This is a genomic window from Dubosiella newyorkensis (assembly GCF_001945605.1).
GTDB classification, from domain to species: domain Bacteria; phylum Bacillota_I; class Bacilli_A; order Erysipelotrichales; family Erysipelotrichaceae; genus Dubosiella; species Dubosiella newyorkensis.
In genome coordinates, this window is sequence record NZ_MPKA01000044.1 from 115,344 (window position 1) to 170,894 (window position 55,551).

The window sequence follows — 55,551 nt, forward strand, 5'->3', positions numbered from 1 at the left end:
AGTGATCATCATGTGCGGATTTACGGCGCTGTTTGGCTTGAGCGCCTATGTTTATATGATCAATCGAAACCTTGGCTTTTTTACGATGCTCGCTCTTCTGTTCTTTGTCGAGCTGTTCATTGAAAAGTCGGCGATGATCTCGGAGAAATTTCATCCGCTTCTTGGCTTATGGCATCGGATCAAACGAGTATGGACAAAAAAAATCAAAAATAAAGGAGAAGACAAGTGATGTTTTCTCTTTTATTTTTGATTGGAGCGAACTTATCGCTCGAATGTATGGACAAGCTCTCGGACAAGACTTACTGTAATGATATATATTTTTTTCATATCTAAAATGAAGCGCTGTTTTCTCTTATTATGAACCATTTTGTTTCAGCTTCCTTTCTACGAGGACGAAAGTCACGATCAAAGGAACGAGCTGCAAGACCATCAATGCGAACGTTCCATAAATGATCACGAGCGCGTTATGGGTGAGCGTGAGCAAAAATTGGACGATCAAACAGATCACTAAATCGATCCATCCCATTTTCCACCAAAGAGTTCCAGCAAGCTTTTGTGCCATTTCCCAATTCTTTTTGTTCTGCATCGAACGGATCGAACGATAGCCAAAGAGCTGGTTTCGATAGGCGGGAGGATGATTTTTTAAGATGGATCCAAATACCGTGATCATGATCGGGATCAGTAAGGAAATCAATACATAAGGAAGACTACTCATACCCTCACTATACCGATTCCAAGAGCGCTTTGCACGATTGTTGCCTTACGACTATACTATATACATGAGTGAAAAAATCGTAGTGGCTTGTTCTGGCGGCCCCGATTCCATGGCTCTTCTGGATCGGATGCGAAAAGAGGGATTTCAAATCGTCGTCGCCCATGTCAATTATCAAAAAAGGAAGAGCGCCAATCGGGATGAAGAAATCGTAAAAGCGTATTGCGCTCGCTACCAAATTCCGTGTTTTGTCCATGTTCCAACTTCTCAGCCGACTAAAAATTTTCAAGCGTGGGCAAGAGAAGAGAGGTATGCGTTTTTTGAATCGATCTTGAAACAAGAGCATATCCACGCCCTATACGTGGCGCACCATCTCGATGATTTATTGGAGACGTACTTGTTTCAAGTCCAAAGAAACATGCTTTGCGACACGTATGGCCTTGCCGATCGTGTCGAACGAAAGACATATACGATATTTCGTCCTTTGTTGGGTTTTGAGAAAAAAGAGCTGGAAGCGTATTGTATTCGTCACGCTATAGCGTATGGGATCGACGAAAGCAATCTGAGCGATCACTATACTCGCAATAAGATCCGGCATCATCAAATCGAAAGAATGAGTTCAAACGAAAAGCGGGCGCTCAAAAAAGAGATCGATCAAAAAAACAAAAACTGGAAAGCTTGGCAAAGAAAACTTCGCGATCAAATCGAACAAAACGGAATCGTTTCTATGCTTTCTAAAGAGGATGGCTGGCTCGCCCTCGATCTCTATTTATCCCCTTGGCTCCATCGTCATCTTTCAAAGGCGCATTTACGCTCGCTTTCTCAACAGTTCATGCATCCTTGCGTGATCGATCTAGAGAGCCACGAAGTCGAGAGATGGAACGATCGATTGATCGTCCGAAAAAAAAGCGAGCCCGTTTGTATTGTATGGAACGATCTTGCGGCTTTTAAAAAATTTGAATCATTAGAGTTGGGAAATTTCCGATATCTCGCTCATAATAAAGGAGCCACGATCGAAGGCGTGGATTTGAAGAGCCAGGACTTTCCGCTCCGCTTTCGCCCGGGCAAAACGAAGGATCGCATAGAAATGCGTTTCGGTACGAAAACGCTGCAGCGCTTTTGGATCGACCATAAGATCTCGCGCTTGTTGCGCAAAGATTGGTACGTTCTTGAAAACGCTTCCGGACGCGTGATCTTCGTGCCAGGCTTAGGTTGTGATGTTTCACATTTTTCTATCCAACCAAATACCTTTATGTTACAATTACGGATATAGTTTAAGAGGAGAACACAATTCAACATGATCAGTCAAGATATCGAAACTGTTTTACTTACAGAAGAACAAATCGAAAAGCGATGCGTAGAGCTCGCCAAACAAATAGAAGATGACTACAACAAAGAAGGGGAAGTGCCGATCGTCGTAGGCCTTTTGCGCGGCAGCGTTCCATTTATGGCCGAATTGATCAAGCGCTTCACATTCCCTTGCGAGATCGATTTTATGTCTGTCAGCAGTTATGATGGGACCGAGTCGATCGGGGATGTCAAGATCGATAAAGATATGGATCTTTCCAGTAAAGAAAGAGCGATCTTGCTTGTCGAAGATATCGTCGATACGGGGCGTACTCTTTCTGAAGTCAAGAAGATGTTCATCAATAAAGGAGCGACCAATGTCAAGATCGTCGCTTTGCTCGATAAACCATCGCGCCGAGTGGTCGATATCCATGCGGATTATATTGGATTTGAAGTACCCAATGAATTTGTGGTCGGCTATGGGCTCGACTACAACCAAAAATATAGAAATTTGCCATATATTGGAATTCTTAAACGAGAAATTTACGAATAGGGGGGGAATGAATGAAGAAGTGGCTTAACTATCTTCCTACGATTTTCATCATCAGCATCATCGTTTCCTTGATCGCCTACAGCTCTCAAGGTTCTTTGCGTCATATGAATTATTCTGAATTCCAAAATCTAGCCAAAACAGCGGAATTTGGAAACTCGTCGCTCACGATCTCTTCGAATGTGATCGATGTCGAAGGGGTCTATACCGATCCAAGTCAATCCAGCAAAAATTCAACAGCTTTTAGCGTATTGGTTCCTAACACGGAAGAAAACTTAACGTGGCTCACGAAAACGCTAGAAGCAAATGGAGGACAGATCAGCATTGAAGATCCCAATCAAGGGAGCGTTTGGCTCAATGTTTTAGGACAATTGATCCCATTCCTTTTGATTGGCGTTTTCTTCTATTTCATGTTCACGAAAATGGGAGGCGGAGGCAGCAACAAAGCGTTCGAATTCTCCAAAAACAAAGCCCGCATGGAAACGGATGTCAAAGTCCGCTTCAAAGATGTCGCGGGGTGCGATGAAGAAAAAGAAGAAGTCAAAGAAATCATCGACTACTTGCGTTCGCCAAAGAAATTTACCGATATGGGCGCCCACATCCCGAAGGGGATCTTGATGGTCGGCCCTCCAGGAACCGGGAAGACGCTTTTAGCCAAAGCGGTCGCTGGAGAAGCGAATGTTCCTTTTTTCTCCGTGTCTGGTTCGGATTTCGTGGAAATGTTTGTCGGAACTGGCGCAAGCCGTGTCCGCGATATGTTTAAAACGGCTCAAAAAGCGGCTCCATGCATCATCTTTATCGACGAGATCGACGCGGTCGGCCGTCAAAGGGGCGCTGGTATGGGTGGCGGAAACGATGAACGGGAACAAACGCTCAACCAGCTGCTCGTAGAAATGGATGGTATGGTCGATAACAACGGGATCGTGATCATCGCGGCCACGAACCGTCCCGATGTCCTTGACCCTGCGTTGCTAAGAAGCGGACGTTTTGATCGTCAAGTCACGGTCAATTTGCCAGATATCCGCGGCCGTCAGCAGATCCTTGAAGTTCATGCCCGCAACAAGCATTTGGCAAGCGATGTCGAGCTTGATAATCTTGCCAAGCGCACGCCTGGTTTTTCGGGAGCCGATCTTGCCAACGTCTTGAATGAGGGCGCGATCTTAGCGGTCCGCAACAAGGAAAAGGTCATCACGATGGCCGACCTTGATGAGGCGATCGACCGCGTGATGATGGGTCCTGCGAAAAAAAGCAAAAAATACACCGAAAAAGACAAATGGCTCGTTTCTTATCATGAAGCAGGCCATGCGGTGATCGGTCTTCGCTTAGAAGATGCCGATATGGTCCAAAAAGTCACGATCATCCCTCGCGGAGAAGCGGGCGGATATAACTTGATGACCCCGCGCGAAGAAAAGTATTTCCATCGTAAATCGGAATATTTAGCACAGATCACAGGACTTCTTGGAGGCCGTACAGCGGAGGAGATCGTCTTTGGCGAGATCAGCGCCGGCGCTGTCAACGATATTGAAAAACTCACGGATATCGCGAAAAACATGGTCCGCGTCTTTGGAATGTCCTCTTTAGGCCCGATCCAATACGCTAATCCGCAAGGCAATGTCTTCTTAGGAAGAGATTACACGCAAGGCGGTAACTATTCGGTAGGTGTGGCGGAAGAGATCGACAAAGAAGTTCGTAAGATCGTCGACCAATGCCACACGGAATGTCATCGGATCTTGACGGAAAATCGCGCCCTTCTCGATCTGATCGCGCATAGCTTGTTTGAATATGAGACTTTGACCAATGAAGAAATCACCAATTTAATGAAATTTGGCCAAATCACGGATCCGAACGCGCCAGCGATCGAAACAAAGGAAGTCGAAGCGGAACTGGAAGAAAACACGCCACCAAAGCTTCCTTCGAAAGCCAGCGAAGAAGAGCTTGACGCCGCGAAGAATGAATTGACAAAAAAGAAGGAAGACTAGATAAAAGGCGCCCATCAGCGCCTTTTTAAATGCAAAGCATGTGTAAAAAACATAGGAAACGCCCATAATGAAAGAAAAAGAGGATATAAGGAGGAACCTATGAAAGATGAATTAGTGAAGGCACTCGCCTTAGATGGTCATGTGCGTATTTATATCGATCGCACGACTCATATGGTCCAAGAAGCAAAAGAAAGATTTGATATGAACCCGACCGCCACCGCGGCTTTAGGAAGAACTTTATCCATCGCTTCGATGATGGGAAGCATGCTCAAAAGCGACCAAGAAATGCTCACGATCAATATCAATGGCCATGGGCCGATCGGCAGCATTGTGGTCGACGCTTACGCGAACGGAAACGTGCGCGGATTTGTTTCGGATCCGCAAGTCAAGGACGCTTTTAAAAATGGAAAGCTCGATGTAGGCGCCGTGGTAGGAAAAGACGGATATCTTTCTGTCACAAAAGATTTGAACATGGAACAAAATTTCAAGGGGACCGTTGAGCTTCAATCAGGAGAGATCGGCGACGATTTCGCCTATTACTTTACTGTTTCAGAACAAACACCGACCGCTGTTTCTGTCGGTGTATTGATCGGAACCGACGGAAATGTGTTGAGCGCAGGTGGATTGATCATTCAAATGATGCCTGATGCGAGCGATACCGACATTAGCATCTGCGAACACGTCTTGGAAGGTTTGAAGCCTATGTCGACGATCATCCAAGAATATGACGATGTCGAGCTCTCTCAATTGGCCAAGGATCTATTCGAGGATGTCAAGATCGTCGAGACAAGAGAGATCTGCTTCTCTTGTTCTTGTTCGAAGGAAAGGTCGCAAGAAATCTTGATGACACTGCCAAAAGAAGACATCCAGAAGATGATCGACGAAGATGGCGGATGCGAGATCACGTGTAATTTTTGCAATGAGAAATATCAATTCAGCAAAGAAGAACTCGAAGCGATCCTCGAAAGAATGAATGCTTAAGATCGGAAACGTCACCTTAAAAAATCCGATCATCACCGCGCCACTAGCGGGCGTGAGCAATCTTGCGTTTCGGAAGATCGCTCACGATTTTGGTGCGGGCATGACCTGCAATGAGATGGTCTCGGATAAAGCGCTTTATTACGATTCAAAAAAGACGTTGGCGATGCTTCAAACCGATCCATCCGATCATCCTGTCAGCTTTCAGATTTTTGGGCATGATGAAGATACACTTGTTCTAGCGGCTCGGTTTTTAGATACGCAAACGGATTGCGATATCATCGACTTCAATATGGGCTGTCCAGTCACGAAGGTGATCAAGGCGAAAGCCGGCAGCTTTATGATGAAAGATGTCGAGTACGCGAAAAAAATCGTTTCCGCCATTGTACGGGCCGTCCATAAACCAGTCACCGTAAAAATGCGGATCGGATTCGATGTCGATCATATCAACTGTGTCGAAATGGCGAAAGCCATGGAAGAAGCGGGTGTAAGTGCGATCTGTGTGCATGGACGTACACGCTCACAAATGTATGAAGGAAAAGCAGACTGGTCATGGATCAAGAAAGTCAAAGAAGCGGTCTCGATTCCTGTGATCGGAAACGGGGATGTGAAAACGGTCGAAGACTATTATCGAATGTTAGAAGAAACAGGCTGCGATGCGGTGATGATCGGAAGAGGAATCATCGGGAATCCGTTCTTGATTCAAGAGATCACGGCATCTTTTGAAGGGAAAAAGAAAGAACCATCGCTCCAAGAACGGTTAGAGATCTGTTTTCGGCATGCTACAGATCTTTGCGCGCTAAAAGGAGAAAAAGTAGGGATCCAGGAAATGCGGGGGATCGCGACATGGTATTTCAAAGGGCTTCCAAATTCTCACGCGTACAAAGAGCATTTATCGAAGGTGACCTCTTTAGAGGAATTGAAAATGATTTTAGAGGATTTCAAGAAAGCCAACGAAGACTGAACAGTGTTCAATTTTTTTTGGTTGCACTTTTTATTTTACCTGTTTAAGTATAAAATATGTTTATAAAAGACAAATGAGAAAACAATGGAAAGGAGTACCGCTTGATTTTGAGCGGCAAATATTGGAATGGACAAAAAGAAGACACAAGCCTTTTTTGAGGGACGCGAAATTAAAGCCTATACGATCTTTGGCGCGCATCCGGTAAAAAAAGGAGTGGAGTTTACATTATGGGCTCCTCATGCGCAAAAGATATCAGTCATTGGCTCATTCAACGATTGGGATCCTGAAGCGGATCCAATGAAGAAAGATGACGAAACGGGAATCTGGACAGCGACAGTCAAAGAGGCGGCACCTGGAGATTCTTATAAATATCGTGTGACCCAAGTTACGGGAGATATTGTCGATAAGATCGACCCTTATGCGTTCTACTCGGAAAAACGCCCTCAAACGGCTTCGATCATCGCGGATCTGAGCTTTGATGGCTGGACCGATCAAAAATGGATGGATCAAAGAACGGTCGGATTCGACGATCCGATCAGCATTTATGAGATCCATGTAGGCTCTTGGAAACGGGATCCTGAAATGGGTCCGAACGATTTTGTAAATTATCTTGATATCGTAGATGACTTGATCGAGGAATGCCATAAAAATCATTTTTCGCATGTCGAAGTCATGCCTTTGTGCGAATATCCATTCGATGGATCTTGGGGCTATCAATGCACGGGTTATTTTTCGACGACTTCTCGTTATGGCACGAACCAAGATCTTATGGAATTTGTCAATCGGCTGCACAACGCGGGAATCGGGATCATCATGGACTTTGTCCCTGTCCATTTCGTGAAGGACAACTTCGCGCTTGCTCGCTTTGATGGAACTCCTTTGTACGAATATCCAAATCCTGACGACGCCAATTCAGAATGGGGAACGGCGAACTTTGACTTATGGAAAGAAGAGGTGCGCTCGTTCTTGATGTCGGCTGCCAACTATTGGCTGGATGTCTATCATTTTGACGGCCTTCGAGCGGACGCGATCTCGAATGCGATCTATTGGAAAGGCAATAAGGAGCGCGGAATGAACGAGGGCGCCTGCAATTTCATGAAGCGGATGAATTTCACCCTCAAGCAAGAATACAAAGGAAAGATCATGCTGATTGCGGAAGATTCGACCGACTTCCCGAATGTGACCAAATCGACATTGGATGGCGGCTTAGGTTTCGATTACAAGTGGGATCTAGGCTGGATGAACGACACACTCAAGTATTTGAAGATGGATCCGATCTATCGCCAATACCATCATAACGATATCACGTTCTCGATGGCGTATTTCTATTCAGAAAAATTTATCTTGCCATTCTCGCACGATGAAGTCGTTCATGGAAAAGCGACGATCGTCGACAAGATGTGGGGAAGCTACGAAGATAAATTCGCCCAGGCCCGCGCCCTATATACATACATGTTTACGCATCCAGGTAAAAAATTGAACTTCATGGGCAACGAGATCGGTATGTTTCGCGAATGGGATGAGCAAAAAGGAACGGATTGGTTCTTGCTTGAATATCCGATGCATGCGGCTTTCGAAAAATTCTTTGAAGACCTGACGGGTATTTATGCGGATAACGACGCGTACTATTTTGGCTATGATCCAACAAATTTCCAATGGATCAACGCGGATGACGCTTCGAGAAACTTATTCTCGTTCATGCGCAAAAGCAAAGACAAAACGTTTATCACGATCTTGAACTTCTCGACTAACCCATATAAAGCGCAATTTGGTGTACCGCATAAAGGGATCTATCGCGAGATCCTCAACAGCCAATGGAGCAAATACAATGGAACGCTGATCGACGAAACGCCTCAAGCCGTAAAGGCGCTTCGATTATCGCGCAATAATTTCCCATACATGATCGAAATCAATGTTCCAGCCTTAGGCGGACAGATCTTTGTGGTCGATAATCCGGTAGAAAAAAGCAAAAAATAAAAACAGACCGACAATTGTCGGTCTTTCTTGTCTTTTGGAATAGTGGTACACTAAAGGCGTATAACGAATGAAGGAGAAATATATGCAAAATTCAGAACTAGAAAGGCATGCCAATCAAGTCCGCAAGGATATTATTCTCGAAACACATGCTGCGCAAAGCGGCCATCCTGGTGGAAGCTTAGGAGCCGCAGATCTGTTGACAAGCCTCTATTTCGAAGAAATGGATATAAATGAAGAAAATGTCGGCACATTGGATCGTGACCGTTTTGTCCTCAGCAAAGGGCATGCCAGTCCAGCTCTATATGGTGTATTAGCAGAAAAAGGACTTTTAGATCCTGAACTTTTGATTACTTTTCGTAAAATGGGTTCTCCCCTTCAAGGACACCCAAGCATGCGTTATCTAAAGGGGGTCGACATGTCGACTGGATCTTTAGGTCAAGGTGTCTCGGCAGCCGTGGGTATGGCGCTCGCCAATAAACTTGACGGAAACACGCATCGGATCTATACGCTTTTAGGCGATGGAGAATGCCAGGAAGGTGAAGTGTGGGAAGCGATCATGTCCGCTGCCCATTATGGACTCGACAATCTTTGCATTCTTGTCGACAACAACGACCTACAGATCGATGGACACGTCAAAGATGTCATGAGCATTTACCCGCTGACCGATAAATTCAAAGCATTCAATTGCTATACGATTGATATCGACGGTCATGATTTCGACGCGATCCGTTCAGCGTTTGCCAAAGCGAGAGAAAACAAAGGCAAACCAACGGTCATCATCGCGAAAACGATCAAAGGAAAAGGTGTCTCCTTCATGGAAAACAAAGTCAATTGGCATGGAGTCGCACCAAAAGATCAAGATAAAGAGCAAGCACTCAAAGAATTGGAGGCAAACTAATATGGCAAAGATCGCGACCCGCGTCGCTTATGGAGACGCTTTAAAAGAGCTGATGAAGGACGATATCAATATTGTTGCCTTAGACGCCGATCTAGCCGGCAGCACAAAAGGGGCGGAAGCCGACAAGGTCGCTCCAGAACGCCACTTTGATATGGGAATCGCCGAAGGAAATATGATGGCTGTCGCGGCGGGTCTTGCGGCAAGTGGCAAGATCGCTTTCGCGAGCACGTTTGCGATGTTTGCGACAGGAAGAGCCTATGAACAGATCCGCAACTCGATCTGCTACCCGGCGCTGAATGTCAAGATCTGCGCTTCCCATGCGGGCGTGAGCGTCGGGGAAGATGGAGCGAGCCATCAATGTATCGAGGATATTTCTTTGATGCGTTCCATACCGAATATGCGGGTGATCGTTCCTTGCGATTATCAAGAAGCCAAACAAGCCATTAAACAGATCGCGTATCTAGATGGGCCTTATTATGTTCGTTTAGGAAGAAGCGGCGTTGAAGAAGTCAACGATGAAAATTATACATTCGAGCTAGGCAAAGGGGTCGTTTTAAAAGAGGGCGAAGACAACAAGATCGCCTTAATCGGAAGCGGCAGCACCGTGCAGGAATGCTTGAAAGCGTATGAAGCGATGGCAAAGAAGCCAACAGTTGTCAATATTCATACGATCGCTCCGATCGATCGGGATTTGATCCAAAACTTAGCAAACACATACGATAGGATCATTACGGTCGAGGATCACCTTGTGACAGGTGGCCTAGGTTCAGCGGTGGCGGAAGTTATGGCTGAAAGTGGCGGAAAGGCAAAACTCACGCGCTTAGGTATTCCGGACGTGTTTGGCGAAAGCGGAAAGCCAGACGAGCTTTATCATAAGTTCGGTATCGATGCCGCTTCGATCCAGAAAGAAGCAGAACGGGCATAATGGCGCATTATTTTACGGACCAATCCGAGGTGGAAGATCGTCCTTTCGAGATCCACTTTGACCTAATGGATCGATCCTTTTCTCTGCACTCGAATTTGGGGGTCTTTTCGAAAGACAAGCTCGATGAAGGGACCCGCCTTCTTTTAGAGAACGTATTGAAGGAGCAGGAGCCGCCAAAAAATTGTTTGGATCTCGGGTGCGGGATCGGTGTCGTTTCAATCGTTCTAAAATCATTTTGGGATACAAAAATGACGTTGATTGATGTCAACGACAGAGCGCTTTCTTTAGCGAAAGAAAATATGGGATCGCATCATTTTGAGGGCGAATTTTTCTTGAAAGATCGAGTCGATACCGGAGAATACGCATGTATCGTATGCAATCCGCCGATCCGAATCGGAAAAAAGCCGATGTATGCGCTCTTGGATTCTGCCCTTTCGCATCTAGAGCAAGGCGGACATCTTTGGATCGTGATCCGCAAAAGTCATGGGGCGCAAAGTGCGATCAAGCATTTTGAAGAACAAGGCTGCGAAGTAGAGAAGGTCGATAGTAAAAAGGGCTATTGGGTCTTGAAGATCACGCCAGGCGTGTGAGCATATTTGTATTTTTTCCCCTATAACAATTCTATAATGGAAATAGAAATTGGAGGAATAAACAATGGCTGAAGAAAAGAAATGCTTACGCGACAAAGTGCCAGCCGATAGCTTAACTGGCTTGTTTATGCAAATCTCGCATAAAATTTGTAATGGAAGCGAAGAAGAGATCGTCAATGACCGCCTTTTCTACAATATGGAAAAGCACGATAAAGAAGAATTGAAGAAATTATTGACCAAAGCTCTTCGTTCCATGGAAGAATAATGAAATTAAAAGAAGCAAACAAATGAGCGTTTGCTTCTTTTTTTGTGGTCAATTGATGTGAAATTATAAAATCGATCTTTTTTAAGACCATTTTTCTAAAAAAATTCGTATTGAAAGAAGGTGAAACGAGAGGAGAAGAAGATGATCAAAAAAATATTCGGGGTCTTCTTTGCGAGCTGGCTTTGTATTTCGCCTAGCTTTCTCTACGCAAAAGAGGAACAAGTAAAACTTCATGTTGAAGTCGATGGACCAGGTACGATCTGGATCGATGATCAGCGAGTCCAAAAAGAAGCCCCACTAGAACAAAGGCTCGATCGCGGCGCTATCCTTTCCATTTTGGTAAGCGGCCAGATCGAATCAATGCTGATCAATGGACAAACACAGAGCGCCTTCGAAGAAAAAGAAATCGTGCTCGAAGACGATACAACGATCAAGATCGCGTTTCAAGAAGCGGAAAATGAGCTAGAAAAAAAGGGGATCTTTCTTGATATAGAGAATATGGGGATGATTCCAGCCCATCAAGAAGCGATATTAGAATCTTATCAAAGAGGAGAAGAAGCGCACTATGTCCAGGAAAGATTCAAGGCGGCTAAAAAAACGGGACTGATCGATTATGTCGATGATCATGGCTTTTTGACTCCCCAATTTGGCAAGATGTTTTCCTGGATCTCTCTTGATGTGCCAGACGCGATCCTTTTAAAGAAGATCGAAACACCAGAGACGATTTTAGAGCCTATGGAACTTATTCCCGAGACAAAAGGCTATTCTGTGATCGATTCAGCGCATTTTACGGCCCACGTTTCTCCGGGCTACATTTCAAATGGCTTATGGAGACTCTCGAATGGAAAGCTCGCCTATTGTGCTCAAGCGATGATGGCAGAACCTATGATCAACGACGCGACAAGCGATCCATTTCTTGTCGATAATGCTGCGCTAAGAAAGGCGCTCTATTATGGACACGATGGACCAGGAAATATCCTTCCTTCGAAAGGGTGGGATGTGGCTAAGCAAATCGTTGCCACCAATGATTTTTGTTCGATGGCCTATACAGGTGTTTCGCTTGGAAACCAAGCCGCGAATGGTTGGCATTGGAACAATTGGATCAGGAGCGCCTATGAGGAGATCATGGCTAAACCCGATCCGATCCAATACGGCTATGTAGCCTACATGGTCAAGACGCCTGGAAGCGGCATCAACTGGGCGGGACAGCATGCGTCTAAACAAAATCTAGCGTTCGGGGATTATGAACCGACAGGAAGCTTACAAATCAAAAAAAGTTCATCGAATCCAAGCATTTCGCAACACAATCCAAATTATAGTTTTCATCGCGCCAAATATGGCCTCTATAGCGATCCAAAAGCGACGCAGCTCGTTGGAGAGTTTATTTTTGATGCCAATGGCGTATCCAACACGATTTCCAATTTAAAATATAAAACATTTTATTTAAAAGAGCTGAGCGCGCCGCAAGGCTTCGCGCTCGATCCAACGATCTATTCGATAACGATTTCCAAATCTACGACACAATTTGAAGTCAAAGATCTTCCAAAGATCAATCCTGTTTCGCTTTTGCTCAAAAAAGTCGATCAACAGACGGGACTCTCGAAACCGCAAGGATCGGGAAGCCTGCAAGGCGCGGAGTATCGAGTGGACTACTATGCCGACGCCAAAAAGGCACCTATACGTTCCTGGGTGCTAAGAAGCGATGCGAATGGTGAAATTTATTTAAAAGACGCTTACAAAGTTTCTGGCGATCCCTTTTATACGAATTCGCTCGGACAGCCTGGTTTTCCGATCGGCACGATCAAGATCCAGGAGATCAAAGCCCCTTCTGGATATTTATTGGACCCTGAAATTAGAGAAATACAGATCAGGGATGCGGGTAATGTGGAAACGCTTCTTTCCTTCAAAGCGATCGAATGGAAGGAAGCTCCCATTTCTTTGACTATTTTCAAGCATCAAAAAGGGATGGACGTGCCAATCGCGGGCACTCGCTTTATTCATACGCTGCCAGATGGGTCGCAAAACGAGCTCGTCAGCGATGAGAATGGAAGGATCGATCTTGCGGGGCTGGCGTTTGGAGAACATCGTATTGAGGAAGCCGAAGCGAAAAATGGATATGTGTTAGATCCATCGCCTTTTGTGTTTGTTGCCAAGGAGTCGGGAATCGAAGTGAAAGAGTGTCCTCCTTGTATGGAATGGGATGGGAGAGTATTGAAAGTCGAAAACGCACCAACTTCGTTTTCGATCAAAGTCCATAAACAGAATCGGGCCAAGACGGCATTAGAGGGCGCAGAGTTTACTCTTTATAAAGCGGAGGATTCAAGTGAAGCGTTCCAGATCAAGACAAGCGATGAAAATGGCGATCTTGCCTTCTCCAATTTAGAAGAGGGCAAGGAGTATATCTTGAAAGAAACAAAGGCGCCGCCAGGGTATCGGCTCCCGCTCGATGAGGCGCATTCGATCAAGGTGGAGACGATTCCAACCCAAAATAAGGTGAATGTTTGGATCGATGGCATCCTTCAAGAGGGTCCACACTTTGATTGGGAACAAAAACAATTGAATATGCTCGTCTACAACCAAGAGCAGATGGTCTTGCCGAATACGGCTTTGTTTGTCGCCAGCTCATGGGGAAGTTTGCTTGTTTTGGCGAGTATAGGAATGATTTATAAAAAGAGAAAGGATATTGGTCATGAATAAATCTATTTTTAAACTATTTGGAATGTCGGCGCTCGTGTTGAGCGCGATCTTGGGAGGTCTTTCGATCGCGGATCGTCCGCTTGTGCTAGAAGCCCATGCGCTTTCTCGTGAACAAGAAAAAGGGGTCCATCTTCTAGGAGATGGTCCTGCTTCGATCTTGATCAAAGGGAATGCAGAGCAGTCTTTATTGAACAAGTCGTTTAGGGTCTATCAGCTGTTTCACGCGGAAAATTCACAGAATCAAGATTCGATCAATTATTCATGGAATCTAGATACGAAAGCGGCGATTCAAAAGCTAGTTGGTCAAGCCTTGAACAAAGCGGCCGACCAAGTCCATGAATACGAGGCGATCGACTATATTCAATCGCTCAACAATGAAGGGCATTATGCGGATTTTCGATATTTTATGGAAACGCTGCGCACAGAATTGAATGCGACTTCCAAATCGGTGCGCAACGTTACGATCGAGAGCGTGGATGAGAACAACCAAGCGCGCTTGGAAGGATTACCTTTTGGGTATTATTTGCTGGATGAGACATCGTCTTCTGGAACGCATTCGGCTAACTCCTTATGTATGGTAAGCACAGCCAATCCGACAAGCGAGATCCATATCAAATCGGATTATCCAGAATTGATCAAAAAGATCTTTGAGGACGATCAAAACGTTGGCTGGAATGATATAGGAGATCATGAGATCGGACAAAGCATTCCATATAAATTTGAGTCGCGGATCCCCGATCTGAATGGGTATACGACATATACGGTCCAGTTTCAAGATCGGATGGACGAAGCCTTAGATTTTGATCCATCGTCTATAGAGGTCAAGATTGGCGATTATACGCTTCAAAAGGGAGAATGGGTCTTAGAGCAAAATGTGGATGGCGATTCGTTCCGGATCACGATCCCGGATTTGAAGGCGATCGTGGATCGGGAATTTGCTTCGGGTCTAGATGGTGAAAATGGTCATAACGAATATGGACAAAAGCTGCAGCTCTTTTATCGGGCTTCTTTGAACGCAAAAGCGATCGATCGTGGTCTTGAGGGGATCGAGAATCATGTTCGTCTCGTATATACGAATGATCCAGATTCGAATAATGCGCAAGGATGGGGAAGCACGCCATGGGATAGTGTCGTTTCCTATACTTATCACATTCAAGGAAAAAAGGTCAATGAAAAGGATCGTCCTTTAGAGGGGGCTTCGTTCTTGTTGTTTGAGGATGCGGCCTGCACGCGGCAAGTCTATGTCGAGAAGGATGGCGAGCGTTTCATCGTTTCCCAAGAGGCCAATGATCAAAGCATCCAGAGCGGAGCGAATGGTGATTTTTTGATCGGGGGACTGGACCAAGGCACGTATTATTTGAAGGAGATCAAGGCACCAGAAGGGTATCGTCAGCTTCTTGATCCGATCGAGATCGAGATCAAGCCAACATTTGTAGCGGATCGAAATAAGTATACTGCGCAAGGAGAGGGATTGTTGGATCTAAGCGCGGGCGCTAAGATCAAGACGTTTTATAGCGGACTCTTGAATGAGGAGGCTCAAGATCTCTTGGTCGATGTATCTCAGACGAAAATTGGACTTTCCATCGTCAATAAAGCGGGAATCTTGCTTCCGTATACGGGCTCGTATTTGACATTAGGAATGATCGTTTTTGGATGTGGCTTGTCTCTTCTAGCCTACAAAACGATCAAGAAGCATGAAAAAGAATAATGTGTTTTGGCGTTTTGTGTTCGGAGCGGGTGTTGTTTGTGCATTTTTGCCGCTCATGGGGGCTTGGGAAGAGGGGATACGCGCAAACGAGTCGATTCAAGGCTACGAGAAGGCGGTAGAGAGTTTGAATGAGGCCTCGATCGATGAAAATTGGCAGTTGTTGGAGGCGTATAATGAATCGTTGCGTTCGAATCTTTCTTGGATGGAGTATGAAAAAGTCAAAGAGCATTTTTTGCCCTCCGATATTATTGGGTATTTGTCGATTCCTTCGATCGAAGTACGGTTGCCGATTTTTTTAGGGAGCGAAGAAGAGCATTTAAAAGAGGGCGTAGGTCATGTGGCGAGAAGTTCGCTTCCTGTTGGGGGCGTTTCGAGTCGAGCGCTGTTGACAGGGCATAGCGGTCTAGCGAATGGGCGTTTATTTTCGCGCTTGGACGAACTGGAAAGAGGAGATTTCTTTTTGATCAATGTGCTTGGTCGAGAGCTGGCTTATCAAGTGGAGAGGACCGAGATGATCTTGCCGCAAGAAGTGGAGCGCTTAAACATCGAAGAGGGGCGTGATCTTGTGTCGTTGATCACGTGCGCGCCTTTTGGGATCAATACGCATCGTTTGATCGTGACAGGAGAGCGGGTAGAAGAAGAGAATCGGGCGATCTTGCTGGAGAGAGAGGTCGTTAAAGTTCCTTCTTGGAGAGCGTTGGTCTTGTCGTATGGGCCTATTGGTTTGAGCATCGTCTTTGGATGGATGTGGATGAAAGGAAGAAAAAAGGGATGAAAGGATTAAAGATTTTGTTGGTGTTTTTGGGCTTGTTTGGTTTGAGTGGTTGTTTGGCGACCAAGAGTCTTTCTGTGATCACCGAGAATGGGGAAAAGGTCTGGTTTACGATGGATGTGAGCGAGAAGGATTATTCTTTACGCTATCAAGAGGATGTTTTGCAGATCGAATCGGATCGGGGCGTAGAGCTGCAGGGCGTGTTGCTGTCGATGGAGGGGTTTAAAGAGATCGTGCATCGCTTTGAAGAGGAATTCGAGCTGGAAGAGAAGATGGAGCCGTTCGTGCATCGTTTTTATCAAGATGGCAATACGAGTTTATTCTTTTTTGAGCTTGTTCCTGATTCGTTGGGAATGGTCATGAGCGGCGAGCAAGGTCTTTTGGAGACGCAGGAAGTGTTTTCGCGCTTGAAGATCGGCGAAGAGTAAAAGCTAAGTCTTGCGGTGGAATAAGAAGTTTGCTATAATGAACGAGCAAATTCATGCAGTCGTATCGAAGAGGCCATAACGAGCTCGACTCGAAATCGAGTTGCCCTAACAGGCACGTGGGTTCGAATCCCACCGACTGCGCCATCGTACAGATTAAACTCCTGAAAGGGAGTTTTTTTTATGGATCAAGAAAAACTGAAAGAAGAAACAAAGGAAATAAAAAGGCAAACCCGCGCGCACAAGCTCTTAAGTAGAGTATACTCAAAGTATGGTTGGATTCTTGATTCGAAAATTTGTTAAAAATTATACAGATTATGCTTCTTCGAAAGTAAGGAGCGGTGTCGGGAAATTGCTCGGTTATGTCGGGATTTTCTTTAATTTGTTTTTGTTTATCACAAAATATATCGTGGGTGTTCTTGTCAACTCCATTTCTATTCGCGCGGATGCGATCAACAACTTGACGGATGCGGGGAGCAATATCATTTCGATCGTGTCGTTTTATATTGCTGAAAAACCAGCGGATGAAGGACATCCGTATGGGCATGAGAGAACGGAGCAGATCACTTCGATTTTTGTTGGGATCGCGATCGCTTTTTTAGGATTCGAGACAGCGAAAGAAAGTATTGTGCATATCATTCATCCTGAGCCGATCGATTTTAAATGGAGCGCGGTCTTTGTGCTCGTCATTTCGATCGTAGTCAAGTTGTACATGTATTTTTATAATGCCCGGTATGGAAAAAGATACAATTCGACGTTGCTGATCGCGAACGCGACCGACTCAAGGAGCGATACGATCGGGACATTGGGCGTTCTTGTGGCGACGATCCTTTCTCCGATCCTTCATTTTCAGCTTGATGGCTATATGGGGCTGATCGTTTCGGGGATCATTTTATATAGCGCTTACGGATTGTTGCGAGAGGTCACGAGCAGCTTGCTGGGCGAAGCGCCGGACGCTTCGATGATCCATGATATTGCTAACGAGATCTTAAAATGCGCTCAAGTCATTTCTGTGCATGATGTGCTTGTCCACAGCTATGGGCCGAATAAGATCTATGCGACCGCACACGCGCAAGTCGATGGTCGAAAAAACATCATGGAAGTGCATGGGGATATTGATAAGATCGAGCGGAAAGTCAAAGAAGACATGGATATCAATTTAACGATCCATGTCGATCCGATCTTGTTAGACGATACGCAAACGGAAATGTATCAAACTCTTTTTGATGAAGCGATCGAGGAGGCGGGCAAAGGAGCCTGGACGATGCATGATTTTTGGATCCGTCCCCGCAAACATCGGGTGGATGTGTATTTTGATCTTGTGGTGCCTTATGAAGAAAGACGCAACGAAGAGGAGCTTTCGAATGCGATCCTTTCAGAGGTCACGATCGAAGAACCGATTTCGCTTTTTATTGAGATCGATCATCCGATCGGACTCAAATAGGCAGCTCGCATTCTATAATGGTAGGGATCGACTCTACCATTTTTCTTTGTCTACGATTCAATGTGGAAGTGACAAGGACATCGATTTCATGAAAACGGCACCAAGAATAAGGGGCTCGTGCTTCAAATTTTGTATGATCGCACACGAGAACGATTTTTTTCGCTTTGTTGAGGATATGTCGTTTTAGACTCATTTCATGGGCGTTCACGGTCGTAAAACCGTTACTGTCTTTAAAGCCATCAGTTCCTACAAAGGCGATATCGATTTGGATGTTGTCGATCATTTCGGTGGCGAACAATCCATAGGTGCTGATTCCGTTTGGGTTGATAAAACCGCCGACAAAGAGAGTGTTGAGATTAAGGGCGACGCATTCATTGGCGGCCAACAAAGAGTTCGTGACGATCGTGAGGTCTTCTTTCTTTTTTAGGATGGAAAGGCCTGGCGAAAGCGTGGAGGCCGAATCGATGAAGACGACTTCTCCGTTTTTGATCAATTTAAAGGCGTTGAAGGCGAGTTTTTGTTTTTCTTCTTGGTTTTCCAGGTTTCTTAAGGTGACGGGAGGTTCGACGTAGCCGCGGAAGACGCGGGCAGATCCGTGTTCTCTTACGATGAGTTTATTTTTTTCTAGCTCTTCGAGGTCGGTTCTTAAAGTTTCGGTGCTGACTTTCATGATCTTGGCGAGTTCGCTCGTTTTCATTTTGTCGTGTTCGGTCAATAGTTGATAGATTTCTTGTTGGCGTCTCTCTTTTTTTGTGGGCATGATTTCTCCTTTTTTTGATTTCCAAAATAATTCGGCTTTATTATATTTTAAAATCCAAAGTTTTTCTTTGTTTTTTGGGGGAAAGCTAAATTTTTTGTTGTGGTTCGACCTAAAGTCTTAGATACTAAGGGCACGAAAGAGGAGGAAAAGATATGTGTGTTGTTCATTTAGAGCCTGAAGAATTCGTACAGCTTATTTTTAGAAAAAAGGTACCGATCGAAGCGCGTGTCTATCCTTTGTTTGGTATAGCGGCGCTCATCCATTTATGTCATGTAGGGAAGACCTTGTATTATATGGATCGGGTAGAAACGAATAAAGAAAATGAGACAGAATTAAAAAGCATGGACTGCTATGAGATCCATGCTCAGTTATATCGTATGATTTGTTTAGATGAAAGATTGCGTCTTCAAGCGTAAATATAGCCGAAGGTAAAGTGCTCTCCACATTGTTTGTCGTTTCGATAAGAAAAACAATCGGTGAGCTCTTTTTTTGTATCCAGGTTGGAAAGGTGGATGTTTTCTGGCTGGAATCCGTTGTTTATGAGCATTTGGGCATTCAAGCCTTGATTGTCGATCAGAGCTTTTTGAGTTGAGATCAGCTGGATAAAGGGAGTTGTATCGAGGCCGATCCTTTTTCCCATGGCATTGATCTGTTCGACAACTTCCATGCCCACTTCTAAAGAATCTTTTAAGATCGATGGCGAAAAGAACGCTTTGGCGCGTGCAGGGTTGATCTTTTTTTCTTTGATCAGCAAAGAGACGCTCTTGTGGGTGATCGCTTGGGCCGTTCCTTTCCAGCCGGAGTGGATCGCGCAAAGGGCGGGCTTTGATTCATCGACGATCAAAATTCCTACGCAGTCGGCTGTGAAGACGCCAATAAGAACACCTGGAAGGTCGGTATAGATCGCGTCGGCATTCATGATGCTAGTGTTTTTGTCGGTGGCTCCTGCGCCGATATCTTGTTTTGTGATCATAACAAGGTGATCGGTGTGCTTTTGCCAAGGAAGCGTGAAGGAAGAAAGAGGAATTTGGAGCTCTTTGCTTAATTGATTTCTATTTTTCATGACTTGGTCTGGATCGATGCAGACGTGAAGGGCCATATTGTTTTGCTCGGGAGCGTGCAGGTCTTTGAGCGTGACGGCGCCATAGATATTGGTGTCGATCCATTCGATGCGTTTGACTTGGTTTGTTTTCTCTTCCATATTATCCCTCGTTGGCTTCTTTTAAGTACGCAAAGATGTGGGCGATCTCTTCAGGATCTGTAATGGCTTTTCCATTTTCTTTAAAAAGGATTTCTTTGTTTTTGGAGAGCCATAGCTCGATCGGTCTGTTTTTGTAAGTGATCATGCCTGTTTTGCGGAAAATATCTTTTGGTTTTTTCATGGTCCTATTTTATCAAATTCTTAATTGATCTGCCTATGGTTTTGAGTGCTAAATTATTGAAGCATATCAATCGTAAAAAGGGGTAGGTTGTGCGAATATTAGATTGCTAGAAGATAGCACACAGCTATTGACACTGCTAATGTCTGTGCTATGATATTAGCAGACATCGGTACTGAGTGCTAGAGAGGAGCTGACAATATGGAATTGACCCAACGTCAACGGATCATTTTCAAAAAGGTCGTGGAACGATTCACATATTGCGCAGAACCGGTTGGCTCAAAAGTCTTAATGGAGCTTCTTGATTTTCCGGTATCCTCGGCGACGATCCGAAACGAAATGGCTACGCTTGAAAAGCTTGGCTTATTAGAGAAGACGCATACTTCGAGCGGGCGGATCCCGAGTAAATTTGGGTATCGCTATTATGTGGAGAATTTGATGGAGACTTCTTTAGAGGCTCCGATCAAAGCTTCGTTGCAGAGTGTGTTTTCTCAACGCCACTATTCTCTTGATGAAATCGTGGAAAAGAGCTGCAGCATATTGAGCGAGATGACGAATTTAACAAGCATCGTTCTTGGGCCCGATTCGACGCACCAAGTTCTTGTGAACATTCAATTGATCCCGATCAATGCAAAGAGCGCGGTAGCGATCTTCGTGACGGATTCAGGTCATACGGAAAGCAAGACTTTTCACTTCGATGAAGCTGTGTCTCTCGAAGATTTGAGAAACTGTACGTCTTTGATGAATGATCATCTAGTGGGGGTCCCGATCAGCGACATCCTTGATAAGATGCAGGAAATCAAGTCGTTGATGGCAGCTAAACTCGTTCGTCATGAAGTGCTTTTCGAGGCGTTTACGGAAGCGTTTATGAAATTCGCAAGCGAAAAGGTCGTTGTTTCTGGTCAAAGCAATATGCTTTATCAGCCAGAATTCAGCGATATCGATAAACTGAAGCGGTTGATGCGGATCTTGGAAAATAGTCATCTTTTTAAAGAATGGGCTCAACAAGGAAGCAATCAAGCGATTCCGATCGGAACGCGGAACGAATTGATCCAGATTGGTGATTGTTCGGTCATAACCGCGAAATTTCATTACAACGATTTAGAGGAGGGGCAGCTCATGGTGGTTGGTCCGAATCGAATGCAGTACTCCAAGGTCATCGCTTTAATGGATTACATGTCGGATGTGATCGAAGGCGTATTTGGAGTGCATGAAGAAGGAGATGCGAGTGATGAGCAAAAAGAATGAGAAAAGAGATCCTACTGAAAATGAAGAAATCATGGAAGTAGAAGACGAGTTGCCGATCCCGGAAGATGAAGTCGAAAACGATTTGATCGAAAAGGATCCTTTGGAAGTCAAAGAGGAAGAAATCGCTTCTTTGCAAGATGAATTGAGTAAAGCGAAAACGGATATTGCTCGTGCTTATGCGGATACGGACAACATGAGAAAACGTCTGCAGAAAGAAACGGATATGGCGAAGAAATATCGGTTCCAATCGGCCGCTTTAGAATTGTTGCCAATTTTAGATTCTATGAACCTAGCTTTGGCAAACGCCCCTGAAAATGACGAAACTAAAAACTTCGTCAAGGGTTTTGAAATGATCCGAACACAGCTCGAAAACGCGATGAGCAACGAGGGTGTGAAGGAAATAGATGCCTTAAACAAACCTTTTGATCACAATACGATGCAAGCGCTCATGCAAGAAAAAGTAGATGGCGTAGAGCCTGGTATCGTGGTGGAAGTGCTTCAAAAAGGATATATGTTGAAAGATCGCATTTTGCGCCCGGCCTTAGTGAAGGTCAGCGAATAAGGAGGATGAATCTATGAGTAAAATTATTGGTATTGACTTAGGTACAACAAATAGTTGTGTAGCCGTCATGGAAGGTGGAGAGGCGAAAGTCATTCCGAATCCAGAAGGAAATCGTACGACTCCAAGTGTTGTTGCCTTCAAGGGAGACGAGAGAATCATTGGTGACGCGGCAAAACGTCAAGCTGTAACAAATCCTAACACGATCTCTTCGATCAAACGTAAAATGGGAACGAGCGAAAAAGTGGATATTGATGGAAAACAATATACTCCACAAGAAATCTCGGCAATGATCCTTTCTTACTTAAGAACGTATGCGGAAGAATATTTAGGCGAGCCTGTAACCGAAGCGGTTATTACAGTTCCTGCTTACTTCAACGATGCGCAACGTCAAGCAACTAAGGATGCTGGTACGATCGCTGGATTGAAAGTCGCTCGTATCATTAACGAGCCTACAGCAGCCGCTCTTGCTTATGGTATCGATAAGACAGATAAAGAACAAAAAGTACTCGTTTACGACCTTGGTGGTGGAACATTCGATGTAAGTATCTTGGATCTTGCGGATGGTACTTTTGAAGTATTGTCTACAAATGGTGATACGCACCTTGGTGGTGATGATTTCGATAACAAAGTCGTTGATTGGATCGTTGCTCAATTCCAGAAGGAAAATGGAATCGATTTGAAAAACGATAAGATGGCTATGCAGCGGATCAAGGAAGCTGCGGAGAAAGCGAAGAAAGATCTTAGCGCTACGATGCAGACTCAAATCTCGCTTCCATTCATTTCAGCAGGCCCTAATGGACCACTTCACTTTGATGCGACTTTGACACGTGCAAAATTCAATGAAATGACGAAGGATCTTGTAGAGCGTACGATCGTTCCGATCGAAAAAGCTTTGCGTGATGCGGGTTTGACTGTAAATGATATCGATCAAGTCCTTCTTGTTGGTGGATCGACTCGTATCCCTGCTGTTCAAGAGGCGGTTAAAAAAGCGACTGGCAAAGAGCCAAATAAATCGGTCAACCCAGATGAGGCGGTTGCTCTTGGTGCAGCCATCCAAGGTGGTGTCCTTGCCGGTGATGTAAAAGATGTATTGTTGTTGGATGTTACTCCATTGACTTTAGGTATCGAGACTATGGGTGGCGTTATGACTCCACTGATCGAACGGAACACAACGATTCCTACTAAGAAATCGCAAATCTTCTCGACAGCTGCCGATAACCAACCTGCTGTAGATATTCGTGTCCTTCAAGGTGAGCGCCCTATGGCCAACGACAACAAAGAGCTCGGTAACTTCCAATTGACAGGTATTGCTCCAGCTCGTCGTGGACAACCTCAGATCGAAGTTACATTTGATATCGACGCCAACGGTATCGTTAACGTATCCGCAAAAGATAAAGCTACAGGTAAAGAACAATCGATCACGATCCAAAACACAAATGGATTGAGCGAGGACGAAATCAACCGTATGGTTGCTGAGGCTGAAGCCAACAAGGCGGAAGACCAAAAGCGTAAAGAGGCGGTTGAAGAACGGAATAAAGCGGAAAGCTTCATCGCTCAAATCGATGCGATGCTCGAAGACAACGGCGATAAGATCGGTGAAAACGAGAAGGCTGAAGTTCAAAAATTGCGTGATGACTTGCAGAAAGCTCTTGATGAAAACAACATGGATGAAGTCAAGTCTAAGATGGATGCTTTGGAAAAAGCAGCGCAAGCCGCTAGCCAAGCAATGTATACGGGCGCTTCTCAGCAACCAAATCAAGATGCCAACAATACATCCAACAATAACGATGATGTAGTTGACGCTGAATTCACTGAAAAGTAAAATAGATTCGTTACATGCAAATCAATAAGATAAGAAGTTCTTCGGGACTTCTTTATCTTGTATTAGAGAGGGAGGGATAGCATGGCAGAAAACAAAAGGGATTATTATGAGGTTTTAGGTGTCGATCGAACTTCGAGCACTGAACAAATCAAGAAAGCATATAGAAAGCTGGCCATGAAGTATCATCCTGATGTGAACAAGGAACCTGGGGCGGAAGATCGTTTTAAGGAGATCAATGAGGCCTATGAAGTGCTGAGCGATGAGACGAAACGGAAAAACTACGATATGTATGGTTTTGCGGGTGTGGATTCGAGCTTTGGCGGCGCTGGCGGATTCAACGCTGGCGGTTTTGGTGGCTTCGATGATCTAGGCGATATTTTCAGTTCGTTCTTTGGAGGTGGCTTCGCCTCTTCTTCAAGAGGATATCGTCAAGCGAACCAGCCTCGTCAAGGCTCGGATCGTTATATGGAAATGCGCATCAACTTTATGGATGCTGTCTTTGGAAAGACCGAATCGATTTCTTTGGATGTGGATGAACCGTGCAAACATTGTCATGGGACTGGCGCCGAATCGAAAGAGGATATCGAGGTATGTTCTGAATGTCATGGAACAGGAACGGTCATGGAACAGATCAATACGCCTTTTGGTCGGATCCAGCAACAAAAAGTTTGTGGCAAATGTCATGGTACGGGAGAAACGATCAAAGAAAAATGCCATGTCTGTCACGGAAAGGGCTACGAACATAAAAAGGTCAAGCTCGATATCAAGATTCCAGAAGGAATTTTGACAGGACAGCAGATCCGTATTCCGGGAAAAGGCAATGTTGGAGAAAATGGAGGGCCAAACGGCGACCTTTATATTGAGATCATCGTAAATCCTGATCCAGTCTTCACTCGTCAAGGAAATGATATTCATGTGACGGTTCCGATCAGCGCGATTGACGCGACGATTGGCGCGACATTAGAAGTTCCTACGGTTCATGGAAAAGTTGAATTGAAGATTCCAGAAGGAACCCAGCCAGATCAAGTGTTCCGCTTAAAGGGAAAAGGGGTCAAGAGCAATCGCGGACAAGGAGATGAGCTTGTCAAAGTGAAAGTTCAGATTCCAAAGAAAGTCTCGAAAAAAGAGCGCGAGCTTTATGAACAGATCCGTAGCGGAAAACACGCGAGCGTATTCGATAAGATCAAAGACGCTTTTGATGGTAACTAAAACAAGACTATAAAACGTCTTGTTTTTTTTATTCGAGAGAAATCGTTAATTCTTGAAAAATCGTTGATAAATTCGAGAAAAATCGTTAATTCTTCATAAAATCGTTGATAAATTCGAGAAAATCTTTATCTTTAAGAGTAAGGAGATATAAAATGTTGAAAGAAGAATTGCGAGAACTTGTTAAGCAAATTCAAATCGATCGTTGTGAAACGAATCGTATTGAACTTAAAAGCGCTCAGCAAGGATGTCCTAAGAAGCTCTATGGCACATTATCCTCGTTTTCGAATCAAGATGAAGGAGGTGTGATTATTTTTGGAATTGATGAATCAAATTTTAATATTTGTGGGGTCTATGATGCGAATGATCTTCAGAAAAAAATCAATGCAAAATGCAAAGAAATGATTCCAGCAGTTCGGGCTCACATGAGCGTATGTACTATCGATGATCAGCAAGTAGTATCCGCTGAAATTCCAGGAGTCGATTATACGCAAAGACCAGTGTATTATTCTGGAAAAGGAATCGTTAAAGGTTCTTATGTTCGAGTTGGTGATAGCGATGAGCCAATGAGCGAATATGAAGTGTATAAATATCAAGCTTATAAAAAAGGGATCCATGAAGAGCAAAGGATCGTTAAAGATGGATGGGTTTTGCAAGATCAAGACCGAATAAAGAAATATTTAGATGCGGTCAAAAAAGATCGGCCCAATTTATTTTCAACTTTGAGTGATCAAGATATTTTGAAAATGATGAAAGTAGAAAAAGAACAGCTACCAACTATAGCGGGGCTCTTTGTTTTTTCCAAATTTCCTCAAAGCGCGTTTCCAGATCTATGCGTGACAGCTGTTGTGATTCCTGGACTGAATCGAGGAGATGAGATAGACGGAAGTGTCCGCTTTCTAGACAATCGTCGAATAACGGGTTCGATTCCCGATATGCTTGAAGAAACGATAGAATTTATTTCTAAAAATAGTCGACATCGAACGATCATCGACCACACAGGAAAAAGAGTAGATGAACCTGAATATCCAATCCGAGCCATAAGGGAATTGGTGTTAAATGCTCTAATTCATAGAGATTATAGTATGCATACAGAAAATTCTCCCATTCGTGTGGAAATGTATAATGACCGTCTTGAAATCACGAATAGTGGAGGAATCTATGGAAGAATGCCTGTCGAAAAACTTGGCTTAGAAAGTCCAGAAACAAGAAATAGTGTGTTAACGAATCTTTTAGAAATTCTAGGATATAGTGAAAATAGATTTTCGGGGATCCCTGTTGTACGCAATGAAATGAAGAGTAGAGGCTTGCCGGAACCTGAATTTATCGATACACATCGTGAATTTAAAGTGATTCTTCGATCCGATTTATTAGAAAACAAAGACAAACAATCAAATTCTTTGTTGATCGAAGAGCAGAGACAGCTTTTGGAATATTGTAGACAACCACGATCTCGCAAAGAAATTTCTGAATATGTTGGAAAAACTCAAAATTATGTGATGCAGCAAATCATTCAGCCTCTGCTTCAACAAAACGTATTGAGGATGACTATGCCTGAAAAGCCGAAAAGTCGTTATCAAAAGTTTGTAACGAATACAGAAACGACATCATAACACGAATATTAAAAAGGAAGCCAGAATTCTAGATCCTAGTTTCCTTTTTTTTAGATTCGAGAAGAAAGAGTTCGAGCTTCCCGAAGAGTGGTGGCCATTCCTTCATAATGCATGCCATATAGAGCTCCAAAACGAGAAATCGTATATTCTCCGCTTTCCAGCATAGCCTTGGTAGGAGCAGCTCCTTGATAGACTAAAAATAATTTTTTACCATGCATAGACCCTTCTGGAACTTGACCGTAAAAACGGTCAAGAAGGACTCGAAGACCACCTGACAAGTTGTGCCAATAGACAGGAGAGCCAAGAACGACGACATCCGCTTTTTTGATCTTTTCGAGAATTTCATCAAATTGATCGCCAGGAAGTCTCGAACCATACGAATTGATTCGATAATCTGCTAACGTGATCATCTCATAAGAATGTCCTTCCAGAAGAGCGGCCGCAAGCCGAGCTGTATTTCCGTTCTTTTCAGGGCTTGAATTGATAAATAAAATTCTTTCCATATCCTTCTCCTTTTTATTCAAGACGATTATTGATCCTCCAAGATAGAGACAATTGTGTCAGACTTAGCGTCTGTGCATCGAGAAATTTGATAAAGCTTGGAAAAAGCTTCGGCTTATCGTACGATTTTAATGAAGCTTGAACAAAGATTCGATGATCGCAGGATCATAGTGATCAAAGAAGCTGCTTGTTTTCTCGTCGAGGGAAGCGATTTTTTTCATATCCTCTTTTGTTAATTCAAAATCAAAGATATCGATATTTTGTTCCATTCTTTCTTTTTTTACCGATTTGGAAAGGGGGACGATATTCCTTTGAACAAGCCAGCGCAAAATAACTTGCGCGACACTTTTCTGATGTTCTTCGGCAATTTCGCTTAATATTGGATTCGTGAACATATTGTTTCGACCTTCCGCAAACGGCGCCCAAGCCTCCATTTGAATGCCATATTTTTCATTCCATTTTTGGGCTTCGATCTGCTGCATGAACGGATTGACCTCGACTTGATTGACGGAGGGAATGATTTCAACATTCAAACAAAGATCGACAAGACGATCTGGAAAGAAGTTGCTTACACCAATAGCGCGGATCTTACCTTCTTTATACAAATCTTCTAACGCTCGATAAGCCCCATAATAGTCCGCATACGCTTGATGAAGCAAAACAAGGTCAATATAATCGACTCCCAATTTTTTTAAAGACTCTTCCACCGACGCTTTACATTTGTCGTAGCCATAATTTGTGATCCAAACCTTTGTGGTGATAAACAATTCTTCGCGAGGAACCGATGTTTGAGCAATCGCTTTTCCGACAGCTTCTTCATTGCCATACGATTGGGCGGTATCGATCAAACGATAGCCCGTTTCGATCGCTTCTAAAACGGCCTTTGTGCATTCTTCTGGATCTTGAACTTGAAACACTCCAAAACCAGCTGCAGGCATTTGAATACCATTGTTCAATCGCTTTTCTTTCATATTTTCTCCTTTAATTTATTCGTGGATCTTGATCGCGGTCAGTCGTTTTTCGACAGCAGGATCTTCAGGATCGTGCGTTCCTTTTCCCGTATCGAGTGTTCGGATCGCGTCCATATCCTCTTGACTCAATTCAAAATTTTGAATATCTAGATTGGTAGCCATATGTTCTGGATTTAACGATTTTGGCAAAGAGACGATTCCTTCTTGATAAAGCCAGCGAAGAATGACCTGGACTGTTGATTTATTATGTTTCTTTGCGATTTCCTGCAAGAGTGGATTGGATAGAAGCTCTTTATTTCCATGACCGAGCGGATACCAAGCCTCTACTACTATCCCATAAGGTTCCATGATCTTTCGCAGCTCTTTTTGCTGGAAGGTCGGATTGCATTCGACTTGATTGACGCCAGGAAGGATCCGGCAATCCTTGATAAAAGATTCAAAGATCTTAGGTGTTTGGTTTGAGATCCCGATCGCTTTGAGCTTTCCTGCATCTACCGCTTCTTCCATCGCCTTCCAGGCATCTTTTAAGTCTCCATAAGGCTGATGGATCAAATAAAGATCGATATAATCCGTATCTAAATTTTTTAAGGATTGCTCAATTCCATATTTAGCACCTTCATAACTGTTGTCCTGTACCCACAATTTAGAGGTAATAAAAACATCTTCTCGTTTTAATCCAGAATCTTTGATCGCTTTTGCGACATCCGTTTCGTTGCCATATCCTGCTGCCGTATCGATATGACGATATCCGCATTTCAGCGCGTTCAATACAGCCTCATAACAAGGACCATCGTTAGAGATCAAAAATGTGCCAAACCCTTCGGAAGGAATTTGCGTTCCCGAATTTAATGAGATCATCAATGGTTTCATCGTGCTTTCTCCTTTTTTTTCTTCTTACAATATTTATTTTATTTGGATTGTGGCGAGCGTCCACTATCGCTTGGACATCATGCTATAATTAAAAAGTATAGTAGGAGAACACATATGGAATTTGATCAATTGGAGTATTTGATTGCTTTTGGAAAATATAGAACTTTATCGAAAGCTGCTGAAAAATTAAATATTTCGCAGCCCGCCTTGACGCGAGCGATGCAAAAGCTTGAGTTCGATTTTAAAGTTCCGTTGTTTGCGAGAACCAAAAATCGGATCGTCTTCAATGAAAATGGAGAGTTTGCCTTGAAATTGGCGCAAGATATGATCCGACAAAAAGAAGCGATGTATCGGAAAATTCTCGCGTTCGATCAAGCCAACCAGCATATCGTGATCGACTCATGTGCCCCAATGCCTTTAGCGGGCTTTCGGCATTTGCTTTTGAAAAAAAAAACCAGCCAACAGATCACAAGTGAACTTGAAGAGGATGAGGAGATGATCATTGAAGCGGTATTAGAAGGACAAGTCACGATTGGAATCTTAAGTCGTCCTATATCGATCAAAGGGTTTCGGTGCTTACATCTCTGTTCAGAACGATTGTATTTATCGTTGCGAAAAGACCATGAATTTGCTCATGAGAAAAGTTTAAGTTTTCAACAAATCGACGGAATGAGCATTCTAGTGAAAAAGGAAATTGGTGTTTGGGCCGCTCTTTGTCGAAAGGCGCTTCCCAAAAGTAAATTGCTGTTTCAAGAGAATCGAGAAGTCTACGATGAAATCATGCGAATGTCGATCTTGCCTGTATTTCGTACCGATCTTTCTTCCAAAAAAGATGATGACAGCCGCGTCTTGATCCCGATCAAGGATCGATTTGCCCAACTTGATTTTTATGTTTTCTATTCTTCAGAACTCGATACCCGTTTCCGAAAGATCATCGAAAACTTTGACGAAGTAGATTGGAGAGCGGTTTGATCTTCTAATCTTATGAATATCCTATTTTTGAATGTGAAATATAGGAAAAAAGATCAAAACAGCCGATGGAAAAAAGCTTTGACAGACAAATCAAAAAGAACAAGATAGGATGAAGCCACAAGGAGGAAAGCATGAACCAAGAAGAACAAGAAAAGAAATGCTTGTATCTAGGAAGCCGTCTTCAAAGACTGCGCGCCCAATACAACTGGTCGCAGCAAGAACTCGCTGATCAAGTTTATGTGACTCGTCAGACAATTTCCAATTGGGAGACGGGTAAGAATTATCCGGACCTGCAGAGCTTGTTGTTGTTGAGCAAGATCTTTGCGATAAGCCTAGATGACCTTGTAAAAGGAGACTTAGAAATTATGCGTGAAACGATCAAACGTTCCGACATCCATTCTATGTATGTTTATACATACTTGATGATCGGTTTAATTATGGCCGCGATCATCGCCTTTGGATTGGCGATCCATCGATTTGGATGGCCAGGGTATCTTTTAGCCATCGTTCTTTACTTCCTTTCTTTAGTGGTGGCGATTCGAATCGAAAAAATCAAAAAACAATACGATGTCCAGACGTATCGAGAGATCTCGGCATTTATGGAAGGAAAAAGATTGAACGAGATCGAAACGATCCGTGAATCGGGCAAAAGAGGATATCAAAACATCTTTAAAGTTGTGGCAGGCGCGCTGATCGGAATCTTGATTTGTCTCGTGTTGTTCCACTAAAAAAGCCGCTTAGGCGGATTTTTTCGCTTTATAAAGAAAATAAACATCGATGCTTAAGCATACAGCGGCGATCAGCGTCACATAGTGCCCGATCAGACGAGAAAGAAAAGCGCCGATCGTAACGCTTACTAAAAAGACGAAGACCAAGATCACACTCAATATAAAACGGTACAGATCATCGTTGTCTTTTAAATGAATATATTTAACGAGTCTTTCTACGGCTTCTCTTAAATTTCCATTGAGATAGACGGTCGCTAAAGGAATATGGTGGATCCTGCGAAAGGCGATCGCCTGCATGCCGCATACTAATCCAAAAAGCGGATTGGCCAATGCGTTCCAAGAAAGGGGAAGCAAACTCGCTATAATGATCAAAACGATTTCACAAAGAGCGGGCGCGATCCGCCATCCCTTTCTTTTATCATGCATTTGAAAGTGTGTTCCAAGCACGACGCCAATCACAAATAAAAGCACTGGAAACGTGTATTTTAAGATTTGTGAAAAATCACCATTCGAAATATCGATCCCAAGATACAGCAAGTTTCCTGTCTGGCTGGATGCGAAGACTTTTCCTCGCGTGACATAGCATCCAGAATCTAAGATGCCTACGCAAGCCGATGCCAAAACGCCAACGAGCAAAGAATCCTCGCCATAATGTTCATCTTCAATGATTTGTTTTACGGGTTCGATCATAGAAATAAAGCTCCTTTTCTTAATTCTAAAAGGAAAGATGGAGTTTGAGAAAAGTTATGCTTTTTTTAGAAAGAACATCGTAAACGTGGCGCGGCACAACAAGTCGTCGTGATCGTTGAAAATAAACACTTCATAGACACCAATCGTTTTTCCGGCACTGATCTGGTTAGCGATCCCGATCAGTTTTCCACCTGTTCCAGGCTTGATATAGTTGATCGTTCCACTCAGCGTGACACTATCTCTTCCTGTCGCAAAACTCGCCGATCCCGCGACCGTATCGGCTAGAGAAAACAAAGCCCCGCCATGAACAAACCCGTGAATATTGAGGATCTGTTCATCGATGACCATTTCCACTTTCGCGTAGCCTTCATCCAGCTCGACGACTTTCATATCGTTGCTTTGAAGATATTGACTGCCCGAATTTAAGCGGGCCATAAGCGATTCCAATTCTTTTTTTGTATGTTTCATACAGGTATTTTACAAAAAACCATAAAAAAAAGAAAATGCATTTGAATTGTGTGTAAATATTCGTTATGTTAAGATATTCGTGAAATGTAAGAGCTTTTATTATTTTATACGCAAACCCAATATTGGTTTCAGTTTTAGAAATATGTGAACAATCACATAAAAACAAGGAGGAAAAATATGGTCGGTATCGTAATAGCCAGCCATGGTGAGTTCGCAAGTGGTATTTTTCAATCCGGACAAATGATTTTTGGAGAACAACCAAATGTCAAAGCCTGTACCTTGATGCCACATGAAGGACCGGATGACATTCGCAAAAAAATGGAAGACGCGATCGCCTCTTTTGAAGATCCAGAACAAGTGCTGTTCTTGATCGATCTTTGGGGAGGAACACCGTTCAACCAAGCCAATGCGCTCTTTGACGGTCATGAAAAAACATGGGCGATCGTGACAGGCTTGAATCTACCAATGCTTATTGAATCGTACGCATCGAGAATGAGCATGGACAATGCCCAAGAGATCGCTGCGCACGTGATGCAATCCGCAAAAGAAGGTATCATGATCAAGCCAGAAGATCTAGCGCCAAAAGAAGAAAAAAAGGAAGAAGTCAAATCCAATCAGCCAACGGGCGCGATCCCAGAAGGAACCGTGCTTGGCGATGGACACATTAAATATGTGCTAGCGCGGATCGATTCTCGTCTACTGCATGGACAAGTCGCTACATCATGGACAAAATCAACACAACCAGACAGGATCATCGTCGTCTCAGATGGTGTCGCGCACGATCGTCTCCGCAAAAATATGATCATTCAAGCGGCGCCTCCAGGAGTCAAAGTCAATGTCGTCCCGATCAAAAAGATGATCGAGGTGGCCAAGGATCCGCGATTCGGCGCTACAAAAGCGATGGTTTTGTTCGAAACGCCACAAGACGCTTTAAAAGCGATCGAAGGAGGCGTAGATATCAAGACCCTCAATGTAGGAAGCATGGCGCATTCTGAAGGAAAAGTCGCCGTCAATAAAGTGTTATCGTTCAATCAAAACGATGTGGATACGTATGAGAAGCTGAAAAAACTTGGCGTAAAATTCGATGTTCGAAAGGTGCCAAACGATTCAGGTGAAAACATGGACGCGATTCTGCAAAAAGCAAAAGCAGAAATCGCTAAGAAATAGGAGAAAGATCGATGTCAATATTCACGATTATCATGATAATCTTAATTGCCTTTCTTGCAGGGATGGGCGGTATTCTCGATGAATTCCAATTCCATCAACCTCTTGTAGCCTGCACATTGATCGGCATGGTTTCTGGTCAGCTAGAAGCTGGCGTCATACTTGGTGGAAGCTTGCAGATGATCGCGCTTGGCTGGGCCAACATTGGAGCAGCCGTCGCGCCCGATGCAGCCCTTGCCTCTGTGGCCAGCGCCATCATTCTTGTTCAAAGTGGAATGGGCGTGGAAGGAATCGGTTCTTCGATCGCTGTTGCGATCCCACTCGCTGTTGCTGGTTTGTTCTTGACGATGCTTGCCCGTACATTAGCCGTACCGATGGTACATATGATGGATAAAGCAGCTGAAAATGCAGAATTTGGAAAGATCCAATTGTGGCAAGTGTTAGCCATTTGCATGCAAGGACTTCGTATCGCGATCCCGGCAGCCGCTTTGTTGTTCATTCCAGCAGAAATCGTTCAAAACTTCTTGCAAAGCATGCCGGCTTGGTTGACGGACGGTATGTCGATTGGTGGAGGCATGGTCGTAGCGGTTGGTTACGCGATGGTCATCAATATGATGGCGACTCGCGAAGTTTGGCCATTCTTTGCGATCGGTTTCTGTATTGCTGCGATCAGCGAATTGACTTTGATGGCTATTGGTGCGATCGGTGTCGCTTTCGCGCTGATCTACCTTCAACTCTACGATCGTGGAGCAGCCGCAAACGCAGGCGGAGTTGGAAACGGCAACTCTGGCGATCCTCTAGGCGATATCCTAGACGATTATGAATAAAAAAGGAGAGTATCATGGCAGAAAAAGTAAGGCTCGATAAAAAAGAGAGAATGCAGGTCGCTTGGCGCTCCACCTTTTTACAAGGTTCATGGAACTATGAACGAATGCAAAACGGGGGATTTTGTTATGCGATGATCCCAGCCATCAAGGCGTTATACAAAAATAAAGAAGATCAAGTCGCCGCTTTGAAGCGACACTTAGAATTCTTCAACACCCATCCATATATGGCGTCTCCGATCATTGGTGTCACGCTTGCGCTCGAAGAAGATCGCGCGCATGGTTCGAATGTAGACGATCAAACGATCAACGGTGTCAAAGTCGGTATGATGGGTCCTTTAGCAGGCGTTGGTGATCCAGTCTTCTGGTTTACGCTTCGTCCTATGCTTGGCGCATTAGGCGCTTCCTTGGCTATGTCCGGAAACGTTTTAGGACCGATCATCTTCTTCTTGGCATGGAATATCATTCGTTGGGCGTTCATGTGGTATACCCAAGAATTTGGCTATAAAGCCGGAATGAAGATCACAGACGACTTGTCTGGAGGACTTCTTCAAAAAGTGACGAAGGGAGCCTCGATCTTAGGTATGTTCGTGCTCGGCTCGCTTGTAGAGCGTTGGGTCACGATCAACTTCAAGCCAGTCGTATCGACTGTACAGCTTCAAGATGGCGCCTTTATCGATTGGGACGCTTTGATCCAAGACAAATATGGAATTCGCGAAGCGCTCATTCAACAAGGACAAGGTTTGTCTTTGACTCCAGAAAAAGTGACGACGCTCCAAGACAACTTGAACTCGTTGATTCCTGGACTCGTACCATTGTTGTTGACACTCTTCTGCATGTGGTTGCTGAAGAAGAATGTTTCACCGATCGTGATCATCATTGGCTTGTTTATCGTCGGTATTTTAGGTCACTTGATCGGACTTCTATAATATAGAAAGAATAGAGGTGGCGCATGCTAGAGGAAATGGTTGCATCAAAAAACACATCAGTCGATCTTGTCGCGAAGGGAACTTCCTTTTTAGGGTTGAGCTCTTATGGACAAATCATGGTCGGCAACAACGCTTTTGAATTTTACAACGATCGAAATGTAGCCGATTATATCCAAATTCCTTGGGAAGAAGTCGATTATGTTTGTGCATCTGTGTACTTTAAAGGCAAATGGATTCCTCGGTATGCGATCGCCACGCTTCATAATGGAACATACACATTTGCTTCGAAAGAACCATTAAAAGTGTTGAAAGCGATCAAAAAATATGTTCCAGCTGATCATATCGTTAAGTCTTTGACCTTTTTTCAAGTCGTCAAGCGTGGCTTGAAGCGAAAAGAGAAAGACCCAGCAAAAAGCGCCAATTGACGGCGCTTTTTTTTAGGAGGTTTGCTATAATGGTTGGAAAAGGAAGAAAGAAGGAAAATGTATGTTTGAAATGAATACAGGCTTACAATGGATCATTTCGATCGGATTGATCGCTTATGTGGGCTATTCCTTGTTCAAAACAGGAAAAGAATTTAGAGAATACCGCAAGAATTCGAAAGAATATCTCGCCAAACACAAGGACGCGAAAGAAGAGCATTATGGGATATGGCAATGCACGCTGCTTGTGATCATGACGATCGCTTGTTTAGGGATGGCGCTTTTTGCTCAACTATTTTCAGTGGACGAAAGCCAATTGCTGCTCTATCGAGTCGCTTATTTATGTATTGGGATCTTGTTTGTCGGATTGACAATGGAGATGTGGATCCATCGCTCGATCATTTTTACAGAAGATGGTTTTTTTATCGGAACGAGAGCATATCGTTATCGTATGATCACAACCTTGGAAAAAAGCAAGGGGATCATCAAAACGATCCGTGTTCTTTTTCAAAATGGCGATGTGATCCAAGTCTCGCTGAAGATCGGAGAACTGATACGCGTCCGCTATAATGAATTTAAGGCGATCAAAAAAGAAAAGAAAGAAAAAAGGAGACGTCGATGAAGCTCTTCCTGAGCGATGTGGATGGAACTCTTTTGAGCTATGACCATCATGTGCGCAAAGAAGATATCGAAGCGATCAAAGTCTGGCAAGCCAAAGGGGATCTTTTTGGACTCGTTAGCGGAAGAGGCTATGCGTTTTGCACCGATCTGCTCAGGGAGCATGGAATAAAAAGCGATGTTTTGATCACCAACAATGGTGCTTGCGCCTATATAAAAGATGAATGCGTCTTTTCAGATCCGATCGAGAAACAATCCGTGTTCACTGTCTTTGAAGACCTTAAAACGATGAAAGAAGCCCTTATTCCGTTTATCACGATGGACGATGGGTATCATTATGCGCGAAAAGAAGAGCTCGCTCTTCTCAAACAAAAACAAGCGCATTTGAAAAATTTTGGTGAAGGGGATGTTTTAGAAGAAGTGAAGGCGGGAAAAAAAGTATACAAGATCAGTCTTTATGTCTTTGATCCGAAAATGACCGATCGGCTCCTCGCTCTGTTTCAAGCAAAATGGCCTGCTTTGAATGTATCCAAAACGTCGATCGACTATATTGAGATCACCAATCAAGGGGTAGATAAAAGAAAAGCTTTTGACGCTTTAGAACAAAATATGGCGATCGATCGGGAACGCGTCGCTTTTATTGGAGATGGAAGCAACGATCTTCCTTTGTTTGACGCGCTCCCCCATACGTATGGCATGCCTCATACACCAGGCGAAGTAAAAAAACATGTGAATAAAATCGTCACTTCTATAGAAGAGGCGATCAAGATAGAAGAAGGAAGAATTTGATTATGTCAAGAAAACGAAAAGCAGGACCTCGGGCGACCGCCGCTTCGATGGTCTTGGAAACTTTAAAAAAAAGAAAGGCGTTTGATTCCAAGAGCGCGATTCCAGTTTCCGCCTTTAAAGATCTGCCTTTAGCGACAAAGACATTGGCGTATACGATCGCTAATTTGGTCGAGGAGGGAGTCGTTGTCCAAACAGATGGCGATCTCTATTATTATGATGAGCTTGGCTTCAAAGCGCTGGAAGTGAAGTTCGTGAAAGGATATTCGATGTTTATCGTGATTCCGATCGTTCTTTTAGTGATCGTTTTGCTCGTTCAGCATTTTTTTCATATTTAGATTGATGATGTGGCATTCCACATCATTTTTTTGTGTTCGTGTGCTACATTGAAAGAAAAAGGAGAGACGTTTATGTCAATTGAAGCGGCCGACGCGTATGCAGAAGCAAGAAAAGCGGGAAAAAAAGAAGAAGCAGAAGGGAAAGGGCTGCCCGTCCTCGATCAAATCTTACAAGATCCAAGCGAGTATGCTAAGGAAAGGATCGGAATTCGAGAAATTCCTTTAGAGCAAATCGTAGGAACGAAGACAGAAGGACGAAAGGGCGCCATGACAGGGCAGTTTTTACCTCTTTTAAAGGAAGATAGCGAATTTGCCAATAAGTGGATGCGCTTATATGACGCGCAAATCGAAGAAGGCTTGCGCGACCCGATCAAAGTATACGAATATTATCATCAATATTATGTGGAAGAGGGAAATAAACGCGTTTCTGTCATGAAGTTTTTAGGCGGCAATTCGATCATGGCGGATGTCACTCGAATCTTGCCAAAAAAAGAAAAGACCCAAAAAAGCCAGGCGTACTACGCGTATCTCGATTTTATTCGCGAACACCATCTTAATTTTATCGACTTGCCAAAAAAAGAAGAGTATAGCCAGCTTGAAAAGCTCTTGTCGCTTGGTAAAGAGGAGCGGATGAACCGAGAAAAAGAGCGCCAGATCAAAGCAGAATATGAATTGTTCAAAAAAGCGTTTGCTCAAATCAAAGACGAAGGAATGCATTTGAGCGTTGGAGAAGCGTTTCTCTTGTATTTAGAAACATATGGACTCGAGGGCTTTACTGAAAAAAGCCGGCTCGAGCTTGAAAAAGAATTGCTGCGCATCCAAGCGGATCTGCGCGCTTTTCCAAAAAAACTAGAAGCGAAGATCGAAACCCAGCCCCTCGATAAGGAACTGAAAAAAAGGATCCTGCTCAAACCAAAAGTCAATGTTGGCTTTATTTATGTGAAAGATGAAATGCGCTCGGCTTGGACAAAGCTTCATCTCGAGGGCCAAGAGTATGTCAAGCACCTCATGCCAGAAGAAGTGTATACGAAATCGTATTTTGACGCGAACACGTTGGAAGAACAAATCAGCCAGATCGAGAAGGCGATCGAAGACGGGGCGCAAGTCGTCTTTACAACGTCTCCGATCATGCTGCGGGCAAGCATCATGATGGCGGCCAAATATCCAAAAGTGCAGATCTTGAATTGTTCGCTCAATACACGAACGGGGCATTTACGGACTTATTTTGCCCGGAATTTTGAAGTTCAGTTTCTTAACGGGATGATCGCAGGGATCCTCTCGGAATCGGATGAGTTAGGCTATATCGCGGATTATCCATTTTATGGGATGATCTCTAATATCAACGCGTTCGCACTAGGAGCTAAGATGGTCAACCCTCGAGCAAGAGTATTTTTGGATTGGTCCACTGCCAAACAGACGCTGCAGACAGGCCACGAAATCAAGAACGTAGATATCACTTATATTGCAGGAGAAGAGTTCAACACGGAACTCAATTCGCCAAAAATGTTTGGCTTATACGATCTAAGCAAACAAAGATTCATGAATTTAGCAACTCGCAAATATTATTGGGGAGAATTTTATAAGCAACTTTTGACGAGTATATTGAACGGATCGTTCCGTTTGATCGAGCGTCATGGTAACGAGTCGATTAATTACTGGTGGGGATTGAGCAATGGAATGCTGGATCTCTATTTAAAAGATAGTTTGCCTAAGCAGACAAGACGTTTGATCGAAGTGATGAAGGAACACATGTCTGAGGGAGGATTCAATCTTTTTTCCACAGAAATGAAGGATCAAAAGGGCCGCATTCGCAACCATGAAAACGAATCGATGTCTTTGCAGGAAATCGCCGACATGGATTGGCTTCTAGAAAATGTGGTCGGAAAGATCCCTAAGCTTTCTGATTTTACAGAAGAGGCGCAAGAATTGATTGCCCAATATGGAATCTATTCTCTTCAGGAAGGAAGTGTGGATCATGGAATTGAAGATCCTAGCGATCAGCGATGAAGTTTCTAAAGCGCTTTATGAGTATTTTGATCCAAAAAAGCTAGAGGGAATCGATATGATCGTTTCTTGTGGGGATCTTCCAGCGTATTATTTGACCTTTTTGGCGACAGTCTTTCGAGGACCTGTCTTATATATCCATGGCAACCATGATGTCAAGTACGCGTATAAGCCTCCTGAAGGATGCATCTGCATCGAAGATACGATCTATGAATATAAAGGCGTCCGTTTTTTGGGGTTGGGAGGCTCTTATCAGTACAACAGCACAGAATGGCAGTTTACTGAAAAACAAATGGAGAAAAGAGTGCGCAAGCTCTGGTGGATGATCCGTAAATACAAAGGATTTGATGTGCTTGTCACTCATGCTCCGGCTTATCGTTTGAGCGATGGAAAGGATCTTTGCCACCGGGGATTCCGTGCTTTTCGAATTTTAATGGACAAATACGCGCCAAAATTATACTTATACGGACATGTCCATATGTCATATGGGGATTTTCCGCGTAAATTCTATTACAAGCATACGTTGTGCGTGAATGCGTACGGGTATAATGAAGTGGATTTGAGGGCTTAGGTCCTCTTTTTTTTGAATCTGTGACAATTTTCACTATGTTTATACGTCGAATCCTGAAATACTATATATAAAAGAGATTGTGGTAAGGACTGCATGTTGTTTGTGGCAAAAAGAAATGATGTTGCGAATTTTAAAGAAATTATCGAAAAGTCAACAAAAAAAGAGCAGAAATTATTCAGTAAACCTGTTAAAATTATGGATAAATATGGGAATTTTGCTCGAAAACGCTTGCATATCAAATAACATATAGATATACTTACCTTAGTAAATCACATAGTTGAGATGGAGGAGAAATATGAAATATGTAGTTATGGTAAGCCATGGCGAATTTGCTCCAGGTCTTCATTCCGCTGTTAAAATGATGACTGGAAATCGTGACGATGTATTATCCACTAGCTTGAAAGAGGATATGAGCGCGGATGAATTCGCGGCGAACTTCAAGGAACTTGTGAAAGATCTAAAACCAGGGGAAGATCAAGTGATCTTGCTTGCGGATATTTTGAGCGGATCTCCATTCACGAACGCTTTAAGCGTTTTGGATGAAAAAGGAATGCTTCAAGACTCGCTTGTGATCGCTGGAATGAACATGCCTCTTGCGATCACGGCTGTGCTCATGAAAGATAACTTTGACGATATGAACGCTTTGAAAGAAACGCTGCTTAGTGAAGGAAAAGCGGGATTGACTGAATTCGTCGTTGCTGCTAACGATGACGAAGACGATCTTTAAAATTGGGTTTAAGCGTTAGGAAGCGCTGAATCATACGATCAAAATTAGAGGAGGAAAGAAAAATGATTACTTTTATGCGTGTGGATGACCGTATCATTCACGGTCAAATCATCACTCGTTGGTCAAAAGAGTACCCTTGTGATGGAATCATCGCGGTCAACGACAAAGCGGCTACGACACCAGTTCTTGCTCAATCTTTTAAAGCAAGCACGGATAAGAAGGTGTTCGTATGGACGAAGGAACACTTCAAGGAAGTTCAAGACAAAGTTCTGAATTCTCCAAAGCGCTATTTCTTGATCACAAAGAATCCTGTGGATATGAAAGAGATCCTCGTAGATATGGATTTCAAGCCTAGCGATGTAAAAAAATTGATCATCGGACCTTGCAATGACCGTCCAGGAGCTACAAAACTTGGTCAAAACCAAAGTATCACGCAAGAAGAAGCAGACGCTCTTGAAGCGATCTACAAAAAAGGCTATGATGTTGAATTCGCGCTTTTGAAGGAAACATCGATCGGTGAATGGCCAAAATTCAGATCTAAATTCGGTTATTGATTGGGAAGAACGATAATCGGTTAGATAAATTTAAGTAAAAGGAGAAGAGTTTTATGAGTTTATTTCAAGCTATCTTGATTGGTTTGGTTTCTTGTACAGCTGCTTCCACGATTGCTTGCTTAGGTACGACAGTCGGTAACTATACGTTGAACCGTCCGCTCGTTGCATCCATGATCGTTGGTATCATTCTTGGCGATGTTTCTGGATGTATCTTAATTGGTATCCCTATGCAGGTTATGTGGATCGCGCTCGTTACACCTGGTGGAACTGTTGCATCAGACTTACGTGCCGTTTCTTATATCGGTATTCCTCTTGCCTATGTTGGCGTTAAGGCCGCTGGTATCGATCCTGCGTCCGACGAAGCGTTCCAATTGGCAAGTTCTATTTCGGCCATGACTGGTACGATCGGTATCACGTTGTTCTATGGTACAGCGATGATGAACCTGATCTGGCAGCATATTGGATGGGCAAAACTTGATAAAGGCGATTTCGAGATCGTTGGAAAAGTAGACGCTTTGATGCCTTTGATCTCTCACTTCTGCTTGTCTTTCTTGCCTGTTACTTTGCTTTGCTATTTTGGATCCGGAGCCGTTGAAGAAGTATTCAAGACGTTGGATGTATCTGTTTGGTATGTCAAGGCCCTTCTTTGCGTAGGTTCTGTTCTTCCAGCTGTTGGTATCGCGATCTTGTTGAAATCTGTGGTGAACAAAACATCTGACTTAGTATTCTTCCTTCTTGGTTTCGTTCTTGCAGCTGCAATGGGATTGACTCTTCTTGCTGCTACAGTTGTTGGTGGTGTATTCGCTTTGATCAACTACCAGATGACAATGATCAAGATCGAGGCAAACAAAGGCGGCGGAGCTGCTGTTGTCGTTGAAGAAGAGGAGGATATTTAATTATGAAAAAGATTTCTAAAAAGACATTAAATTCATCCTTCTGGCGTTGGTGGTATGGAAACTTGACTTGTTTCTCTCACGAACACATGCAGACTTTTGGTTACATGTGGGCGATGATCCCTATTTTGAAGGAATTGTACCCTACTCATGAAGAACAAGCTGAAAAGCTTCAAACATACTATGCATTCTTCAATACAGAACCTCAAATTGGATGTATCGTAGTCGGTGTTACAGCTGGTTTGGAAGAAGCTCGTGCAAATGGCGCTGAAGGAATCGATGATGAAATGATCAATGGTATCCGTGCTGGTTTGATGGGTCCATTGGCTGGTATCGGTGACTCTTTGATCGTTGGTACGTATATTCCGATCTTGTTAGGTATCGCGGTAGGTCTTGCTGAAGGCGGATCTGTGATCGGTCCTATCTTCTACATCGTAGTTTGGAATATCACATCGACTTGGTTCCAAAAATTCGTATTCGATAAAGGATATTCTCTTGGTGGTTCTGCCGTAGAACTTCTCGTTGGTGAAAAGGCGACAGCGTTCCGTGAATCCGTTATCGTTATGGGTCAAGTTATCGTTGGTGCCATGGCCGCTTCTTGGGTCAACATCACTACTCCACTTCAAATCGCTACGAACTCTGAGGGTGAACCTGTAATGTTGCAGGCGAACTTAGATGGAGCGTTCCCTAAGATCTTGACAATGTTGTTTGTCGTATTCTGCTGGTGGCTCCAAGCGAAAAAAGGTTTAACACCAATCAAAGTCCTTCTTTTGATGGCAGTGATCGCTTTCGTTGGATCTGTTTTGGGTATTCTTGGATAGAATTAAAATCAGATGGAAGTGAAGATCAACACGTGTCTTCACTTCTTTTTTATACTTTTTAGAAAGGGGGTCAAGTATGAAACTATCAAAAAGGGAACGAGAGGCGCTTGCTTTATCCATTCAACAAGAAAATGAAATGCTGAAGCGCGTAGGAAAGATCATTCGAAATTCATTTGTGGCTTTGGCGGTTTTTCTCTTGTTGTTTTACTGGGGATATTCTGAAATCCATGATGTATTTTTTCCTAATCTTTCCGCAAGCGGCCATCAAGTGATCAAATGGATCGGGATCATAGGCTCGATCGCATCGCTAGCGATGTTGATCTTCTCATTGACAGCTCGCCATTATGGAAAGAAGAACGTCTTGAAAAAGATCGATAAGTATCAAGGAAGAACATCTTCGTAGATTTACTTTGGTCACTGTTCTTCACATATTTTTACATATTGTTGACATATTGAGTAGGTAGGATTTGAGTATTCTATAACCGAGCAAAGAAATGCTCACTTCATAATCAAATTCCCTTTCTTAAAACTTTCTTGGAAAGAACCAGCGCGAGCTGGTTTTTTCTTTTATACCGTTATTTCACATAAGTCTCCCATTCGATTGCGAAGATGAATTGTTATGATATAAAAGAACAGAAAGTAATCTGTTCACTTCATAATCAAATTTCCTTTCTTAAAAAAGTCGGTGTTTGCCGATTTTTTTCTTTTTTATGCTTTAGTGCTTTCACATCAAATCACAAATTATATACATATTAAAAAAGTAGGTTTTAGGTATTCTATAACCGAGCAAAGAAATGCTCACTTCATAATCAAATTCCCTTTCTTAAAACTTTCTTGGAAAAAAACCAGCTCTAGCTGGTTTTTTTCATATTTACCTAAAAATCATGTAAGGTTTCTTTATGATAGGAATCTGATATAATGAGCCCGAAAGGATGAAGAATGCTATGAATCAAAGAAAATTAGAGATTACTATGTTCTCGAGTGCAGACAAGGTTGCTGGACAAGGCGTAGGGTCGGCCTATTTGGAACAAGTCAATCTATTGAAATCGCAAGCAAGCGAGCTATTCGATATTAAGATAAATGACTGGTTCGCGAAAGCGGATATCAAGCATTTTCATACGATCGATCCTGCGTTTCTCGTTCCTATGCTCGATAAAAAAGCAGTAAAGGTGGCGTATTGTCACTTTTTACCGGATACAGTTATCGATGGAAGTTTGAAGATCCCTTCTGCTTTTCAACCTTTAACTTCTCACTATATCATTCATTTTTATAATATGGCGGATCATTTAGTCGTTGTAAATCCAAGCTTTATACCCGACTTAGTCCGTTATGGGATCCCTCGCGAAAAGATAACGTATATTCCAAATTATGTTTCAAAAGAAAAATTCCACTCTTTAGGACAAGCCAAGAAGGAAGAAACACGCCAAAAATATAATATTCCAGAAGACGCGTTCATCGCTTTAGGCGTTGGACAAGTTCAGACCCGGAAGGGAGTGCTTGATTTTTGCGAAGTCGCTCAGCTTTGTCCTGAAATCACATTCGTATGGGCGGGCGGTTTTTCATTTGGCGCCATGACAGACGGCTATGAAGAACTAAAAGCGCTTATGGAAAATCCACCCGCAAATGTGCGGTTTATTGGAATCATCGATCGAAGCGAAATGGTTTCCATTTATAATATGGCTGATGTTCTTTTTGTGCCAAGCTATAATGAACTATTTCCTATGACGATCTTGGAAGCAAGCAATCTTGGAATTCCGCTGTTGCTTCGAGACCTGGATCTTTACCGAGATATCTTATTTGGCCATTATCTTATGGCCCAAAACAACGAGCAGTTTGCCAAAGATCTCATGGTCTTAAAAAAAGATCCGGCACTCTATCAAAAATATCAAAAAGAAAGCGAAGCGATCAGCGCCTATTACTCGAAAGAACACGTGGTCGAAATGTGGAAATCGTTTTATTTGGATGTTTATCATCAAAAACAAAGAGAGCTAGGAAACGAATAGAAAGATTTGGGAAATGAAAAAGACAAACTATTTTTGGAATTTTGTCCTAATTGCGCTCATTACGGTTGTCGCGTTATGGTTTGCCCTCAAAGATAATTATCATGAAGTGATCAATGCGATCTCAAAATTGAATGGTTTTGCCCTCGCTCTCATATTAGCGTGGGGCATCGTCTATACGTGTGTATGGGGTATTGTATACCGCGTCCTTGGAAAAAAGTTCGTAAAAAATTATTCATTGTTAGATGGGATCATCGTCGCCTTTACCGGTACCTTCTTTTCAGGCATCACGCCTTCGGCGACAGGCGGACAATTTGGACAAGCCTATGTTTTGAAAAAACAAGGAATCAGCTATGCCGACGGAGCTTCTCTGTTATGGGCTGATTTTATTATTTATCAAACAACAATGATGTTGTATGTAACTCTTTTATTTTTAAGTAAATTTTCCACCTATTCAGGCCATTCTGTTTGGTTTACACTTGTCTGGGCGGGATATGCGGTCAATGTCGTCGTTATTTTAGGCTTATATACGATGGCGATTTTTCCAAATGTATATATCCGACTCTCTCAATGGGCGGTAAAGATCCTTTCAAAGATCAAAGTCGTCAAAGATCCAGAAAAGACGCTCGAATCTTGGACGATGCAGATGACATCCTTTACCGGAGAAATCAAAAAACTATCAAAAGATAAATTGATCATTTTAAAATGTATGCTGATCAATTTTGTCCGCTTGACTTTGCTGTATGCTTTGCCTTATGTGATCGCCGTGCTTTTAGGGATCCATTTGCCTTTGAGCAAACTCCTCGACGTGATCGCGCTTAGCTCCTTTGTGACGATGGCCAATAGCTTTATCCCTATTCCTGGAGCGAGCGGAGGAACGGAAATGATGTTTTCGATCGTCTTTTCTCCATTGTTTCACTCTCTAACAAGCGCCGTCTTGATTTTATGGAGAGTTTCCACGTATCATATTATATTGGTGCTAGGAGGGATCATCTTCATGGTTGCCAAAGCGTACTACGAAAGAAGAAAAGACGCTCCTCATCCAGAAAGCGAGGCATAATACATGAATGTAGGTATTTTTACAGATTCCTATTTACCCGATATCAATGGTGTGGTCACCAGCATCGTGACGCTCAAAAAGGCGCTCGAGCAACTCGGTCACACCGTCTTTATTGTGTCCAATCATATCGGTACTCGAATTCTTTATGATCCAGAAGAAAGGATCTTACGCCTGCCTGGTGTCGAACTTAAACATTTATATGGGTATACGATGTCGAGCCCCCTAAATTTCGCAAGAGAATATCTTGAAGAAATGGATCTAGACATTATTCATACCCAACACGAATTTGGCGTATCGCTCTATGGAAGAATGATGGGCAAAGAACTCAATATTCCTGTTGTCTACACCTATCATACAATGTATGAAGATTATACCCACTACATCAATCCATTCGACTTGAATCATATCGAAAAAGCCGGAAAATGGGTCGTCAAAAGCGCGTCCAGAAAGCTAGGCAATACAGTCCAGGCCGTGATCGCTCCTTCCGAAAAAACCAAAGAAACTTTATATGAATACGGCGTCCGTGCTCCAATCTATGTTGTTCCTACCGGACTGGACCTGGATCGTTTCAAACTTGAAAACCTCGAACTAGAAAAGATCCAAAACATCCGTGAACAGCTCGGATTTCACGAAGACACAAAAACACTCGTCTTTGTAGGACGGATCGCCAAAGAAAAATCAATCGAAATACCGATCGAAGCGCTCTCCCTCCTGAACGATCAAGACATCCATTTGATCATTGTTGGAGCAGGAACCGATGAAGAGTATTATCAAGAGCTTACTTGGAAAAAAGAGCTGGATCACCGCGTTCACTTTATCGGTAAGATCCCATCCGAACAAATTCCGTATTATTACGCCGCATTTGATGGATTCGTTTCTGCTTCTTTGACAGAAACACAAGGCTTGACTTATATTGAAGCGCTCGCGAGCGGATTGAATATATTTGGTCGCCGCGACGAAGTGCTCTACGATTTGATCGATGAAGGAAATACAGGCTATTATTTTGACGATGCGCAAGAACTCAGTCAAAAAATCGAACACTTTTTTTCTTTGTCGCGCGAAGAACGACAAAAAAAAGCCGACCTATGTAGAGAAAAGACCATTCCTTACGCGAAAGAGCTTTTTGGACAAAAAGTCATCGCCGTCTATGAACAAGTGATCGATGATTATCGTTTGACGTTTACCGTAGAAAAGATCCGGATCCAAGATGACTTTGTGAAACTCTATTTAGAGCGCGAAAGCGATGAAGACACGATCAAGATCTTGATCCCGTTGGATGATTTTTTTGAATTGAAGATCGGACTGCATACGAAAGTCGATGCCTATCTTGTGTCTGGTTATTTAACGATGCAAGAATATTATCAAGCGTATTCGATACTCAAACGACGAGTCTTCACGAAAGAACAGTCCGTATTTGAATTGAAACAATATGCCCATCATCATTTTGAATTGGATGAAGCCAAACTCAATCAGCTTATCCAAGAATTCCAAGAAAAAAACTGGCTCAACGATCAAAAATATGCCTATGAAAAAGCAGAATATTGGCATGATATGGGCAACTCAAGACGAAATATCGCAGCCAAGCTTTCAAAAGCCGGGATCGCACGCGATTTGATTGACGAAGTTCTTCAAAATCTAAATACAAAAAAAGAGCTCGCGAACGCCCAAGCGCTCGCTCAGCGCTTGATCCAGACGGTAAAATTGCAGTCATCGAACATGAAACGGAAAAATATCATCCATAAATTGATCCAAAAAGGATACTCAAGCGATATCGCCCAAGAAGTTGGAGAAGCTCTAGAACTCGATGACAACGATGAAGAAGCGCTTCAGCTAACCTTTAAAAAGGCTGTGCGCCTCTATTCTTCCTTGCCAGAAGAAAAACGGCGCCAAAAAATTCGTCAATATTGCTTGCGGAACGGTTTTTCAGGACAAGAAATCGATGAAAAATTAGAAATGAGTGAAGAATTTAATGATTAAAGATATTCATGAAGAAGGAAAGATCCATATCAAAGCGCTGATCACAAAATGCGATCGCGGACGGACCGCCAAAAACACCCCCTACCTTTCGCTGATCTTAGAAGATAAGTCTGGTATCCTCGATGCCAAATTTTGGAATTTGACCGAAGAACAAATTGGCCAATATCGCGTCGGGATGGTCGTGGAAGCCTATGGAGAAATCCTTTTTCATAAAAACGCGACGCAGCTGCGCGTCAGAAAATTGATCGTAGACGAAGAAGCCAACCTTCTCGATTACGTGCGCGAAGCGCCGATGGAAAAAGAAGCGATGGAACAAGAGATCGACACGATCATCGCCAATATGAAAGATTCAGTGATCCAGGAAGTCGTAAAAAAAGTATTAGAAAGCGTCAAGGAACGCTTTTACCTCTATCCTGCTGCGACTCGAAATCATCACAATTTCGTAGGCGGACTCGCTTACCATACGATTTGCATGGCAAGAATGGCAAAACCTGTCGTAGAACAATATCCATTTTTAGATGAAGATCTCGTTCTCGCAGGAATCCTGCTCCACGATGTTGGAAAAGTCGATGAATTATCGGCCCCGATGTTGCCAGAATATACGAATGTAGGCAATCTGCTCGGTCATATTTCCATTATGTCGAATCGAATCGATCGGATCGCCACTTCCTTAGGCTATGAAGACGATGAGCGAGTGATCTTGTTGAAGCACTTAGTGCTTTCCCATCATGGAAAGCTCGAATATGGATCTCCTGTATTGCCAATGATCCCGGAAGCGGAAGTATTGACGATCCTCGACAATCTCGATTCAAGAATGTATATGATGAAACAAAGCATCGACGCAAGCCAGCCAGGCACTTTTGGACCTCGCATTTACGCGCTTGACAATCGGATGATCTACCATAGAAAGAAGGAGGAACAAGAATGAAGATCGGATTCGTTTCTTTAGGGTGTTGTAAAAATTTAGTGGATTCCGAAAACATCATGGGAGTCCTTCAAGAAAATGGGCACCAAATCGTTGGCGATCCCAAACAAGCAGACGCGATCGTCGTCAATACGTGCGGATTTATCGAGTCCGCAAAAGAAGAAAGCATCCAGACGATCTTTAAAATGAGTCAATACACCGACAAGCTGATCGTTACGGGCTGTCTAGCTCAACGGTATGAACAAGAGCTCAAAGAACAGATCCCGGAAATCAAAGCGGTCATTCCGATCAAGGATTATGGAAATCTAGCCGCCCGCTTGCAAGAGGTGCTCCACGATGAAGGAAAGGGCGCTTTTTTGAAAAGCGAAAGACCTCTATCCGGAAATCCATGGAGCGGTTATGTAAAGATCAGCGATGGCTGCTCGAACCACTGTACTTATTGCGCCATCCCATTGATCCGGGGCGATCAAGTCAGCAAACCAATCGAAGATGTGGTCGAGGAAGTCGAGCATCTTTCCAAACTTGGGGTAAAGGAAGTGACTTTGATCGCGCAAGACACGACAAAATACGGACTTGACCTCTATGGAAAACTCATGCTTCCAGAGCTTTTAAAAAAAGTGGACGCGATCGAAGGGATCCACTGGATCCGGATCCTTTACATGTATCCAGATGAGATCGAGCCAGCCGTATTGGATGTGATGGAGAACTCGAACAAGATCTTGCCTTACTTTGATATACCGATGCAGCACGCCAATAACGCTCTGTTAAAAAAGATGAATCGAAGAGGAACGAAGGAAGACGTGATCGATCTTGTCAAAGAGATCCGCTCCCGCTTTCCGGAAGCGACGCTTCGAACGACGGCGATCGTTGGATTTCCCCAAGAAAGCGATGCCGACTTTGAAGAGCTCATCGATTTTATTCAAGAGATCAAATGGGATCGATTTGGCGCTTTCACCTATTCAAAAGAAGAAGACACGCCAGCCTACTCTCTAGAAGGCGAGATCGAGCCAGAAGTTGCGAAAGCTCGATTGGATCGTTTGATGGCTGTCCAAAAGGAAATTTCTTTGAAAAAAAACAAAGCCAAGATCGGAAAGCGGATCGAAGTTCTTGTCGAAGAAAAAGAAGCGCTGAAGAAACAGTATCGCGGACGCTCGAAAGCGGACGCACCCGATGAAGTCGATGGACAAGTGATCTTCACGAGTCCAAAAGAAATTGCGCTCGGAGAATTCGTCACAGTTTTGATTACGGACGCAGCGGCGTATGATTTATTTGGAGAACAAGTCATAGAATAAATAGAATAGGAGTCAATAGAATATGGTAAAAGAAGAATTGATGGCGCGATTAAGCGCTGGGGTTGGCGCAAGCGAAGAAGGCGCCAAGATCTTAAAAGATGTTGAAAAGGATGGGTCTCTCGTTTCTAAGGAAGACTTTGAAACACAGTTGAAGAGCCTTGAAGAACTCAGCAAAAAATATGCCGAATATGGAGATGAAGATATGCTCGCCTTCACAAAGAAAAAGATCGAGATCTTTGAGCGCGCGATCAATATTTTAGAAGGAGAGGACTAGCTGTGTACGATCGTCCAGGATTGCAGTTGTACAAAGCCCTTCCTCCGCTCGTATTTGAAAATAGTCGGTATTTGTTTTTGGTGACGATGCCTAGTGTGAAAGCAGAAGAAGCGAAGTTGTATTTTGGCGATCCATCCAATCATTTTTGGGATGTGCTTTCCGCTATTTACGATCTTCCTGTAAACACCAAAGAAGAAAAACTCGCTTTATGCCAACAAGAAAAGATCGCGATCACTTCAATCGTTGCTTCTTGTTTGAGGCATATGTCCGAAGCCGATACGATGGAAGAGATCCAACTTAATGATATCCAAGGCTTCTTAGAAGCCCATCCTACGATCGATACGATCATCTGCGTTTCCCATCGTGCCAAAGAGTTGCTGGAACGTTCCAATTATCAAGGTGGATGCGCGATCGAATACGTTCCATCCCCTTCAGGTGCCGACTTGGATTATGAAAGTGTCGACAAACTTCTTCCGAAGTATAAAGAGGCGCTAGGAGTTTAAGTATGAAACTCTATTTTGCGAAAGTGAAGGTGGACGCTATCATTCCCTCCAAACGGGATGAAGATGCAGGCTACGACCTTTATCCTTGCTTTGAGGAAGGATTCATGCAGATCGAGCCAATGCATACCAAACTCGTTCCTCTTGGGATCGCGAGCGCCTTTGATTCAAATTATGTGATGCTCTTAAAGGAAAGAGGCTCGACAGGTTCGATCGGGCTTGCTCAAAGAGCCGGAGTGATCGATAGCGGATATCGTGGCGAATATTTGGCGCCGATCACGAATTTAAATGAAAAGCCATTGCGGATCGTGAAAAAGGATGTTCTTTCTCAAATGGAGGAAGAAGAAAAAAAACAATTTGTTCTCTATCCTTATGAAAAGGCGATCGCGCAAGGGATTTTATTGGAGATCCCGAAAGTCGAAAAAGAAGAGATCCCCTATGAGCAGCTGAAACAGATCGCTTCTTTACGCCGAGAAGGACGGCTCGGCAGCTCTGGAAAATAAGAAGATCTAAAAAAGACCGGTTATATCGATCGGTCTTTTCGCATGGATATTAAAATGGAATGGATCTTTTTCAAGTGAGAAAGCATCATTTGCTCCGCTTCCTCTTCGTTCTGGTTTTGGATCGCTTCATTGATCTTTTGATGATCGAACCGAACTTGTTCACGAACGATTTCCGGTTCAAGTTTCATGACATGCGAGATCGAATAGGAAACGATCGGCAAGATCGAGCGAATCAAGGAATTGGGGGAGCATTCTATGATCTTTTGATGAAAGTAAAAATCACGATAATAGGCATCCGACTCGTGCTCTTGATCCGCTAGATCAAAGCCCTCTTGGATGCTTTCACGCATTGGCTGGGGCGATCTTGTGGCACAAGCCGCACAGGAAGGTTCGATCAAGCATCTCAACTCCATGGCTTCGATCAAACGGTCCAGTTGCGCGATGTGGTAGGCGGCCCTAAAGGTCGGATCTTGAAATTTAGAATGATCCGTTAAGAAAGTTCCTTTTCCACGCCGGATCTCTAAAATACTTTCGTCGACTAAAAGACTGACGGCTTGGCGGATCGCTTTTCTAGATACTTGGAAGATGTCGGCAAGCTCGTATTCATTGGGAAGCTTGTCGCCTTCTTTCAGTTTATGATCAATGATATAGTGCATTAATTGATCGGAAACTTCATAACTTTTCATGACTCCTATTATATCAAAAATTTCGGGGGGGGGGGAGGGGGTGAACAAAAAATTTCTAAAAAACCTAGATCCAAATCCATGGATCTAGGTTCAATACATCAATCAATAAAGGTTTGCTTTTCAACATCGTACAAACCCGTATCCATCAGGCGGATACTTGGGATTACTGGCAAGGAAAGAAAAGCGAGCGCGTTAAATGGATCGATCGTCTCACTCACACCCATTTCGTGGGCTTCGTGCTCGAGCGAACTTGCTAAAGCCGCGACTTGGCTCGCTTTATCCATGCTCATGAGCCCTCCGATCGGAAGCGGCAAAATATGTTTCACTTCATGGTCTTTGACAAGGACATAGCCTCCATGGATGTCGGCTAAGGTTTTTGCCGCCAAGAGAATGTCTTTATCGTTGTCGCCAACGATGATCATATTGTGAGAATCGTGACTGATCGTGGAGGCGAGCGCTCCATTTTTTAGACCATAGCCTTTAAGGATGCCGGCGCTGATGTTTCCATTTTTCCCGTGGCGTTCGACAACGACGAGCTTATTGTAGAGACCATCAGGTTCAAAATAAATCATGCCAGGTACTTCTTCTTGAAGGTGTTTTGTCAACAAGGAGTTTGGTACGAGCTCGATCACATCGTTTTTCTCTTTTTTCTTGATTTCGATCGACTCGCTCGTGATGGCTGGAATCGTGACAGTATCGAGCAGAGTGGATGGATCGATCGGCTTTAAGTGCTTTAAGGAAGCACGATGTCCATTTTTGATGACAGAATCGATCTCGACTGTTTCTGGATCGTTCAAGATCACTAGATCGGCTTGGTAGCCGGCCGCGATCGCGCCTTTCCGTTTCAGCTTATACATTTGGGCAGGATTGATCGTCGCCATTTTATAAGCGTCAAAAAGATTCACGCCACACTGGATCGCTTTTTTGATGCAGGCCGAAATATGGCCTTCTCTTAAAATATCGGCGATATGCTTATCATCGGTACAATACGCGCAGCGATCAAAAGGAATATGGTTCTTGACAAAGCCTTGGACGATCGGCTCAAGATCGTGGGCTTGGCTTCCATCTCTCAACAAGACAAAGAAACCGGCTCTTAGCTTAGCGAGAGCTTCTTCATACGCTGCGCTTTCATGGTCAGTGAGAACATCCGCGAAACGATAGGCTTCTAGCTTTTTTCCAGCGCAGCCTGGGGCATGGCCATCGATTGGCTTGTCTTTGAACAATTCAAATTTTGCCATCATGCCAGGCTCTTCATAGATCACATCTTCAAGACGCATCGCTTCCCCTAGACCGAGCACATCCGGGTGCTTCGAATACGCTTCCATATCTTGCAGCATGAAAGTGCCTGCCCCATTCGTGTCAAGCTCTGTGGCAGGAACCGAAGAGGGAAGCATCGTATAAATATCTAAGATCGTGTTGGCGTTGGCTTTGAGCATATATTCGAGCGCTTCTTTTCCCTTGACGTTGACGATCTCGTGCGGATCAGCCAAAATCGTCGTCGTTCCTTCTTGAAGGAGCGCTTTGGAGAGCTCTTCTGGAGCAAGCATCGAGGATTCGATGTGCATATGGGCGTCAATGAAGCCAGGCACGATATACTTTCCACTCAGATCGATCTCGATCTCACCTTCGTATTGGCCGACGCCAACGATCGTTCCATACTGGATCGCGATGTCTTGCTCGAGCCACTCGTTGCTGAAGACATTCATGATTTTGGCGTTTTTTAACACGATCTGCGAACGGATCGTGCCTAAAGAATATTCAAACATAGTTGATCCCCCTTATGTGTTCTTTTTGATTTTTAAATGATTCAATACATCTATATAGAATGATACACCAGATGTCAATAAACTTTCATCAAAATTAAACGTATCGCTGTGGAGCGCTTCCTCCATGCCGCTTCCAATAAAACAGAAAAAACTAGGCGCATATTTCCCGTAGAAGGCAAAGTCTTCCGCGATCAGGACAGGCGCTTCTAGATTCGCGAACGGGATCTCTTTTTGGATATTTTCAAAGAGATTTTGATCGTTGTAGAGAGGCGGATAATGCTGGTCGATCGAGAAGGCATAATGAATACCCATCCTTTCTTGAAGAATAGAGAGTTCTTTTTTGAGCAGGTCGACGATTTGATCAAAAACATAAGGATCAAAATAGCGAATCGTCCCTTTTATGCTTGCGTGATTCGCCACGACGTTGAAGGCGGAGCCACTCTCTATGAGGCCATAATGCAACAGATGATACACATCTTTTTCAAAAAGCTGTTCTTCTTGGGCTAATGTTTTGGTGATGAATTGGGCAGCCGCCTTTAAGGCGTTGATTCCTCTTTCTGGTTGAGCGGCGTGAGAAGCTTTTCCATAGATCTCGATATTGAGATCGCAGGCGCCCGCCATCATGACCCCTTTTTTCGAGACGATCTGTCCAGAAGGAAGATGGGGATAAATATGCAAGCCAAAGATCGCGTCGATCGAATATCGTTCGAATAATCCAGCATCGATCAGGAGCTGGGCGCCGCCGGGATCTTCTTCGCCTGGCTGAAAGATCAGCAAGATGTTGTAGGGCGCTTGTTCGAGCTGGTCGATGTGATCAGCGAAACCTAATAAAATGCTCATATGTCCATCATGACCGCACGCGTGCATATTCGAGTTTTTAGATCGATAGGCGATTTCGTTTTGTTCAAGGATCGGAAGCGCGTCCATGTCAGAACGGAATGCGAGTGTCTGTTCTTGTCCGAAATCAAAATACGCGCAAATAGAATTGGGAATCAAAGATGTTAATTCGCATTTCATAGGCTCCAAGTGGTTTTTGATATAGGTGGCTGTTTGTGTTGTATCCAGTTTAAGCTCTGGAATCTGATGCAAGGCTCTTCGATAGCTTGAAAGCATTTGGACTACCTCTCTTTCGCAGTTCCATTGTATACTGTAAAAAGACAATATGTGAGGAAAAGATATGGAAGTTGAACAGCTTTTAAATACAGTGATGCGAGTAGGCACGATGCTGATGTCTAGCGGGGCGGAAGTGTATCGGGTAGAGGATACGATGAACCGGATCGCAAAGAGTTTTCAAGAAGTGGAATCTGTGCAAAGCTATGTGACAGCAACAGGAATCATGCTTTCGATCAACGTCGAAGGCAAGACACGCACCCACATTGCCAGGGTGCGGAATCGAAACGTGAATGTCGATACGATCGATCAGATCAATCAGCTTTCGAGAACGTGTGTCCACCAGCATTTGAGCACGGCGCGCATCGAAGAAGAGCTCGATCGGATCGCTAATCAAAAACGATATTCCTTTTTAACGACCACGCTTTTTGGGGCGCTTGGCGCTTTTGGGTTCGCGATCTTTTTTAAAGGGAATTGGCAGGAGATGCTCGCCTCTTTTGGTATCGGGATCATGATCCGATGCGCAGGCTGGTGTTTGACAAGCTTAAAAGTGAATGATTTCTTAAACAATTTGGTGTGCGCGATGGTGGCGGCCTGGATGTCGGTCGAGATCCACTCTTTCGTGCCGGAAGCGAATATCAATGTGATGGTGATCTCGAGCATCATGCTTCTTGTTCCAGGACTTGCGATCACCAACGCGATCCGGGATACGATGTCGACCGATTATTTATCTGGACTTGCGCGGGGAGCGGAAGCTTTTTTATGCGCGACCGCGATCGCCATCGGGGCAGGCGTGATCTTGTATATCTGGAGGTAGGCGATGCATCAAATTTTAACAGCGGCACT

At 43.6% G+C, this 55,551-nt stretch carries 61 protein-coding genes and 1 tRNA gene (2 of these 62 running past the window's edge); 50 read left to right on the forward strand and 12 right to left on the reverse strand.

Annotation, left to right across the window (positions count from 1 at the left end):
• Positions 1-229, forward strand: the 3' end of a protein-coding gene (locus BO225_RS02170; RefSeq protein ID WP_076340636.1) for a glycosyltransferase family 4 protein. Its footprint begins 848 nt before the window's first position; 229 of the gene's 1,077 nt are visible here — the last part of the coding sequence; its start codon lies off the left edge, out of view; it ends in the stop codon at positions 227-229.
• A 126-nt stretch (positions 230-355) separates the two neighbouring features.
• On the opposite strand, the gene BO225_RS02175 is transcribed toward BO225_RS02170, so the two are convergent.
• A complete protein-coding gene (locus BO225_RS02175; RefSeq protein WP_076340637.1) occupies positions 356-715 on the reverse strand; it encodes an SdpI family protein in 360 nt (119 codons plus the stop codon).
• A gap of 64 nt (positions 716-779) precedes the next feature.
• Between BO225_RS02175 and tilS the strand changes: the two genes are divergently transcribed.
• The 16 genes from tilS to BO225_RS02255 all read left to right on the forward strand — a co-directional run bounded on the left by tilS (position 780) and on the right by BO225_RS02255 (position 18,171).
• A complete protein-coding gene (tilS, locus tag BO225_RS02180) occupies positions 780-1,985 on the forward strand; it encodes a tRNA lysidine(34) synthetase TilS (RefSeq protein WP_076340709.1) in 1,206 nt (401 codons plus the stop codon).
• Between the two features lie 24 nt (positions 1,986-2,009).
• On the forward strand, positions 2,010-2,552 hold the full coding sequence (gene hpt, locus BO225_RS02185; protein ID WP_083632045.1) for a hypoxanthine phosphoribosyltransferase: 543 nt from the start codon (positions 2,010-2,012) through the stop codon (positions 2,550-2,552).
• Between the two features lie 11 nt (positions 2,553-2,563).
• The gene (gene ftsH / locus BO225_RS02190; RefSeq protein ID WP_076340638.1) at positions 2,564-4,528 is read left to right on the forward strand and encodes an ATP-dependent zinc metalloprotease FtsH; all 1,965 of its coding nucleotides are present in this window, start codon (positions 2,564-2,566) and stop codon (positions 4,526-4,528) included.
• Between the two features lie 99 nt (positions 4,529-4,627).
• Positions 4,628-5,509: an Hsp33 family molecular chaperone HslO gene (hslO, locus tag BO225_RS02195; protein WP_076340639.1), complete on the forward strand. Its 882-nt coding sequence runs from the start codon at positions 4,628-4,630 to the stop codon at positions 5,507-5,509.
• Entirely contained in the window at positions 5,502-6,470 is a 969-nt protein-coding gene (gene dusB, locus BO225_RS02200; protein WP_076340640.1) for a tRNA dihydrouridine synthase DusB, read from the forward strand. The genes hslO and dusB overlap by 8 nt, the downstream gene beginning before the upstream one ends.
• A 126-nt stretch (positions 6,471-6,596) precedes the next feature.
• Positions 6,597-8,447, forward strand: a complete 1,851-nt coding sequence (gene glgB, locus BO225_RS02205) for a 1,4-alpha-glucan branching protein GlgB (RefSeq protein WP_076340641.1) — start codon at positions 6,597-6,599, stop codon at positions 8,445-8,447.
• An 82-nt stretch (positions 8,448-8,529) separates the two neighbouring features.
• Entirely contained in the window at positions 8,530-9,345 is an 816-nt protein-coding gene (locus tag BO225_RS02210; RefSeq protein WP_076340642.1) for a transketolase, read from the forward strand.
• Position 9,346: 1 nt separating this feature from the next.
• The gene (locus tag BO225_RS02215; RefSeq protein ID WP_076340643.1) at positions 9,347-10,270 is read left to right on the forward strand and encodes a transketolase family protein; all 924 of its coding nucleotides are present in this window, start codon (positions 9,347-9,349) and stop codon (positions 10,268-10,270) included.
• The gene (locus BO225_RS02220) at positions 10,270-10,860 is read left to right on the forward strand and encodes a class I SAM-dependent methyltransferase (protein ID WP_076340644.1); all 591 of its coding nucleotides are present in this window, start codon (positions 10,270-10,272) and stop codon (positions 10,858-10,860) included. Before BO225_RS02215 ends, BO225_RS02220 begins: the two co-directional genes overlap by 1 nt.
• A gap of 64 nt (positions 10,861-10,924) precedes the next feature.
• Positions 10,925-11,125: a hypothetical protein gene (locus BO225_RS02225; protein WP_076340645.1), complete on the forward strand. Its 201-nt coding sequence runs from the start codon at positions 10,925-10,927 to the stop codon at positions 11,123-11,125.
• Positions 11,126-11,266: 141 nt separating this feature from the next.
• A complete protein-coding gene (locus BO225_RS02230; RefSeq protein WP_076340646.1) occupies positions 11,267-13,822 on the forward strand; it encodes a SpaA isopeptide-forming pilin-related protein in 2,556 nt (851 codons plus the stop codon).
• The gene (locus tag BO225_RS02235; RefSeq protein WP_076340647.1) at positions 13,815-15,530 is read left to right on the forward strand and encodes a SpaA isopeptide-forming pilin-related protein; all 1,716 of its coding nucleotides are present in this window, start codon (positions 13,815-13,817) and stop codon (positions 15,528-15,530) included. The genes BO225_RS02230 and BO225_RS02235 overlap by 8 nt, the downstream gene beginning before the upstream one ends.
• Positions 15,517-16,305: a class C sortase gene (locus tag BO225_RS02240; RefSeq protein WP_076340648.1), complete on the forward strand. Its 789-nt coding sequence runs from the start codon at positions 15,517-15,519 to the stop codon at positions 16,303-16,305. Before BO225_RS02235 ends, BO225_RS02240 begins: the two co-directional genes overlap by 14 nt.
• Positions 16,302-16,730, forward strand: a complete 429-nt coding sequence (locus tag BO225_RS02245; protein ID WP_076340649.1) for a hypothetical protein — start codon at positions 16,302-16,304, stop codon at positions 16,728-16,730. The genes BO225_RS02240 and BO225_RS02245 overlap by 4 nt, the downstream gene beginning before the upstream one ends.
• Positions 16,731-16,785: 55 nt before the next feature.
• A tRNA-Ser gene (locus BO225_RS02250) sits at positions 16,786-16,874 on the forward strand.
• Between the two features lie 124 nt (positions 16,875-16,998).
• Positions 16,999-18,171, forward strand: a complete 1,173-nt coding sequence (locus BO225_RS02255) for a cation diffusion facilitator family transporter (RefSeq protein ID WP_076340650.1) — start codon at positions 16,999-17,001, stop codon at positions 18,169-18,171.
• On the opposite strand, the gene BO225_RS02260 is transcribed toward BO225_RS02255, so the two are convergent.
• Positions 18,164-18,931 carry a DeoR/GlpR family DNA-binding transcription regulator gene (locus BO225_RS02260; RefSeq protein WP_076340651.1) on the reverse strand — a complete coding sequence of 256 codons (768 nt, stop codon included), beginning with the start codon at positions 18,929-18,931 and terminating at the stop codon, positions 18,164-18,166. The genes BO225_RS02255 and BO225_RS02260 overlap by 8 nt on opposite strands.
• Positions 18,932-19,083: 152 nt before the next feature.
• Between BO225_RS02260 and BO225_RS02265 the strand changes: the two genes are divergently transcribed.
• Positions 19,084-19,347, forward strand: a complete 264-nt coding sequence (locus BO225_RS02265) for a hypothetical protein (RefSeq protein WP_076340652.1) — start codon at positions 19,084-19,086, stop codon at positions 19,345-19,347.
• Here the strand turns inward: BO225_RS02265 and BO225_RS02270 are convergent.
• The gene (locus BO225_RS02270; RefSeq protein WP_076340653.1) at positions 19,338-20,132 is read right to left on the reverse strand and encodes a purine nucleoside phosphorylase YfiH/LACC1 family protein; all 795 of its coding nucleotides are present in this window, start codon (positions 20,130-20,132) and stop codon (positions 19,338-19,340) included. The genes BO225_RS02265 and BO225_RS02270 overlap by 10 nt on opposite strands.
• 1 nt (position 20,133) lies before the next feature.
• Positions 20,134-20,313, reverse strand: coding sequence for a hypothetical protein (locus BO225_RS02275; RefSeq protein ID WP_076340654.1), 180 nt, complete (start codon positions 20,311-20,313; stop codon positions 20,134-20,136).
• Positions 20,314-20,511: 198 nt separating this feature from the next.
• Here BO225_RS02275 and hrcA point away from each other — a divergent pair, with 198 nt between their 5' ends.
• The 5 genes from hrcA to BO225_RS02300 all read left to right on the forward strand — a co-directional run bounded on the left by hrcA (position 20,512) and on the right by BO225_RS02300 (position 26,761).
• Positions 20,512-21,558 (forward strand): heat-inducible transcriptional repressor HrcA, encoded by a 1,047-nt coding sequence (gene hrcA / locus BO225_RS02280; protein ID WP_076340655.1) that lies wholly within the window; start codon positions 20,512-20,514, stop codon positions 21,556-21,558.
• The gene (gene grpE, locus BO225_RS02285) at positions 21,542-22,120 is read left to right on the forward strand and encodes a nucleotide exchange factor GrpE (RefSeq protein WP_083632046.1); all 579 of its coding nucleotides are present in this window, start codon (positions 21,542-21,544) and stop codon (positions 22,118-22,120) included. Before hrcA ends, grpE begins: the two co-directional genes overlap by 17 nt.
• A 13-nt stretch (positions 22,121-22,133) precedes the next feature.
• On the forward strand, positions 22,134-23,942 hold the full coding sequence (dnaK, locus tag BO225_RS02290) for a molecular chaperone DnaK (RefSeq protein WP_076340657.1): 1,809 nt from the start codon (positions 22,134-22,136) through the stop codon (positions 23,940-23,942).
• 81 nt (positions 23,943-24,023) lie between these two features.
• Positions 24,024-25,151 (forward strand): molecular chaperone DnaJ, encoded by a 1,128-nt coding sequence (gene dnaJ, locus BO225_RS02295; protein ID WP_076340658.1) that lies wholly within the window; start codon positions 24,024-24,026, stop codon positions 25,149-25,151.
• A 152-nt stretch (positions 25,152-25,303) separates the two neighbouring features.
• Positions 25,304-26,761 carry an ATP-binding protein gene (locus BO225_RS02300; protein ID WP_076340659.1) on the forward strand — a complete coding sequence of 486 codons (1,458 nt, stop codon included), beginning with the start codon at positions 25,304-25,306 and terminating at the stop codon, positions 26,759-26,761.
• Between the two features lie 50 nt (positions 26,762-26,811).
• Here the strand turns inward: BO225_RS02300 and BO225_RS02305 are convergent, their stop codons facing one another.
• From BO225_RS02305 to BO225_RS02315, 3 genes are all read right to left on the reverse strand, one after another.
• Positions 26,812-27,264 carry a flavodoxin family protein gene (locus BO225_RS02305; RefSeq protein ID WP_076340660.1) on the reverse strand — a complete coding sequence of 151 codons (453 nt, stop codon included), beginning with the start codon at positions 27,262-27,264 and terminating at the stop codon, positions 26,812-26,814.
• 126 nt (positions 27,265-27,390) lie between these two features.
• Positions 27,391-28,233, reverse strand: a complete 843-nt coding sequence (locus BO225_RS02310; RefSeq protein ID WP_076340661.1) for an aldo/keto reductase — start codon at positions 28,231-28,233, stop codon at positions 27,391-27,393.
• 15 nt (positions 28,234-28,248) lie between these two features.
• Positions 28,249-29,103 (reverse strand): aldo/keto reductase, encoded by an 855-nt coding sequence (locus BO225_RS02315; protein WP_076340662.1) that lies wholly within the window; start codon positions 29,101-29,103, stop codon positions 28,249-28,251.
• Between the two features lie 114 nt (positions 29,104-29,217).
• Here BO225_RS02315 and BO225_RS02320 point away from each other — a divergent pair, with 114 nt between their 5' ends.
• Together BO225_RS02320 and BO225_RS02325 are read left to right on the forward strand one after the other, a co-directional pair.
• Entirely contained in the window at positions 29,218-30,075 is an 858-nt protein-coding gene (locus tag BO225_RS02320; protein WP_076340663.1) for a LysR family transcriptional regulator, read from the forward strand.
• 131 nt (positions 30,076-30,206) lie between these two features.
• Positions 30,207-30,803, forward strand: coding sequence for a helix-turn-helix transcriptional regulator (locus BO225_RS02325; protein WP_083632047.1), 597 nt, complete (start codon positions 30,207-30,209; stop codon positions 30,801-30,803).
• Between the two features lie 9 nt (positions 30,804-30,812).
• Here the strand turns inward: BO225_RS02325 and BO225_RS02330 are convergent, their stop codons facing one another.
• Positions 30,813-31,493 (reverse strand): YoaK family protein, encoded by a 681-nt coding sequence (locus tag BO225_RS02330; protein ID WP_076340664.1) that lies wholly within the window; start codon positions 31,491-31,493, stop codon positions 30,813-30,815.
• Between the two features lie 54 nt (positions 31,494-31,547).
• Positions 31,548-31,961, reverse strand: a complete 414-nt coding sequence (locus BO225_RS02335) for a PaaI family thioesterase (protein ID WP_076340665.1) — start codon at positions 31,959-31,961, stop codon at positions 31,548-31,550.
• Between the two features lie 177 nt (positions 31,962-32,138).
• On the opposite strand from BO225_RS02335, the gene BO225_RS02340 reads away from it, so the two are divergent.
• From BO225_RS02340 to BO225_RS02445, 23 genes are all read left to right on the forward strand, one after another.
• Entirely contained in the window at positions 32,139-33,128 is a 990-nt protein-coding gene (locus BO225_RS02340; RefSeq protein ID WP_076340666.1) for a PTS sugar transporter subunit IIB, read from the forward strand.
• Between the two features lie 11 nt (positions 33,129-33,139).
• Entirely contained in the window at positions 33,140-33,952 is an 813-nt protein-coding gene (locus BO225_RS02345; protein WP_076340667.1) for a PTS mannose/fructose/sorbose transporter subunit IIC, read from the forward strand.
• 14 nt (positions 33,953-33,966) lie between these two features.
• Complete coding sequence (locus BO225_RS02350; RefSeq protein WP_076340668.1) at positions 33,967-34,878, forward strand: PTS system mannose/fructose/sorbose family transporter subunit IID; 912 nt, start codon at positions 33,967-33,969, stop codon at positions 34,876-34,878.
• Between the two features lie 23 nt (positions 34,879-34,901).
• On the forward strand, positions 34,902-35,303 hold the full coding sequence (locus BO225_RS02355) for a DUF956 family protein (protein WP_419185469.1): 402 nt from the start codon (positions 34,902-34,904) through the stop codon (positions 35,301-35,303).
• A 61-nt stretch (positions 35,304-35,364) separates the two neighbouring features.
• Positions 35,365-35,922: a hypothetical protein gene (locus tag BO225_RS02360; RefSeq protein WP_076340669.1), complete on the forward strand. Its 558-nt coding sequence runs from the start codon at positions 35,365-35,367 to the stop codon at positions 35,920-35,922.
• Positions 35,919-36,707, forward strand: coding sequence for a Cof-type HAD-IIB family hydrolase (locus BO225_RS02365; RefSeq protein ID WP_076340670.1), 789 nt, complete (start codon positions 35,919-35,921; stop codon positions 36,705-36,707). Before BO225_RS02360 ends, BO225_RS02365 begins: the two co-directional genes overlap by 4 nt.
• A 2-nt stretch (positions 36,708-36,709) precedes the next feature.
• Positions 36,710-37,042: a hypothetical protein gene (locus tag BO225_RS02370; protein ID WP_076340671.1), complete on the forward strand. Its 333-nt coding sequence runs from the start codon at positions 36,710-36,712 to the stop codon at positions 37,040-37,042.
• 72 nt (positions 37,043-37,114) lie between these two features.
• Positions 37,115-39,049, forward strand: coding sequence for a BMP family ABC transporter substrate-binding protein (locus BO225_RS02375; RefSeq protein ID WP_076340672.1), 1,935 nt, complete (start codon positions 37,115-37,117; stop codon positions 39,047-39,049).
• Positions 39,018-39,617 carry a metallophosphoesterase family protein gene (locus tag BO225_RS02380; protein ID WP_233120272.1) on the forward strand — a complete coding sequence of 200 codons (600 nt, stop codon included), beginning with the start codon at positions 39,018-39,020 and terminating at the stop codon, positions 39,615-39,617. Before BO225_RS02375 ends, BO225_RS02380 begins: the two co-directional genes overlap by 32 nt.
• A gap of 93 nt (positions 39,618-39,710) precedes the next feature.
• Positions 39,711-39,860 carry a hypothetical protein gene (locus BO225_RS12280; protein ID WP_158023776.1) on the forward strand — a complete coding sequence of 50 codons (150 nt, stop codon included), beginning with the start codon at positions 39,711-39,713 and terminating at the stop codon, positions 39,858-39,860.
• A 52-nt stretch (positions 39,861-39,912) separates the two neighbouring features.
• On the forward strand, positions 39,913-40,344 hold the full coding sequence (locus BO225_RS02385) for a PTS sugar transporter subunit IIA (RefSeq protein WP_076340673.1): 432 nt from the start codon (positions 39,913-39,915) through the stop codon (positions 40,342-40,344).
• 62 nt (positions 40,345-40,406) lie between these two features.
• Complete coding sequence (locus tag BO225_RS02390) at positions 40,407-40,898, forward strand: PTS sugar transporter subunit IIB (RefSeq protein WP_076340674.1); 492 nt, start codon at positions 40,407-40,409, stop codon at positions 40,896-40,898.
• A 53-nt stretch (positions 40,899-40,951) separates the two neighbouring features.
• Positions 40,952-41,794 (forward strand): PTS mannose/fructose/sorbose/N-acetylgalactosamine transporter subunit IIC, encoded by an 843-nt coding sequence (locus BO225_RS02395; protein WP_076340675.1) that lies wholly within the window; start codon positions 40,952-40,954, stop codon positions 41,792-41,794.
• A 2-nt stretch (positions 41,795-41,796) separates the two neighbouring features.
• Complete coding sequence (locus BO225_RS02400) at positions 41,797-42,612, forward strand: PTS system mannose/fructose/sorbose family transporter subunit IID (protein WP_076340676.1); 816 nt, start codon at positions 41,797-41,799, stop codon at positions 42,610-42,612.
• Positions 42,613-42,688: 76 nt separating this feature from the next.
• Positions 42,689-43,015, forward strand: coding sequence for a hypothetical protein (locus BO225_RS02405; RefSeq protein ID WP_076340677.1), 327 nt, complete (start codon positions 42,689-42,691; stop codon positions 43,013-43,015).
• Positions 43,016-43,556: 541 nt separating this feature from the next.
• Positions 43,557-44,615 (forward strand): glycosyltransferase family 4 protein, encoded by a 1,059-nt coding sequence (locus tag BO225_RS02410; RefSeq protein WP_076340678.1) that lies wholly within the window; start codon positions 43,557-43,559, stop codon positions 44,613-44,615.
• Positions 44,616-44,628: 13 nt separating this feature from the next.
• Entirely contained in the window at positions 44,629-45,672 is a 1,044-nt protein-coding gene (locus tag BO225_RS02415; protein ID WP_076340679.1) for a lysylphosphatidylglycerol synthase transmembrane domain-containing protein, read from the forward strand.
• Positions 45,673-45,675: 3 nt separating this feature from the next.
• The gene (locus BO225_RS02420) at positions 45,676-47,649 is read left to right on the forward strand and encodes a glycosyltransferase (RefSeq protein WP_076340680.1); all 1,974 of its coding nucleotides are present in this window, start codon (positions 45,676-45,678) and stop codon (positions 47,647-47,649) included.
• Positions 47,642-48,577 carry a 3'-5' exoribonuclease YhaM family protein gene (locus BO225_RS02425; RefSeq protein WP_076340681.1) on the forward strand — a complete coding sequence of 312 codons (936 nt, stop codon included), beginning with the start codon at positions 47,642-47,644 and terminating at the stop codon, positions 48,575-48,577. The genes BO225_RS02420 and BO225_RS02425 overlap by 8 nt, the downstream gene beginning before the upstream one ends.
• Positions 48,574-49,866, forward strand: a complete 1,293-nt coding sequence (gene rimO / locus BO225_RS02430; RefSeq protein ID WP_076340682.1) for a 30S ribosomal protein S12 methylthiotransferase RimO — start codon at positions 48,574-48,576, stop codon at positions 49,864-49,866. The genes BO225_RS02425 and rimO overlap by 4 nt, the downstream gene beginning before the upstream one ends.
• A 22-nt stretch (positions 49,867-49,888) precedes the next feature.
• Positions 49,889-50,140 carry a hypothetical protein gene (locus BO225_RS02435; protein WP_076340683.1) on the forward strand — a complete coding sequence of 84 codons (252 nt, stop codon included), beginning with the start codon at positions 49,889-49,891 and terminating at the stop codon, positions 50,138-50,140.
• A gap of 2 nt (positions 50,141-50,142) precedes the next feature.
• On the forward strand, positions 50,143-50,643 hold the full coding sequence (locus BO225_RS02440; protein WP_076340684.1) for a uracil-DNA glycosylase family protein: 501 nt from the start codon (positions 50,143-50,145) through the stop codon (positions 50,641-50,643).
• 2 nt (positions 50,644-50,645) lie between these two features.
• Complete coding sequence (locus BO225_RS02445; RefSeq protein WP_076340685.1) at positions 50,646-51,143, forward strand: dCTP deaminase/dUTPase family protein; 498 nt, start codon at positions 50,646-50,648, stop codon at positions 51,141-51,143.
• Positions 51,144-51,163: 20 nt separating this feature from the next.
• On the opposite strand, the gene BO225_RS02450 is transcribed toward BO225_RS02445, so the two are convergent.
• From BO225_RS02450 to BO225_RS02460, 3 genes are all read right to left on the reverse strand, one after another.
• Positions 51,164-51,829: a FadR/GntR family transcriptional regulator gene (locus tag BO225_RS02450; RefSeq protein WP_076340686.1), complete on the reverse strand. Its 666-nt coding sequence runs from the start codon at positions 51,827-51,829 to the stop codon at positions 51,164-51,166.
• A gap of 98 nt (positions 51,830-51,927) precedes the next feature.
• On the reverse strand, positions 51,928-53,595 hold the full coding sequence (gene ade, locus BO225_RS02455; protein ID WP_076340687.1) for an adenine deaminase: 1,668 nt from the start codon (positions 53,593-53,595) through the stop codon (positions 51,928-51,930).
• Positions 53,596-53,607: 12 nt separating this feature from the next.
• Positions 53,608-54,708 carry a M20 metallopeptidase family protein gene (locus BO225_RS02460; RefSeq protein WP_076340688.1) on the reverse strand — a complete coding sequence of 367 codons (1,101 nt, stop codon included), beginning with the start codon at positions 54,706-54,708 and terminating at the stop codon, positions 53,608-53,610.
• A gap of 64 nt (positions 54,709-54,772) precedes the next feature.
• On the opposite strand from BO225_RS02460, the gene BO225_RS02465 reads away from it, so the two are divergent.
• Both BO225_RS02465 and BO225_RS02470 read left to right on the forward strand, forming a co-directional pair.
• Complete coding sequence (locus BO225_RS02465; RefSeq protein WP_076340689.1) at positions 54,773-55,522, forward strand: threonine/serine exporter family protein; 750 nt, start codon at positions 54,773-54,775, stop codon at positions 55,520-55,522.
• A gap of 3 nt (positions 55,523-55,525) precedes the next feature.
• Positions 55,526-55,551, forward strand: partial view of a threonine/serine exporter family protein gene (locus tag BO225_RS02470; RefSeq protein WP_076340690.1) — the beginning only. Its footprint extends 427 nt past the window's final position; 26 of the gene's 453 nt are visible here — the first part of the coding sequence; the start codon lies at positions 55,526-55,528; the stop codon falls past the right edge of the window.

Excerpts from the sequence above, each read along its gene's own strand:
- BO225_RS02175 (WP_076340637.1), bottom strand. The coding sequence starts at position 715 with ATGAGTAGTCTTCCTTATGTATTGATTTCCTTACTGATCCCGATCATG.
- tilS (WP_076340709.1), top strand. The coding sequence starts at position 780 with ATGAGTGAAAAAATCGTAGTGGCTTGTTCTGGCGGCCCCGATTCCATG.
- hpt (WP_083632045.1), top strand. The coding sequence starts at position 2,010 with ATGATCAGTCAAGATATCGAAACTGTTTTACTTACAGAAGAACAAATC.
- ftsH (WP_076340638.1), top strand. The coding sequence starts at position 2,564 with ATGAAGAAGTGGCTTAACTATCTTCCTACGATTTTCATCATCAGCATC.
- hslO (WP_076340639.1), top strand. The coding sequence starts at position 4,628 with ATGAAAGATGAATTAGTGAAGGCACTCGCCTTAGATGGTCATGTGCGT.
- dusB (WP_076340640.1), top strand. The coding sequence starts at position 5,502 with ATGCTTAAGATCGGAAACGTCACCTTAAAAAATCCGATCATCACCGCG.
- glgB (WP_076340641.1), top strand. The coding sequence starts at position 6,597 with ATGGACAAAAAGAAGACACAAGCCTTTTTTGAGGGACGCGAAATTAAA.
- BO225_RS02210 (WP_076340642.1), top strand. The coding sequence starts at position 8,530 with ATGCAAAATTCAGAACTAGAAAGGCATGCCAATCAAGTCCGCAAGGAT.
- BO225_RS02215 (WP_076340643.1), top strand. The coding sequence starts at position 9,347 with ATGGCAAAGATCGCGACCCGCGTCGCTTATGGAGACGCTTTAAAAGAG.
- BO225_RS02220 (WP_076340644.1), top strand. The coding sequence starts at position 10,270 with ATGGCGCATTATTTTACGGACCAATCCGAGGTGGAAGATCGTCCTTTC.
- BO225_RS02225 (WP_076340645.1), top strand. The coding sequence starts at position 10,925 with ATGGCTGAAGAAAAGAAATGCTTACGCGACAAAGTGCCAGCCGATAGC.
- BO225_RS02230 (WP_076340646.1), top strand. The coding sequence starts at position 11,267 with ATGATCAAAAAAATATTCGGGGTCTTCTTTGCGAGCTGGCTTTGTATT.
- BO225_RS02235 (WP_076340647.1), top strand. The coding sequence starts at position 13,815 with ATGAATAAATCTATTTTTAAACTATTTGGAATGTCGGCGCTCGTGTTG.
- BO225_RS02240 (WP_076340648.1), top strand. The coding sequence starts at position 15,517 with ATGAAAAAGAATAATGTGTTTTGGCGTTTTGTGTTCGGAGCGGGTGTT.
- BO225_RS02245 (WP_076340649.1), top strand. The coding sequence starts at position 16,302 with ATGAAAGGATTAAAGATTTTGTTGGTGTTTTTGGGCTTGTTTGGTTTG.
- BO225_RS02255 (WP_076340650.1), top strand. The coding sequence starts at position 16,999 with ATGGTTGGATTCTTGATTCGAAAATTTGTTAAAAATTATACAGATTAT.
- BO225_RS02260 (WP_076340651.1), bottom strand. The coding sequence starts at position 18,931 with ATGCCCACAAAAAAAGAGAGACGCCAACAAGAAATCTATCAACTATTG.
- BO225_RS02265 (WP_076340652.1), top strand. The coding sequence starts at position 19,084 with ATGTGTGTTGTTCATTTAGAGCCTGAAGAATTCGTACAGCTTATTTTT.
- BO225_RS02270 (WP_076340653.1), bottom strand. The coding sequence starts at position 20,132 with ATGGAAGAGAAAACAAACCAAGTCAAACGCATCGAATGGATCGACACC.
- BO225_RS02275 (WP_076340654.1), bottom strand. The coding sequence starts at position 20,313 with ATGAAAAAACCAAAAGATATTTTCCGCAAAACAGGCATGATCACTTAC.
- hrcA (WP_076340655.1), top strand. The coding sequence starts at position 20,512 with ATGGAATTGACCCAACGTCAACGGATCATTTTCAAAAAGGTCGTGGAA.
- grpE (WP_083632046.1), top strand. The coding sequence starts at position 21,542 with ATGAGCAAAAAGAATGAGAAAAGAGATCCTACTGAAAATGAAGAAATC.
- dnaK (WP_076340657.1), top strand. The coding sequence starts at position 22,134 with ATGAGTAAAATTATTGGTATTGACTTAGGTACAACAAATAGTTGTGTA.
- dnaJ (WP_076340658.1), top strand. The coding sequence starts at position 24,024 with ATGGCAGAAAACAAAAGGGATTATTATGAGGTTTTAGGTGTCGATCGA.
- BO225_RS02300 (WP_076340659.1), top strand. The coding sequence starts at position 25,304 with ATGTTGAAAGAAGAATTGCGAGAACTTGTTAAGCAAATTCAAATCGAT.
- BO225_RS02305 (WP_076340660.1), bottom strand. The coding sequence starts at position 27,264 with ATGGAAAGAATTTTATTTATCAATTCAAGCCCTGAAAAGAACGGAAAT.
- BO225_RS02310 (WP_076340661.1), bottom strand. The coding sequence starts at position 28,233 with ATGAAAGAAAAGCGATTGAACAATGGTATTCAAATGCCTGCAGCTGGT.
- BO225_RS02315 (WP_076340662.1), bottom strand. The coding sequence starts at position 29,103 with ATGAAACCATTGATGATCTCATTAAATTCGGGAACGCAAATTCCTTCC.
- BO225_RS02320 (WP_076340663.1), top strand. The coding sequence starts at position 29,218 with ATGGAATTTGATCAATTGGAGTATTTGATTGCTTTTGGAAAATATAGA.
- BO225_RS02325 (WP_083632047.1), top strand. The coding sequence starts at position 30,207 with ATGAACCAAGAAGAACAAGAAAAGAAATGCTTGTATCTAGGAAGCCGT.
- BO225_RS02330 (WP_076340664.1), bottom strand. The coding sequence starts at position 31,493 with ATGATCGAACCCGTAAAACAAATCATTGAAGATGAACATTATGGCGAG.
- BO225_RS02335 (WP_076340665.1), bottom strand. The coding sequence starts at position 31,961 with ATGAAACATACAAAAAAAGAATTGGAATCGCTTATGGCCCGCTTAAAT.
- BO225_RS02340 (WP_076340666.1), top strand. The coding sequence starts at position 32,139 with ATGGTCGGTATCGTAATAGCCAGCCATGGTGAGTTCGCAAGTGGTATT.
- BO225_RS02345 (WP_076340667.1), top strand. The coding sequence starts at position 33,140 with ATGTCAATATTCACGATTATCATGATAATCTTAATTGCCTTTCTTGCA.
- BO225_RS02350 (WP_076340668.1), top strand. The coding sequence starts at position 33,967 with ATGGCAGAAAAAGTAAGGCTCGATAAAAAAGAGAGAATGCAGGTCGCT.
- BO225_RS02355 (WP_419185469.1), top strand. The coding sequence starts at position 34,902 with ATGCTAGAGGAAATGGTTGCATCAAAAAACACATCAGTCGATCTTGTC.
- BO225_RS02360 (WP_076340669.1), top strand. The coding sequence starts at position 35,365 with ATGTTTGAAATGAATACAGGCTTACAATGGATCATTTCGATCGGATTG.
- BO225_RS02365 (WP_076340670.1), top strand. The coding sequence starts at position 35,919 with ATGAAGCTCTTCCTGAGCGATGTGGATGGAACTCTTTTGAGCTATGAC.
- BO225_RS02370 (WP_076340671.1), top strand. The coding sequence starts at position 36,710 with ATGTCAAGAAAACGAAAAGCAGGACCTCGGGCGACCGCCGCTTCGATG.
- BO225_RS02375 (WP_076340672.1), top strand. The coding sequence starts at position 37,115 with ATGTCAATTGAAGCGGCCGACGCGTATGCAGAAGCAAGAAAAGCGGGA.
- BO225_RS02380 (WP_233120272.1), top strand. The coding sequence starts at position 39,018 with ATGGAATTGAAGATCCTAGCGATCAGCGATGAAGTTTCTAAAGCGCTT.
- BO225_RS12280 (WP_158023776.1), top strand. The coding sequence starts at position 39,711 with ATGTTGTTTGTGGCAAAAAGAAATGATGTTGCGAATTTTAAAGAAATT.
- BO225_RS02385 (WP_076340673.1), top strand. The coding sequence starts at position 39,913 with ATGAAATATGTAGTTATGGTAAGCCATGGCGAATTTGCTCCAGGTCTT.
- BO225_RS02390 (WP_076340674.1), top strand. The coding sequence starts at position 40,407 with ATGATTACTTTTATGCGTGTGGATGACCGTATCATTCACGGTCAAATC.
- BO225_RS02395 (WP_076340675.1), top strand. The coding sequence starts at position 40,952 with ATGAGTTTATTTCAAGCTATCTTGATTGGTTTGGTTTCTTGTACAGCT.
- BO225_RS02400 (WP_076340676.1), top strand. The coding sequence starts at position 41,797 with ATGAAAAAGATTTCTAAAAAGACATTAAATTCATCCTTCTGGCGTTGG.
- BO225_RS02405 (WP_076340677.1), top strand. The coding sequence starts at position 42,689 with ATGAAACTATCAAAAAGGGAACGAGAGGCGCTTGCTTTATCCATTCAA.
- BO225_RS02410 (WP_076340678.1), top strand. The coding sequence starts at position 43,557 with ATGAATCAAAGAAAATTAGAGATTACTATGTTCTCGAGTGCAGACAAG.
- BO225_RS02415 (WP_076340679.1), top strand. The coding sequence starts at position 44,629 with ATGAAAAAGACAAACTATTTTTGGAATTTTGTCCTAATTGCGCTCATT.
- BO225_RS02420 (WP_076340680.1), top strand. The coding sequence starts at position 45,676 with ATGAATGTAGGTATTTTTACAGATTCCTATTTACCCGATATCAATGGT.
- BO225_RS02425 (WP_076340681.1), top strand. The coding sequence starts at position 47,642 with ATGATTAAAGATATTCATGAAGAAGGAAAGATCCATATCAAAGCGCTG.
- rimO (WP_076340682.1), top strand. The coding sequence starts at position 48,574 with ATGAAGATCGGATTCGTTTCTTTAGGGTGTTGTAAAAATTTAGTGGAT.
- BO225_RS02435 (WP_076340683.1), top strand. The coding sequence starts at position 49,889 with ATGGTAAAAGAAGAATTGATGGCGCGATTAAGCGCTGGGGTTGGCGCA.
- BO225_RS02445 (WP_076340685.1), top strand. The coding sequence starts at position 50,646 with ATGAAACTCTATTTTGCGAAAGTGAAGGTGGACGCTATCATTCCCTCC.
- BO225_RS02450 (WP_076340686.1), bottom strand. The coding sequence starts at position 51,829 with ATGAAAAGTTATGAAGTTTCCGATCAATTAATGCACTATATCATTGAT.
- ade (WP_076340687.1), bottom strand. The coding sequence starts at position 53,595 with ATGTTTGAATATTCTTTAGGCACGATCCGTTCGCAGATCGTGTTAAAA.
- BO225_RS02460 (WP_076340688.1), bottom strand. The coding sequence starts at position 54,708 with ATGCTTTCAAGCTATCGAAGAGCCTTGCATCAGATTCCAGAGCTTAAA.
- BO225_RS02465 (WP_076340689.1), top strand. The coding sequence starts at position 54,773 with ATGGAAGTTGAACAGCTTTTAAATACAGTGATGCGAGTAGGCACGATG.